Genomic DNA, 57,671 nt, shown 5'->3' on the forward strand with positions numbered 1-57,671 from the left:
TGGACCTGGTCGTTTACCTGTTCAACAAGGGTAACAATCTGCTGCAGGGCCTCGCCTGAACGTATGGAAAGATCAGTGGCGCTTTCAATGGTAACGGCGGCTTTGTCCACGTTTGCGATGTTCTTGCGCGTGCCGTCCTGAATATCACGTATGGCCTGGCCCACTTCCTGCGTGGCGGCCATGGTTTTTTCGGCAAGTTTGCGCACCTCGTCGGCCACCACGGCAAAGCCTCGCCCGGCGTCGCCCGCGCGGGCCGCTTCAATGGCGGCGTTGAGGGCCAGCAGGTTGGTCTGGTCGGCTATGTCGGCAATGACGTTCATGACCTGACCAATGCCCTCGGCCTGCTTGCCAAGTGCGTTCATGTCTTCCTTGATGGCCAGCGACTGGTCCCTGACCGTTTCAATGCCCTTTACGGCGTCGCCAACTATCTGTGATCCCTCAACGGCCTTTTGCTTGGTCTGCATAGAGGCGTCCGCCGCCTGCTGGGCGTTGCGGGCAACCTCAAGCACTGTGGCGTTCATTTCTTCCATGGCCGTGGCGGTTTCGCGCACGCGGCCAGACTGTTCGTCCGCGCCGCGGCTCGATTGCGCTATCTGGCTGGAGAGCTGCTGCGAGGCCGAGGTAACAATTTCCACAACGCCTTCAAGCTGGTTGGCAGCGTGCAGCATGCCCTCCGCTTTGGCGCGCTCGGCCTGCGCCTTGGCGGCGTGGGCCTCCTTGGTTGCCTCCTGCGCTTCAACCATGGCCTTTTGGGCTTCTTCGCCCTTGGCGTGGGCCTCGGCGATCATGGCCTGCAACTTGGTAACCATGGTGCGCAGCGCGTCAGCCAAAGCGCCTATTTCGTCCTGCTGTTTTATCACAAGCTCCTGGCTGAAGTCGCCCGAGGCGACGCATTCGGCAAAGTTTTTGGCCCTGACGAGCGGGCGGGTGAGTGAACCGGCAAAGAACCACAGGCAGGCTATGCCCAGCAGCGCTACCGCCGTGCCCACGAGTATCTGGTTAAAGGCGTCGTTGCTGGCGCGTTCGGCCAGATGCTGTTCCAGGGCGTCGGCATCAGCCAGCACAACATCGCGCGGCAGTTTTACAAGCACCGACCAGAACTTGCCGGAGCGGCCAAGCCTGACCGGCGCGTACGCGACAATGGATTTGCCGCCGTCGTCCAGACCGGCAACGGCCTTGCCCTCGCGCACGTTTGTCATGATCTTGTCCGCATTGGTCAGGGCGTTGGTCAGGGACTTGCCCACCATGGAGGCATCGGCGCTGTTTGCCACAACCAGCCCGTCGTAGCTGACTATAAAGACGTTGCCCTTGCCCGCATAAATTTTGGCGTTAACGTCCTCGGCCATTTTTTGCAAAAATGTCAGGCGCAGGTCTGTGCCCGAAACGCCCAGAAACTTGCTGTTTTCCTTAACAGGCACAGAGATTGTGGTCAGCCACTCTGTTTTGCCCTGCACTATGTAGGGAAAGGGGTCGAGCACGCTTTCCTTGCCGGTTTCCTTGGGGCCAAGGTACCAGCCGCCTTTGCGCACGCCATTGGGATGCTTGGCCTGGCTCTCGTATTCTACCAGCGCCTGCCGGTTGATTTTGCCAGAGGTGTCGCGGTTCCAGTAGGTTATAAACCGGCCAGAGGCGTCGTGGGCCTCTGTGTTGGCGTACAGGGCGTCGTGCCCGTCCAGCGCATTGGGTTCCCATGCGGAATACGAGCCAAGATAGGTGGGGTTGTTTTCAAGGTTGGCGAGCAAAATTTTGGTAAACAGCTCGCGCAGATGATCCTTTTCTATATTGGATCGCAGCACTTCAAAAATCTTGCCTGTGGTGCGGGCCGTATCAATGTTGTCCTGCAGCGCGCTTTCCACCACAGAAGCCCTGTCCGAAACCAGCGATTCAAGCGCCGAGACGGCGTTTTTTTCCAGCAGGCGCGAAACGCTGTCAGACACGAAGGTCTTTGTGTTGCTGGTAGAATACAGACCGAATGCTACAAGCGTAACAGCTGTAAAAATGAGGCCAAGTCCCGCAGCTAGTGCAATTTTTTGTTTGATTGATCGCATATGCCCCCCATATGTTCTTTGTTCTTAAGTATATTTCATGATAATCAGCTAAATTGCAATATTATGAATTGAAATTCAATATTATTGAATGAACGATCAATAAAATTTCCTGTCGATATGCTTATCGGCCAAATTTCATAATAACTTAGGCCAGAGAGATTATTTTTTCTTGCCGCCAAAATATGTTGCACAATGTTTAATATCTGTATTTTTTGAAACAATATTTTATTAAATATTTAAAATTGGAGACGGTAATTTATGAAGTGCAGTTATATAATAATTGGTTATGCATTAATCGACAGTTGCTAGCTATTGCTAAGAGCTATTGCTGGCAAAAGGCAGCTATCTGCATTCACACCATTAATATCAAGCGTGAATCTGTAGTCAATAAAGCCGTAACGGTCAGAAGGGTTGCCTTAGTAAAATTGCGGCAAAAAGGGCAGGCGTGGCGTAATTGCAAAAAAAAGTGCCGGCAGGGCCGGCACTTTCTATAGCGGGGTTGCATGGTGCAGCCTGTATTTACGCGGCTTCTCCCTGACTTTTCATCTCGGCTATCAGGCGGTGCAGAATCTGCGCCTGTTCCAGCATGTCTGAAACCGCGCGCGAGGCCTGTTCCATGGCTTGTGCCGTCTCGGCCGAAATGGTGGCCACCTGCTCCACTGACTGGTTGATCTCTTCACTGGCGGCGGACTGCTCCTCGCTGGCCGTGGCAATGGACTGCACCTGGTCGTTCACATGCTCCACAAAGGTTAGTATCTGCTGCAGTGATTCACCGGATTGGACTGCAAGGCTTGTAGCGCTTTCGATGGATACAGCCGACTTGTCCACATTGGCGATATTTTTGCGGGTTCCTTCCTGAATATCGCTTATGGCCTGGCCCACTTCCTGCGTGGCGGACATGGTTTTTTCGGCCAGCTTGCGCACCTCGTCGGCCACCACGGCAAAGCCGCGTCCGGCATCTCCCGCCCGCGCCGCCTCGATGGCCGCGTTGAGCGCCAGCAGGTTGGTCTGGTCGGCAATGTCGGCAATGACGTTCATGACCTGGCCGATGCCCTCGGCCTGTTTGCCCAGAGCGTTCATGTCTTCCTTGATGCCCAGCGACTGGGCGCGTACGGTTTCTATGCCCTTGACCGCTTCGCTTACTATGTTCACGCCTTCCAGGGCCTGCTTCTTGGTGTTGCTGGAGGCGTCGGCTGCCTGTTGGGCGTTTTTGGAAACCTCAAGCACGGTGGCGTTCATTTCTTCCATGGCTGTGGCTGTTTCGCGCACTCGGCTTGATTGCTCGTCCGCACCGCGGCTCGACTGTTCAATCTGGGCGGAAAGCTGTTCTGAAGCCGTATTGATGATGCCCACTACGCTTTCAAGCTGGCGGGCGGCCTGCAGCATGCCTTCCGCCTTGGCGCGCTCGGCCTGCTTGCGGGCAGCCTCGGCTTCAATGGTTGCCTGCTGGGCTTTTTCCGATTCCGCCTCAGCTTCGCGCCCCTTTTGCTCCGCTTCAGAAATTTTGGTTTTCAAGGTATCCACCATACTCTTCATCGCGCCAAAAACGCCCATCGCTGGCCGGGCAGGGTCAAACCGCGCATTGAGGTCGCCCCCGGCTATGGCCAGTGCCAGCTGCGAGAGCGATGCCGGTTCGTCGCCCAGCTGGCGCAGCATGTTGCGGGCTATCAAAAAGCCCAGGCTCAGGCCTACCAGCAGAGAGGCCAAGATGCCCGCAATGGTGATAAAACGCGATGTTTCGTACATGCGTGTGCTGCTGTCGTTCAGCTCATTGGTGCGCATCAGCTTGAAATCGACTATATTTTGTATGTCCCGCGCCATGGCGGCCATGGTGACGCGCGCCTCGGTGGTCGAAAGCTTTTGCGCCTGTTCGTTCAGGGCGGCATCGCTTGTTTTGCCGAGTTCTATGACTTTTTCGTGCACGAGCAACCATGCTTGCGCCGATTGCAGCAGCTTGCTGTACAGCGCCTTGCCCTCGCTCGACTGAAAATAGCTGGGCAGCTTTTTTAGCAGGGTTTCAAACTCCTTGCGTTCGGTTGCAAGTACGCCAAGATAACGTTGAATTTCCGCATCTTCGTTGGTCAGAATGATGTTTTTTTCTTCTCGCAGCATTCTGAGCGCGCGTATATTAAGCGCTCGTGCAGCGTCAAGGCCTTTAACATGCACCTCGTACAGAGTGCCAATATCGTTAGACAGGTTGCTAAGACTGTTTACTGAATACATCCCTACCGCAACAGTAAAGAGCGACAGGATCAAGGACAGGCCAAAAAGTTTTTGCATGGTCGAGAGCTTGATCATAATTCCCTCCACACCGTTTGGTGGGCTGTTGCGGGGCGTGCATGCCTTAAAAAAATAATTTTTTACTCAGTCTGGCTGTAAAGCGTTTCGGCTGGTTTCTGGTTTATCATAGATCAATTTAAAAGAAATTATTTTCAGTAAATGTTATTGCGCTTTTTGTTTAGTTATCTGGTTGCATATGTAAGTTATATATTATAGGCTATTGCGCATGCTGACCATGGCGCGGACTCTGTATCGCGCGCGTAACTGGCAGCAATTGCAAACAGCAAAAATTGTGGGCACTAACCAGTTTTGCTGCCCGCTGCAATCGCCATATGTCTTGACATAAGGCCTGCAAACACGGCACATTGCTTGTGCCAGAAGCAGGTTTATGGCGTGCGGGATGCATTTTCGTACCAGCCTGTGGCGGATGCCGATCGTAGACATCCCTGAATTCGTCAAATTTGTGCGCACAAAGCTGTTCTAGGCCAGTGCGCATCGATAAAAAGAACTTCCGGCGGGTTTCTCCGCCGTTGATAATTTCTTTTTATTCGCGAAGGGTATCCCCTTCTTTTATTCCTTGTCATTGCGGCGCGTTATGCGCCTTTTTTCGCAGAACGCGCATGCGCCGTATTCGCGGTTCATGTCGTTTTGCGTGTATAACAGAGGCGTCTTGTTGCGCCTCTCTAAAAAGGTATTTCCATGGCAGACATCAAGCTTACCCGTCCTGCAGCTGGGCAGAATGTTGTTATTCTCAGTGCACGCGATGCCCGCATGGTTCTTGATTTTCCTACTGACCAGATCAGCATCGAGCGCCCGCAAGATTCGGACAGTCTTTTTTTTCGCTTTGACGACGGCGGGTCCATTGAACTGCAGAATTTTTATACGCAGTACCACAAGGACGATGTGCCCTCGTTTGAAGTTGACGGGCAGCTGATCGCCGGAACGGAATTTTTTGACGTCTTTGGGCCAGATATCGTCCCTGCGGCTGGCCCTTCGAGTGTTGCGCGTGGCGGCGGGTATCAGGAGTATTCCGAGCTTAATATCGGGAACGGAGTTGGAGCGCTTGGCGGCGTTGATCTCCAATTTGACAGCGCATCGCAGAGCGAGGTGACGTTTCCGTCTTTGGGCCTGCAGCCCAGGGCTGTTGTTGCGGCCGCTGCCGTGGGGCAGAGCGCCCCGGCGACGCTTTTCAATATTAGCGGTGAAGCAACTACGGAAGGCAGCAGCGGCGTTGTCTTTAATGTGGCATTGAGCAAACCCCCTGTGGGCAGCGCCACGGCGGTGATCACGGTTGCGGGCAAGGACTACGACGTTGCCATCGGCGCAGACGGCAAGGGCACGCTGACCATCGCCAACCCCAACACCGAAGACGTGTACAAGGACGCCAGCTCGCTGACAGCCACCTTCAAGAGCATCTCCGGCGGCGGCTATAGTCAGGTGATCGCAGGTTCAACCTCCCCGGCATATATTGCTGACACGGTGGACACCACCACGGCCCATATCGACCTTACGCAGACGGGCAATGCGGTCAAGGCCATCATCAGCCTCGACCACGCGCCCCAGGCCGATACGCTGGTCACGTATACGGTCAATGGCGTGCAGCATGCCGCGGTTATCAAGGGCGGGGAGACCTCCACCACGGCCAGTTTGGGCAACCTGGTGGGCAGCAATCCCTACGGCACGCCCACCAGCCTGACGGCCGAGGTCACGTCCGTAAACAACAGCTCGGCCAACTTTGAAAACGTCGGCAACGGCACGCCGACCACGGCCAGCTTTACGCCTGTGCCCACGGTCACCAGAGCAACCATAACTGGCGTTGATACCGATGAAGCATCTGGCAAGGTCACCTTTAACGTGGCACTCAGCAATCCGCCCCAGACCGGAACGACAGCGGCAGTCGTGGTCACGTTCAACGGGCAGGACTACAACGTTGCCATCGGCGCTGACGGCAAGGGTTCTTTGCAGGTTGCCAACCCCAATACCGAGGACGTGTACAAGGACGCCAGCGGCCTGACGGCCACGGTCAAGAGCATCAGCGGCGGCGGTTACAGCCAGGTGCTGACCGGGGCGCAGGGCACCGCCCACATAGCCGATACAGTGGACACCACCACGGCCCATATCGACCTCGCGCAGACGGGCAATGCGGTCAAGGCCATCATCAGCCTCGACCACGCGCCCCAGGCCGATACGCTGGTCACGTATACTGTCAATGGCGTGCAGCACGCCACAGTGATCAAGGGCGGGGAGACCTCCACCACGGCCAGTTTGGGCAACCTGGTGGTCAGCAACCCCTACGGCACGCCCACCAGCCTGACGGCCGAGGTCACATCCGTAAACAACAGTTCGGCCAATTTCGAGGCAGTGAGCAACGGCGCGCCGACCACGGCCAGCTTTACGCCAGTGCCGGTGCCGACCACGGCCAGCATCACGGGTGTGGACACGGTGGAAGGCACCTCGGACGTGACCTTCAACGTGGCGCTGAGCAACAAGCCGCAGCCCGGCACCACGGCCACGGCGGTGATCACGGTTGCGGGCAAGGATTACGACGTGGCCATCGGCGCTGACGGCAAGGGCGCGCTGACCATCGCCAACCCCAATGCCGAGGACGTGTACAAGGACGCCAGCGACCTTGCGGCCACGGTCAAGAGCGTGACTGGCGGCGGTTACAGCCAGGTTGTGACCGGAGCGGAAGGCTCGGCCCACATAGCGGATACGGTGGGCACCACCACGGCGAGCATCGGCCTTGCGCAGCACGACAACGGCGTGACGGCCACCATCAGCCTTGAGCACGCGCCGCAGCACGACACGCAGATCACCTATACGGTCAACGGCGTGGAGCACACGGCCATGATCAAGGGCGGGGAAACCTCCACCACGGCCGACCTCGGCAATCTGGTGGCCAGCAACCCCTACGGCACGCCCACCAACGTTACGGCCGCTGTCACGGCAGTGGACAACAACGCGGCCAACTTTGAAAACGTGAGCAACGGCGCGCCGACCACGGCCAGCTTTACGCCGGTGACGGTGCCGACCACGGCCAGCATCACGGGTGTGGACACGGTGGAAGGCACCAAGGACGTGACCTTCAACGTGGCGCTGAGCAACGTGCCCAAGGGCGGCAGCGCCACGGCGGTGATCACGGTGGCGGGCAAGGATTACGACGTTGCCATCGGCGCAGACGGCAAGGGCACGCTGACCGTCGCCAACCCCAATGCCGAGGACGTGTACAAGGACGCCAGCGACATGACGGCCACGGTCAAGAGCGTGACCGGCGGCGGTTACAGCCAGGTTGTGACCGGAGCGGAAGGCTCGGCCCACATAGCGGATACGGTGGGCACCACCACGGCGAGCATCGGTCTTGCGCAGCACGACAACGGCGTGACGGCCACCATCAGCCTTGAGCACGCGCCGCAGCACGACACGCAGATCACCTATACGGTCAACGGCGTGGAGCACACGGCCATGATCAAGGGCGGGGAAACCTCCACCACGGCTGACCTCGGCAATCTGGTGGCCAGCAACCCCTACGGCACGCCCACCAACGTTACGGCCGCTGTCACGGCAGTGGACAACAATTCGGCCAACTTTGAAAACGTGAGCAACGGCGCGCCGACCACGGCCAGCTTTACGCCGGTGACGGTGCCGACCACGGCCAGCATCACGGGTGTGGACACGGTGGAAGGCACCAAGGACGTGACCTTCAACGTGGCGCTGAGCAACAAGCCGCAGGCTGGCACAACGGCCACGGCGGTGATCACGGTTGCGGGCAAGGATTACGACGTTGCCATCGGCGCAGACGGCAAGGGCGCGCTGACCATCGCCAACCCCAACACCGAAGACGTGTACAAGGACGCCAGCGACCTTGCGGCCACGGTCAAGAGCGTGACCGGCGGCGGTTACAGCCAGGTGGTGACCGGAGCGGAAGGCTCGGCCCACATAGCGGATACGGTGGACACCACCACGGCGAGCATCGGCCTTGCGCAGCACGACAACGGCGTGACGGCCACCATCAGCCTTGAGCACGCGCCGCAGCACGACACGCAGATCACCTATACGGTCAACGGCGTGGAGCACACGGCCATGATCAAGGGCGGGGAAACCTCCACCACGGCCGACCTCGGCAATCTGGTGGCCAGCAACCCCTACGGCACGCCTACCAACGTTACGGCCGCTGTCACGGCAGTGGACAACAGTTCGGCCAATTTCGAGGCAGTGAGCAACGGCGCGCCGACCACGGCCAGCTTTACGCCAGTGCCGGTGCCGACCACGGCCAGCATCACGGGTGTGGACACGGTGGAAGGCACCAAGGACGTGACCTTCAACGTGGCGCTGAGCAACGTGCCCAAGGGCGGCAGCGCCACGGCGGTGATCACGGTTGCGGGCAAGGATTACGACGTTGCCATCGGCGCAGACGGCAAGGGCGCGCTGACCATCGCCAACCCCAATGCCGAGGACGTGTACAAGGACGCCAGCGACCTGGCGGCCACGGTCAAGAGCGTGACCGGCGGCGGTTACAGCCAGGTGGTGACCGGAGCGGAAGGCTCGGCCCACATAGCGGATACGGTGGGCACCACCACGGCGAGCATCGGCCTTGCGCAGCACGACAACGGCGTGACGGCCACCATCAGCCTTGAGCACGCGCCGCAGCACGACACGCAGATCACCTATACGGTCAACGGCGTGGAGCACACGGCCATGATCAAGGGCGGGGAAACCTCCACCACGGCCGACCTCGGCAATCTGGTGGCCAGCAACCCCTACGGCACGCCTACCAACTTTACGGCCGCTGTCACGGCAGTGGACAACAATTCGGCCAACTTTGAAAACGTCAGCAACGGTAGCCCGACCACGGCCAGCTTTACGCCTGTGACGGTGCCGACCACGGCCAGCATCACGGGTGTGGACACGGTGGAAGGCACCAAGGACGTGACCTTCAACGTGGAGCTGAGCAACAAGCCGCAGCCCGGCACCACGGCCACGGCGGTGATCACGGTGGCGGGCAAGGATTACGACGTGGCCATCGGCGCTGACGGCAAGGGCGCGCTGACCATCGCCAACCCCAATGCCGAGGACGTGTACAAGGACGCCAGCGACCTTGCGGCCACGGTCAAGAGCGTGACCGGCGGCGGTTACAGCCAGGTGGTGACCGGAGCGGAAGGCTCGGCCCACATAGCGGATACGGTGGACACCACCACGGCGAGCATCGGCCTTGCGCAGCACGACAACGGCGTGACGGCCACCATCAGCCTTGAGCACGCGCCGCAGCACGACACGCAGATCACCTATACGGTCAACGGCGTGGAGCACACGGCCACCATCAAGGGCGGGGAGACCTCCACCACGGCCGACCTCGGCAATCTGGTGGCCAGCAACCCCTACGGCACGCCTACCAACGTTACGGCCGCTGTCACGGCAGTGGACAACAGTTCGGCCAATTTCGAGGCAGTGAGCAACGGCGCGCCGACCACGGCCAGCTTTACGCCAGTGCCGGTGCCGACCACGGCCAGCATCACGGGTGTGGACACGGTGGAAGGCACCTCGGACGTGACCTTCAACGTGGCGCTGAGCAACAAGCCGCAGCCCGGCACCACGGCCACGGCGGTGATCACGGTTGCGGGCAAGGATTACGACGTGGCCATCGGCGCTGACGGCAAGGGCGCGCTGACCATCGCCAACCCCAATGCCGAGGACGTGTACAAGGACGCCAGCGACCTTGCGGCCACGGTCAAGAGCGTGACTGGCGGCGGTTACAGCCAGGTTGTGACCGGAGCGGAAGGCTCGGCCCACATAGCGGATACGGTGGGCACCACCACGGCGAGCATCGGCCTTGCGCAGCACGACAACGGCGTGACGGCCACCATCAGCCTTGAGCACGCGCCGCAGCACGACACGCAGATCACCTATACGGTCAACGGCGTGGAGCACACGGCCACCATCAAGGGCGGGGAAACCTCCACCACGGCCGACCTCGGCAATCTGGTGGCCAGCAACCCCTACGGCACGCCCACCAACTTTACGGCCGCTGTCACGGCAGTGGACAACAATTCGGCCAACTTTGAGGCAGTGAGCAACGGCGCGCCGACCACGGCCAGCTTTACGCCCGTGACGGTGCCGACCACGGCCAGCATCACGGGTGTGGACACGGTGGAAGGCACCAAGGACGTGACCTTCAACGTGGAGCTGAGCAACAAGCCGCAGCCCGGCACCACGGCCACGGCGGTGATCACGGTGGCGGGCAAGGATTACGACGTTGCCATCGGCGCAGACGGCAAGGGCACGCTGACCGTCGCCAACCCCAATGCCGAGGACGTGTACAAGGACGCCAGCGACATGACGGCCACGGTCAAGAGCGTGACCGGCGGCGGTTACAGCCAGGTTGTGACCGGAGCGGAAGGCTCGGCCCACATAGCGGATACGGTGGGCACCACCACGGCGAGCATCGGTCTTGCGCAGCACGACAACGGCGTGACGGCCACCATCAGCCTTGAGCACGCGCCGCAGCACGACACGCAGATCACCTATACGGTCAACGGCGTGGAGCACACGGCCATGATCAAGGGCGGGGAAACCTCCACCACGGCTGACCTCGGCAATCTGGTGGCCAGCAACCCCTACGGCACGCCCACCAACGTTACGGCCGCTGTCACGGCAGTGGACAACAATTCGGCCAACTTTGAAAACGTGAGCAACGGCGCGCCGACCACGGCCAGCTTTACGCCGGTGACGGTGCCGACCACGGCCAGCATCACGGGTGTGGACACGGTGGAAGGCACCAAGGACGTGACCTTCAACGTGGCGCTGAGCAACAAGCCGCAGGCTGGCACAACGGCCACGGCGGTGATCACGGTTGCGGGCAAGGATTACGACGTTGCCATCGGCGCAGACGGCAAGGGCGCGCTGACCATCGCCAACCCCAATGCCGAGGACGTGTACAAGGACGCCAGCGACATGACGGCCACGGTCAAGAGCGTGACCGGCGGCGGTTACAGCCAGGTTGTGACCGGGGCGGAAGGCTCGGCCCACATAGCGGATACGGTGGGCACCACCACGGCGAGCATCGGCCTTGCGCAGCACGACAACGGCGTGACGGCCACCATCAGCCTTGAGCACGCGCCGCAGCACGACACGCAGATCACCTATACGGTCAACGGCGTGGAGCACACGGCCACCATCAAGGGCGGGGAAACCTCCACCACGGCCGACCTCGGCAATCTGGTGGCCAGCAACCCCTACGGCACGCCCACCAACGTTACGGCCGCTGTCACGGCAGTGGACAACAATTCGGCCAACTTTGAGGCAGTGAGCAACGGTAGCCCGACCACGGCCAGCTTTACGCCGGTGACGGTGCCGACCACGGCCAGCATCACGGGTGTGAACACGGTGGAAGGCACCAAGGACGTGACCTTCAACGTGGAGCTGAGCAACAAGCCGCAGCCCGGCACCACGGCCACGGCGGTGATCACGGTTGCGGGCAAGGATTACGACGTGGCCATCGGCGCTGACGGCAAGGGCGCGCTGACCATCGCCAACCCCAATGCCGAGGACGTGTACAAGGACGCCAGCGACATGACGGCCACGGTCAAGAGCGTGACCGGCGGCGGTTACAGCCAGGTGGTGACCGGTGCGGAAGGCTCGGCCCACATAGCGGATACGGTGGGCACCACCACGGCGAGCATCGGTCTTGCGCAGCACGACAACGGCGTGACGGCCACCATCAGCCTTGAGCACGCGCCGCAGCACGACACGCAGATCACCTATACGGTCAACGGCGTGGAGCACACGGCCATGATCAAGGGCGGGGAAACCTCCACCACGGCTGACCTCGGCAATCTGGTGGCCAGCAACCCCTACGGCACGCCTACCAGCTTTACGGCCGCGGTCACGGCAGTGGACAACAACGCGGCCAACTTTGAGGCAGTGAGCAACGGTAGCCCGACCACGGCCAGCTTTACGCCGGTGACGGTGCCGACCACGGCCAGCATCACGGGTGTGGACACGGTGGAAGGCACCTCGGACGTGACCTTCAACGTGGAGCTGAGCAACAAGCCGCAGCCCGGCACCACGGCCACGGCGGTGATCACGGTGGCGGGCAAGGATTACGACGTGGCCATCGGCGCTGACGGCAAGGGCGCGCTGACCATCGCCAACCCCAATGCCGAGGACGTGTACAAGGACGCCAGCGACCTTGCGGCCACGGTCAAGAGCGTGACCGGCGGCGGTTACAGCCAGGTGGTGACCGGAGCGGAAGGCTCGGCCCACATAGCGGATACGGTGGACACCACCACGGCGAGCATCGGCCTTGCGCAGCACGACAACGGCGTGACGGCCACCATCAGCCTTGAGCACGCGCCGCAGCACGACACGCAGATCACCTATACGGTCAACGGCGTGGAGCACACGGCCACCATCAAGGGCGGGGAGACCTCCACCACGGCCGACCTCGGCAATCTGGTGGCCAGCAACCCCTACGGCACGCCTACCAACGTTACGGCCGCTGTCACGGCAGTGGACAACAGTTCGGCCAATTTCGAGGCAGTGAGCAACGGCGCGCCGACCACGGCCAGCTTTACGCCAGTGCCGGTGCCGACCACGGCCAGCATCACGGGTGTGGACACGGTGGAAGGCACCTCGGACGTGACCTTCAACGTGGCGCTGAGCAACAAGCCGCAGCCCGGCACCACGGCCACGGCGGTGATCACGGTTGCGGGCAAGGATTACGACGTCGCCATCGGCGCAGACGGCAAGGGCGCGCTGACCATCGCCAACCCCAATGCCGAGGACGTGTACAAGGACGCCAGCGACCTTGCGGCCACGGTCAAGAGCGTGACTGGCGGCGGTTACAGCCAGGTGGTGACCGGAGCGGAAGGCTCGGCCCACATAGCGGATACGGTGGGCACCACCACGGCGAGCATCGGCCTTGCGCAGCACGACAACGGCGTGACGGCCACCATCAGCCTTGAGCACGCGCCGCAGCACGACACGCAGATCACCTATACGGTCAACGGCGTGGAGCACACGGCCATGATCAAGGGCGGGGAGACCTCCACCACGGCCGACCTCGGCAATCTGGTGGCCAGCAACCCCTACGGCACGCCCACCAACTTTACGGCCGCAGTCACGGCAGTGGACAACAATTCGGCCAACTTTGAAAACGTGAGCAACGGTAGCCCGACCACGGCCAGCTTTACGCCCGTGCCGGTGCCGACCACGGCCAGCATCACGGGTGTGGACACGGTGGAAGGCACCAAGGACGTGACCTTCAACGTGGCGCTGAGCAACGTGCCCAAGGGCGGCAGCGCCACGGCGGTGATCACGGTTGCGGGCAAGGATTACGACGTTGCCATCGGCGCAGACGGCAAGGGCGCGCTGACCATCGCCAACCCCAATGCCGAGGACGTGTACAAGGACGCCAGCGACCTTGCGGCCACGGTCAAGAGCGTGACCGGCGGCGGTTACAGCCAGGTTGTGACCGGAGCGGAAGGCTCGGCCCACATAGCGGATACGGTGGGCACCACCACGGCGAGCATCGGTCTTGCGCAGCACGACAACGGCGTGACGGCCACCATCAGCCTTGAGCACGCGCCGCAGCACGACACGCAGATCACCTATACGGTCAACGGCGTGGAGCACACGGCCACCATCAAGGGCGGGGAGACCTCCACCACGGCCGACCTCGGCAATCTGGTGGCCAGCAACCCCTACGGCACGCCTACCAACTTTACGGCCGCGGTCACGGCAGTGGACAACAATTCGGCCAACTTTGAGGCAGTGAGCAACGGCGCGCCGACCACGGCCAGCTTTACGCCGGTGACGGTGCCGACCACGGCCAGCATCACGGGTGTGGACACGGTGGAAGGCACCAAGGACGTGACCTTCAACGTGGCGCTGAGCAACGTGCCCAAGGGCGGCAGCGCCACGGCGGTGATCACGGTTGCGGGCAAGGATTACGACGTTGCCATCGGCGCAGACGGCAAGGGCGCGCTGACCGTCGCCAACCCCAATGCCGAGGACGTGTACAAGGACGCCAGCGACCTTGCGGCCACGGTCAAGAGCGTGACCGGCGGCGGTTACAGCCAGGTGGTGACCGGAGCGGAAGGCTCGGCCCACATAGCGGATACGGTGGGCACCACCACGGCGAGCATCGGCCTTGCGCAGCACGACAACGGCGTGACGGCCACCATCAGCCTTGAGCACGCGCCGCAGCACGACACGCAGATCACCTATACGGTCAACGGCGTGGAGCACACGGCCACCATCAAGGGCGGGGAGACCTCCACCACGGCCGACCTCGGCAATCTGGTGGCCAGCAACCCCTACGGCACGCCTACCAGCTTTACGGCCGCGGTCACGGCAGTGGACAACAATTCGGCCAACTTTGAGGCAGTGAGCAACGGTAGCCCGACCACGGCCAGCTTTACGCCGGTGACGGTGCCGACCACGGCCAGCATCACGGGTGTGAACACGGTGGAAGGCACCAAGGACGTGACCTTCAACGTGGAGCTGAGCAACAAGCCGCAGCCCGGCACCACGGCCACGGCGGTGATCACGGTTGCGGGCAAGGATTACGACGTGGCCATCGGCGCTGACGGCAAGGGCGCGCTGACCATCGCCAACCCCAATGCCGAGGACGTGTACAAGGACGCCAGCGACATGACGGCCACGGTCAAGAGCGTGACCGGCGGCGGTTACAGCCAGGTGGTGACCGGTGCGGAAGGCTCGGCCCACATAGCGGATACGGTGGGCACCACCACGGCGAGCATCGGTCTTGCGCAGCACGACAACGGCGTGACGGCCACCATCAGCCTTGAGCACGCGCCGCAGCACGACACGCAGATCACCTATACGGTCAACGGCGTGGAGCACACGGCCATGATCAAGGGCGGGGAAACCTCCACCACGGCTGACCTCGGCAATCTGGTGGCCAGCAACCCCTACGGCACGCCTACCAACTTTACGGCCGCTGTCACGGCAGTGGACAACAACGCGGCCAACTTTGAGGCAGTGAGCAACGGCGCGCCGACCACGGCCAGCTTTACGCCGGTGACGGTGCCGACCACGGCCAGCATCACGGGTGTGGACACGGTGGAAGGCACCAAGGACGTGACCTTCAACGTGGCGCTGAGCAACGTGCCCAAGGGCGGCAGCGCCACGGCGGTGATCACGGTTGCGGGCAAGGATTACAACGTCGCCATCGGCGCAGACGGCAAGGGCACGCTGACCGTCGCCAACCCCAATGCCGAGGACGTGTACAAGGACGCCAGCGACCTTGCGGCCACGGTCAAGAGCGTGACCGGCGGCGGTTACAGCCAGGTTGTGACCGGAGCGGAAGGCTCGGCCCACATAGCGGATACGGTGGGCACCACCACGGCGAGCATCGGCCTTGCGCAGCACGACAACGGCGTGACGGCCACCATCAGCCTTGAGCACGCGCCGCAGCACGACACGCAGATCACCTATACGGTCAACGGCGTGGAGCACACGGCCATGATCAAGGGCGGGGAAACCTCCACCACGGCCGACCTCGGCAATCTGGTGGCCAGCAACCCCTACGGCACGCCCACCAACGTTACGGCCGCTGTCACGGCAGTGGACAACAACGCGGCCAACTTTGAAAACGTGAGCAACGGCGCGCCGACCACGGCCAGCTTTACGCCGGTGACGGTGCCGACCACGGCCAGCATCACGGGTGTGGACACGGTGGAAGGCACCAAGGACGTGACCTTCAACGTGGCGCTGAGCAACGTGCCCAAGGGCGGCAGCGCCACGGCGGTGATCACGGTGGCGGGCAAGGACTACGACGTTGCCATCGGCGCAGACGGCAAGGGCGCGCTGACCATCGCCAACCCCAATGCCGAGGACGTGTACAAGGACGCCAGCGACCTTGCGGCCACGGTCAAGAGCGTGACCGGCGGCGGTTACAGCCAGGTTGTGACCGGGGCGGAAGGCTCGGCCCACATAGCGGATACGGTGGACACCACCACGGCGAGCATCGGTCTTGCGCAGCACGACAACGGCGTGACGGCCACCATCAGCCTTGAGCACGCGCCGCAGCACGACACGCAGATCACCTATACGGTCAACGGCGTGGAGCACACGGCCATGATCAAGGGCGGGGAGACCTCCACCACGGCCGACCTCGGCAACCTGGTGGCCAGCAACCCCTACGGCACGCCTACCAACTTTACGGCCGCTGTCACGGCAGTGGACAACAATTCGGCCAACTTTGAGGCAGTGAGCAACGGCGCGCCGACCACGGCCAGCTTTACGCCGGTGACGGTGCCGACCACGGCCAGCATCACGGGTGTGGACACGGTGGAAGGCACCTCGGACGTGACCTTCAACGTGGCGCTGAGCAACGTGCCCAAGGACGGCAGCGCCACGGCGGTGATCACGGTGGCGGGCAAGGATTACGACGTTGCCATCGGCGCAGACGGCAAGGGCGCGCTGACCATCGCCAACCCCAACACCGAAGACGTGTACAAGGACGCCAGCGACCTTGCGGCCACGGTCAAGAGCGTGACCGGCGGCGGTTACAGCCAGGTGGTGACCGGAGCGGAAGGCTCGGCCCACATAGCGGATACGGTGGACACCACCACGGCGAGCATCGGCCTTGCGCAGCACGACAACGGCGTGACGGCCACCATCAGCCTTGAGCACGCGCCGCAGCACGACACGCAGATCACCTATACGGTCAACGGCGTGGAGCACACGGCCATGATCAAGGGCGGGGAAACCTCCACCACGGCCGACCTCGGCAATCTGGTGGCCAGCAACCCCTACGGCACGCCTACCAACGTTACGGCCGCTGTCACGGCAGTGGACAACAGTTCGGCCAATTTCGAGGCAGTGAGCAACGGCGCGCCGACCACGGCCAGCTTTACGCCAGTGCCGGTGCCGACCACGGCCAGCATCACGGGTGTGGACACGGTGGAAGGCACCAAGGACGTGACCTTCAACGTGGCGCTGAGCAACGTGCCCAAGGGCGGCAGCGCCACGGCGGTGATCACGGTTGCGGGCAAGGATTACGACGTTGCCATCGGCGCAGACGGCAAGGGCGCGCTGACCATCGCCAACCCCAATGCCGAGGACGTGTACAAGGACGCCAGCGACCTGGCGGCCACGGTCAAGAGCGTGACCGGCGGCGGTTACAGCCAGGTGGTGACCGGAGCGGAAGGCTCGGCCCACATAGCGGATACGGTGGGCACCACCACGGCGAGCATCGGCCTTGCGCAGCACGACAACGGCGTGACGGCCACCATCAGCCTTGAGCACGCGCCGCAGCACGACACGCAGATCACCTATACGGTCAACGGCGTGGAGCACACGGCCATGATCAAGGGCGGGGAAACCTCCACCACGGCCGACCTCGGCAATCTGGTGGCCAGCAACCCCTACGGCACGCCTACCAACTTTACGGCCGCTGTCACGGCAGTGGACAACAATTCGGCCAACTTTGAAAACGTCAGCAACGGTAGCCCGACCACGGCCAGCTTTACGCCTGTGACGGTGCCGACCACGGCCAGCATCACGGGTGTGGACACGGTGGAAGGCACCAAGGACGTGACCTTCAACGTGGAGCTGAGCAACAAGCCGCAGCCCGGCACCACGGCCACGGCGGTGATCACGGTGGCGGGCAAGGATTACGACGTGGCCATCGGCGCTGACGGCAAGGGCGCGCTGACCATCGCCAACCCCAATGCCGAGGACGTGTACAAGGACGCCAGCGACCTTGCGGCCACGGTCAAGAGCGTGACCGGCGGCGGTTACAGCCAGGTGGTGACCGGAGCGGAAGGCTCGGCCCACATAGCGGATACGGTGGACACCACCACGGCGAGCATCGGCCTTGCGCAGCACGACAACGGCGTGACGGCCACCATCAGCCTTGAGCACGCGCCGCAGCACGACACGCAGATCACCTATACGGTCAACGGCGTGGAGCACACGGCCACCATCAAGGGCGGGGAGACCTCCACCACGGCCGACCTCGGCAATCTGGTGGCCAGCAACCCCTACGGCACGCCTACCAACGTTACGGCCGCTGTCACGGCAGTGGACAACAGTTCGGCCAATTTCGAGGCAGTGAGCAACGGCGCGCCGACCACGGCCAGCTTTACGCCAGTGCCGGTGCCGACCACGGCCAGCATCACGGGTGTGGACACGGTGGAAGGCACCTCGGACGTGACCTTCAACGTGGCGCTGAGCAACAAGCCGCAGCCCGGCACCACGGCCACGGCGGTGATCACGGTTGCGGGCAAGGATTACGACGTGGCCATCGGCGCTGACGGCAAGGGCGCGCTGACCATCGCCAACCCCAATGCCGAGGACGTGTACAAGGACGCCAGCGACCTTGCGGCCACGGTCAAGAGCGTGACTGGCGGCGGTTACAGCCAGGTTGTGACCGGAGCGGAAGGCTCGGCCCACATAGCGGATACGGTGGGCACCACCACGGCGAGCATCGGCCTTGCGCAGCACGACAACGGCGTGACGGCCACCATCAGCCTTGAGCACGCGCCGCAGCACGACACGCAGATCACCTATACGGTCAACGGCGTGGAGCACACGGCCACCATCAAGGGCGGGGAAACCTCCACCACGGCCGACCTCGGCAATCTGGTGGCCAGCAACCCCTACGGCACGCCCACCAACTTTACGGCCGCTGTCACGGCAGTGGACAACAATTCGGCCAACTTTGAGGCAGTGAGCAACGGCGCGCCGACCACGGCCAGCTTTACGCCCGTGACGGTGCCGACCACGGCCAGCATCACGGGTGTGGACACGGTGGAAGGCACCAAGGACGTGACCTTCAACGTGGAGCTGAGCAACAAGCCGCAGCCCGGCACCACGGCCACGGCGGTGATCACGGTGGCGGGCAAGGATTACGACGTTGCCATCGGCGCAGACGGCAAGGGCACGCTGACCGTCGCCAACCCCAATGCCGAGGACGTGTACAAGGACGCCAGCGACATGACGGCCACGGTCAAGAGCGTGACCGGCGGCGGTTACAGCCAGGTTGTGACCGGAGCGGAAGGCTCGGCCCACATAGCGGATACGGTGGGCACCACCACGGCGAGCATCGGTCTTGCGCAGCACGACAACGGCGTGACGGCCACCATCAGCCTTGAGCACGCGCCGCAGCACGACACGCAGATCACCTATACGGTCAACGGCGTGGAGCACACGGCCATGATCAAGGGCGGGGAAACCTCCACCACGGCTGACCTCGGCAATCTGGTGGCCAGCAACCCCTACGGCACGCCCACCAACGTTACGGCCGCTGTCACGGCAGTGGACAACAATTCGGCCAACTTTGAAAACGTGAGCAACGGCGCGCCGACCACGGCCAGCTTTACGCCGGTGACGGTGCCGACCACGGCCAGCATCACGGGTGTGGACACGGTGGAAGGCACCAAGGACGTGACCTTCAACGTGGCGCTGAGCAACAAGCCGCAGGCTGGCACAACGGCCACGGCGGTGATCACGGTTGCGGGCAAGGATTACGACGTTGCCATCGGCGCAGACGGCAAGGGCGCGCTGACCATCGCCAACCCCAATGCCGAGGACGTGTACAAGGACGCCAGCGACATGACGGCCACGGTCAAGAGCGTGACCGGCGGCGGTTACAGCCAGGTTGTGACCGGGGCGGAAGGCTCGGCCCACATAGCGGATACGGTGGGCACCACCACGGCGAGCATCGGCCTTGCGCAGCACGACAACGGCGTGACGGCCACCATCAGCCTTGAGCACGCGCCGCAGCACGACACGCAGATCACCTATACGGTCAACGGCGTGGAGCACACGGCCATGATCAAGGGCGGGGAGACCTCCACCACGGCCGACCTCGGCAATCTGGTGGCCAGCAACCCCTACGGCACGCCCACCAACTTTACGGCCGCAGTCACGGCAGTGGACAACAATTCGGCCAACTTTGAAAACGTGAGCAACGGTAGCCCGACCACGGCCAGCTTTACGCCCGTGCCGGTGCCGACCACGGCCAGCATCACGGGTGTGGACACGGTGGAAGGCACCAAGGACGTGACCTTCAACGTGGCGCTGAGCAACGTGCCCAAGGGCGGCAGCGCCACGGCGGTGATCACGGTTGCGGGCAAGGATTACGACGTTGCCATCGGCGCAGACGGCAAGGGCGCGCTGACCATCGCCAACCCCAATGCCGAGGACGTGTACAAGGACGCCAGCGACCTTGCGGCCACGGTCAAGAGCGTGACCGGCGGCGGTTACAGCCAGGTTGTGACCGGAGCGGAAGGCTCGGCCCACATAGCGGATACGGTGGGCACCACCACGGCGAGCATCGGTCTTGCGCAGCACGACAACGGCGTGACGGCCACCATCAGCCTTGAGCACGCGCCGCAGCACGACACGCAGATCACCTATACGGTCAACGGCGTGGAGCACACGGCCACCATCAAGGGCGGGGAGACCTCCACCACGGCCGACCTCGGCAATCTGGTGGCCAGCAACCCCTACGGCACGCCTACCAACTTTACGGCCGCGGTCACGGCAGTGGACAACAATTCGGCCAACTTTGAGGCAGTGAGCAACGGCGCGCCGACCACGGCCAGCTTTACGCCGGTGACGGTGCCGACCACGGCCAGCATCACGGGTGTGGACACGGTGGAAGGCACCAAGGACGTGACCTTCAACGTGGCGCTGAGCAACGTGCCCAAGGGCGGCAGCGCCACGGCGGTGATCACGGTTGCGGGCAAGGATTACGACGTTGCCATCGGCGCAGACGGCAAGGGCGCGCTGACCGTCGCCAACCCCAATGCCGAGGACGTGTACAAGGACGCCAGCGACCTTGCGGCCACGGTCAAGAGCGTGACCGGCGGCGGTTACAGCCAGGTGGTGACCGGAGCGGAAGGCTCGGCCCACATAGCGGATACGGTGGGCACCACCACGGCGAGCATCGGCCTTGCGCAGCACGACAATGGCGTGACGGCCACCATCAGCCTTGAGCACGCGCCGCAGCACGACACGCAGATCACCTATACGGTCAACGGCGTGGAGCACACGGCCATGATCAAGGGCGGGGAGACCTCCACCACGGCCGACCTCGGCAATCTGGTGGCCAGCAACCCCTACGGCACGCCCACCAACGTTACGGCCGCTGTCACGGCAGTGGACAACAATTCGGCCAATTTCGAGGCAGTGAGCAACGGTAGCCCGACCACGGCCAGCTTTACGCCGGTGACGGTGCCGACCACGGCCAGCATCACGGGTGTGGACACGGTGGAAGGCACGAAGGACGTGACCTTCAACGTGGAGCTGAGCAACAAGCCGCAGGCTGGCACCACGGCCACGGCGGTGATCACGGTTGCGGGCAAGGATTATGACGTCGCCATCGGCGCAGACGGCAAGGGCACGCTGACCATCGCCAACCCCAATGCCGAGGACGTGTACAAGGACGCCAGCGACCTTGCGGCCACGGTCAAGAGCGTGACCGGCGGCGGTTACAGCCAGGTGGTGACCGGAGCGGAAGGCTCGGCCCACATAGCGGATACGGTGGGCACCACCACGGCGAGCATCGGCCTTGCGCAGCACGACAACGGCGTGACGGCCACCATCAGCCTTGAGCACGCGCCGCAGCACGACACGCAGATCACCTATACGGTCAACGGCGTGGAGCACACGGCCATGATCAAGGGCGGGGAGACCTCCACCACGGCCGACCTCGGCAATCTGGTGGCCAGCAACCCCTACGGCACGCCCACCAACTTTACGGCCGCAGTCACGGCAGTGGACAACAATTCGGCCAACTTTGAAAACGTGAGCAACGGTAGCCCGACCACGGCCAGCTTTACGCCCGTGCCGGTGCCGACCACGGCCAGCATCACGGGTGTGGACACGGTGGAAGGCACCAAGGACGTGACCTTCAACGTGGCGCTGAGCAACGTGCCCAAGGGCGGCAGCGCCACGGCGGTGATCACGGTTGCGGGCAAGGATTACGACGTTGCCATCGGCGCAGACGGCAAGGGCGCGCTGACCATCGCCAACCCCAATGCCGAGGACGTGTACAAGGACGCCAGCGACCTTGCGGCCACGGTCAAGAGCGTGACCGGCGGCGGTTACAGCCAGGTTGTGACCGGAGCGGAAGGCTCGGCCCACATAGCGGATACGGTGGGCACCACCACGGCGAGCATCGGTCTTGCGCAGCACGACAACGGCGTGACGGCCACCATCAGCCTTGAGCACGCGCCGCAGCACGACACGCAGATCACCTATACGGTCAACGGCGTGGAGCACACGGCCATGATCAAGGGCGGGGAGACCTCCACCACGGCCGACCTCGGCAATCTGGTGGCCAGCAACCCCTACGGCACGCCTACCAACTTTACGGCCGCGGTCACGGCAGTGGACAACAGCTCGGCCAACTTTGAGGCAGTGAGCAACGGCGCGCCGACCACGGCCAGCTTTACGCCGGTGACGGTGCCGACCACGGCCAGCATCACGGGTGTGGACACGGTGGAAGGCACCAAGGACGTGACCTTCAACGTGGCGCTGAGCAACGTGCCCAAGGGCGGCAGCGCCACGGCGGTGATCACGGTTGCGGGCAAGGATTACGACGTTGCCATCGGCGCAGACGGCAAGGGCGCGCTGACCGTCGCCAACCCCAATGCCGAGGACGTGTACAAGGACGCCAGCGACCTTGCGGCCACGGTCAAGAGCGTGACCGGCGGCGGTTACAGCCAGGTGGTGACCGGAGCGGAAGGCTCGGCCCACATAGCGGATACGGTGGGCACCACCACGGCGAGCATCGGCCTTGCGCAGCACGACAATGGCGTGACGGCCACCATCAGCCTTGAGCACGCGCCGCAGCACGACACGCAGATCACCTATACGGTCAACGGCGTGGAGCACACGGCCATGATCAAGGGCGGGGAGACCTCCACCACGGCCGACCTCGGCAATCTGGTGGCCAGCAACCCCTACGGCACGCCCACCAACGTTACGGCCGCTGTCACGGCAGTGGACAACAATTCGGCCAATTTCGAGGCAGTGAGCAACGGTAGCCCGACCACGGCCAGCTTTACGCCGGTGACGGTGCCGACCACGGCCAGCATCACGGGTGTGGACACGGTGGAAGGCACGAAGGACGTGACCTTCAACGTGGAGCTGAGCAACAAGCCGCAGGCTGGCACCACGGCCACGGCGGTGATCACGGTTGCGGGCAAGGATTATGACGTCGCCATCGGCGCAGACGGCAAGGGCACGCTGACCATCGCCAACCCCAATGCCGAGGACGTGTACAAGGACGCCAGCGACCTTGCGGCCACGGTCAAGAGCGTGACCGGCGGCGGTTACAGCCAGGTGGTGACCGGAGCGGAAGGCTCGGCCCACATAGCGGATACGGTGGACACCACCACGGCGAGCATCGGCCTTGCGCAGCACGACAACGGCGTGACGGCCACCATCAGCCTTGAGCACGCGCCGCAGCACGACACGCAGATCACCTATACGGTCAACGGCGTGGAGCACACGGCCATGATCAAGGGCGGGGAAACCTCCACCACGGCCGACCTCGGCAATCTGGTGGCCAGCAACCCCTCGCTGGTTACCGTCAGCGCCCAGATCACAAATGTCACGGGCGGCAACTTTGAAGACGTCAAGTGGAGCACGACCTCAACCGATCTCAGGCTTGATCACCCGGTGTTGGTGGGCAACAGCGGCGTTACGGTGAATGAAAATGACCTGCCTGGCGGCACAAGCCCGGATGCCCCTGCACTGGTGCAGACGGGAACCGTGACGGTTACCGCGCAGGACGGTGTTTCGAATATCAAGATCGGCGACACCCTTGTGTACAGCAACGGGGCGCTGGTCAGCGGCGCTGTGGCGAGGGTTTCAGGTGGGGAACTTTCCGTAACCGGATTTAATGCGACTACGGGAGAGTTGAGCTACTCGTTTAAGCTTGCGGGCAGTCTGAGCCACGACAAGGCAACCCATGATGCGAGCTTGAACAACACGGTTTCGGTCACGGTCACAGACCGCGACGGCGATACCGGCACCGGCAACGTCAGCATAACCGTGCTTGACGACGCTCCCAGGGCCGCCGTTACAACCACAAGCACGACAACCAATACTTCAATTGGCAGCGATATCCCCATCAGGTTTGTCTACTCGGAAATGGATGGATACAACAAAATTGGACATACCATGCCCAAGGGCGACATCAACAGCGCCAATGACTTTCCTGACTATGTAAAGGATGCCATGCAGGGGGTCACGGTATCTTCCGCCACTGTTACGTACGCCGGCACTTCTGCCATCGGCAGTATTGTCAGCGGCGGCACGCTGTATTCAAAAAATATGAGCGGCGGCAATGCCTATAATATGACCTACGACGGGCTTGGCGTAGATACGGACAAAAATTCGGGAGTTGATACCCGTACGGATCTTGGCTGGGAATCAATAGGAAACTCCACCGACCGCCTTGGTGAAATAAATTTTGCCAAGACAAGCGGTTATGGCGTTTCTGAAGCAGTGGTCTTTGACCTGCCCAGCGGTAAGACGGCCTCTTCATTCTCCATTTCACTCGGCGCCATGGAGGCTGGGGAAAATGAAGTCGCCCTGATATCGTTTTACCGCAACGGCGTGCTTGTCAATGCCATCAAGGCCGCTGCAACTGATACCAGCACCGCAGTGCAGAACTTTACCTTCAGCAGTTCTGCAATCGGCGGTGCATACGACAAGGTTGTTGTTTCCGCGCTCGATGACAAGAATACCTCGTCCTCGGACAACAGCGATTTTACTATTCAGGCTGTGACGTTTGGCGGAGCCTCAACCGGGGTTCTCGAAACCGCAACAGGCACCGTGTCTGGCGTGAGCGCCGACGGCATCGCCTCCATAGCCTTTGACAGCGGGCATTCACAGGTCACGCTTGCTGGCGGGGCCATAATGACGCTTGCCGTCTCGAGCGACGGCAAGTCGGTCACTGGTTCTGTGGGCGGCAGCACCTACTTTACTGCCACGCTCAGCGGCGTAGTGAACGGTCAGGCAACCTGGACCTTTAACCAGGTGCACGGCTTTGAAGTTCCCAGCGGGGCTTCGTTGCTAAACTTTACGGTCACGGACGGCGACGGCGACGTCACCACGGCCGCCACCACCCCCGCCACCATAACAACGCCGCCGGTTGCAATGGCGGATACGGATACGGTCAACCATGGCGATTCGGTGGTGCACGGCAATGTGCTGACCAACGATTTTGATGCCGACGGCAACCACATCGCTGTGGTTGGGGTAAGCGCGGGCAGTGATGCCACAACCTCCACAGCGGCGGGAAGCACCGTTGCCGGGCAGTACGGTTCAATTACCATCAATGCCGACGGCAGCTACAGCTACAACCTCGACAACAGCAATGCCGCCGTCAAGGGCATGGACGGAGCGAGCCTGACGGATACCTTTAACTACAGGATATCCGACGGCCACGGCGGGTACTCTACCACAACGTTGAAGGTGAACATCAATGACGGCAAGTACAGCGTTGACGCAAAAAATGGCGATACAACCATCAGCGGCGGCAGCGGCAGCGACGTGCTGGTGGGCGACGCCGGCGGTACCAGCACCTCTATTGTGCACGGGGTTTCTCCGGTCAACTACGATGTATGCATCATCCTTGATACGTCAGGAAGCATGGGCGACACGATCAGCGGAACCACTCGGCTTGCCCTGGCCAAGAGCGCTCTGACAAACCTTTTGACAGGGTTCAAGGATCACACCGGTATTGTAAACGTCAACCTTATCGGCTTCAGCGACACGGTATCCATCAATCTTGAGGCGCTCGAAGCGTCCAAGAAATCAGACGGTTCGTACCTTGACGCCATCATCAACAAGCTTGCCTCAGCCAGCGCCAATGGCGGCACAAACTATGAAGCCGCCTTTAAGGCCGCAGTGGACTGGTTTGGCGGCAAAGCAGGCGACAATAACACCAAGCTTGCCTATTTTCTTTCGGACGGCGTGCCCACAGCGCGTACTACCGATTCCGGCTCTGTGGATTATGGCTACGGGTCTGGATACGACTATAACCCCTATGCCGGTCAGCAGATGTCGCGGGCTGAATTTACCGAGGCGCTGGCCCAGTACCAGAAGCTTGTCGACGCTCATGTGCAGGTCAACGCCATCGGCATTGGCAGCGGCATTGACGCTGCCGTGCTGAAGTACTTTGACAACACCCCGGTAGCTGGCGGGGTGGTTACCAGCACGACCACAAACTTTTCCGGCAGCCTGTATGAAAACTGGTTTTCATACACGGGCAATGCCGGAGCGGTAAGCATCATCAACAATGCGGCACAGCTCACCGCGGCGCTGAACGCGGGCACGCCCGACGAGCTCCTGGTCAACCTGCAGGCGGTCGGCAAGGATTCCGTGACCGGCGGCGACGGCAACGACATTGTGTTTGGCGACGCCGTTACGGCCAACTGGCTGCTTGACGATACCTCATGGACGTCCGCAGGCAGAAGCGGTCTGCATTCAGGAGACTCGCTGGACATTGTGCGCGAATATGTGCTTGGTACAACCCTGAAGGGCACAACCCTTAAAGGAAGCGCCCTCGAATCGGCCATAAGCGAGGCCATCGCCCACGAGCTCACCGAACACAGCATGAAGTACGGCCTGAGTGAAACCGCGCGCGGCGGCGACGATACGCTGAGCGGCGGTAACGGCGACGACATCCTCTTTGGCCAGGGCGGCGCCGACAAGCTTGATGGCGGGGCCGGTCACGATCTGCTTGCGGGCGGCAGCGGCAACGATATTCTTACCGGCGGCGACGGGGCTGATGTCTTCCTCTTCCATCCCGGCAGCGGATCAGACATCATCACCGACTACAACGCGGCTCAGGGCGATGTGATCGTCAGGGTTGGCGATCCCGCGGCTGGCGACAGCATCAAGAACAGCTCCAATGTAAACATTGATACCCCCGACAGCGTGCACACCGTGGTCGACGTGCAGCAGGGGCATTCCATCATTCTGAGCGACAGCGCCAACCACATGCTGGTGGGCAGCGGCGTGTCGACTGACGGCAAGCATTACACCAGCACAGGCGACCTTGGCGGAACCTACGACAACGTGCTTGTGGGCGGGGATGGCAACAATGTGATCTACGGCGGCAGCGGCAACAACTATCTCGCTGGCGGGACCGGTAATGATCACATCATTGGCGGCTCGGGTGACGACTACCTCTTTGGCGGCTCAGGCAACAACAATCTGTACGGCGGGGCGGGCAACGACCACCTGTACGGCGGGGCTGACACCGACCGTCTGTATGGCGAGGAAGGCAACGACTACCTTGACGGCGGCGGCAGCTCCGGCTCGGGCGACAATCTGTACGGCGGGGCGGGCAACGATGTGCTGGTCTTCCACAAGGGCGACACCATTGACGGCGGCACGGGCACGGATGTGCTGCTGGTCAAGGGCGGCAGCCTTGACGAGCTGTTTGGCGCAGACGGCAAGCTCGACAGCAACATTACCAATACCGAGGTTCTTGTCAGCGGCAACGACGCCAGCACCATGGCGAGCCTGACCGATATGAGCAAGCTGAGCGCCATTGGCCTGACCGTGGGAGAGGACGGCAAGGTAACCACCGCCAACACGGGCAACGCCACCTGGAGCACCGCAGCCGCTCAACCTCATGACGGGTATGACGTAATGACCTGCACGATCTCTCATACTGACCACACGACAGAAGAAATGACCGTAGCCGTGCTGAAGGTGATGCATAACAGCTAGCCCCTGACGGTGACCATAAACATAAAGCGCCCGCGTTCTGCAGCAGAACGCGGGCGCTTGTCTTGTCGTATCTTGTCGAGTTGCAAGCGGCAGGCTGTCGCGCGGGCTGTTACAGCCCCAGGTCGCGCAGCAGATTGTCCACAGCCATGTTGCCCATGGTTTCCGTGGCGCCCGCAGTGGAAGACGAGCAGTGCGAACCCATCACCAGATTGTCCAGCTCGTACCATGCGGGATCTGACGGGGGCTCTTGCTCAAAGACGTCAAGGCCTGCGCCGTAGATGCTGCCTGCTTTAAGGGCGGCCAGCAGGGCGGCCTCGTCAATCAGCCCGCCGCGTGCGGTGTTAATGAGCACGGCGGTTTTTTTCATGGCGGCAAGGCGCTGGGCGTTGATGAGGTTGCGGGTTTCGTCCGTCAGCACCGTGTGCAGGGTGATAAAATCGGCCTCGGCGCAGATGCGGTCCACATCAGCGCGTTCCACGCCTTCGGCGGCGGTCCAGGCTTCGTCCCACAGCACATCGTGGGCGAGAATTTTCATGCCGAAACCCTGGGCGCGTTTGACCACGCAGCGGCCAATGGCCCCAAGGCCGATAATGCCAAGGGTTTTGCCGTACAGGTCGATGCTGGTGATCTTGCCCCAATCTTGTTGCCGGCAGCGGCGGTCAATAAGCCCGGCCTTGCGCGCCACCATAAGCATGAGGGTCAGCGCGTAGTCGGCCACGGCGTTGCTGTTGGCACCCACCGTGCGCGAAACCGCGATGCCGCGCTGCTTGCAGGCGGCAAGGTCGATGTTGTCAAGCCCCACGCCGTACTTGGCAATGGCCTTGAGGCCGGGGGCGGCTGCCAGCACGGTCGCGTCCATGGGGTCAACACCCAGGATCACGCCGGCGCAGCTGGCCAGCTTTTCTTTCATCTGCTCGGCGGAAAGTATGCCGCCGGTGTCGTTGCGTATCACTTCCAGCCCGGCCTGGGTCAGGCGGTCAAACAGCGCTGGATTGGTTTTGCCAAAAGAGCGGGGTGTTACAAGAATTTTCACAAAAACTCCTTGTGCGAATAGGGCGGTATCTGGCCGGTAACCGGCGCATACAGCCTTACTATTCTATGTGTATTTGTCAACGCGCCCCTGGCCTCAAAACCCCGGCGCGGCAGTTTTACCGCTCTGCAACGCGCAACAGCCGCCGGGCAGGGCCCGACGGCTGTTCCTCTTCGCACGGCAAAGCACGTTATGCCTGCACGTCAAGCTTGTTGCCGATGCCTTCGGCTGCAAGCCCCTGACTGCGCATGTTCTGCTCCATTTCTGCGCCTTTATCAATGGTTCCATTGATCAGCGCGGCAGACATGTTGGCCTGGAAGTTCAGGGCGCTTCTGCTCAAGCTTACGCTCATGCCCATCTTTACGTCGTCCATGGCGCGCTCCTTGGCCGCTTTTGCGATCCAGATGCCCATACCTATCGGTTGCGACGTAAAAAACTGTAGGGAAAAAGACTTTAATCCAAAAGGAAATGCAACGTCGCCCCTACCGGCCTATGCATCGCCACCAAGTTCCTTGAGTTTTTTCCACACGGTTACGCGGCTGATGCCGAGCGCGTCTGCGAGCGCCTTTTTGTTGCCGCCGTGCTCTTCAAGCGACGCCTCGAGAATGAACTGCTCCATCTCGGCCAGAGTGCCGCGAGGGATCTGCAGCACGTCGCCGTGCGGCTGGCAGGGGCCCGCCATGCCCTGGCGCTGGCAGTGCCGCCGCATGGTCTCGGTAAGCAGCTCGGCAAAGCTCTGGTTGCCGTCATACAGTGTGAAGACTCGCTCCAAAATATGTTCCAGCTCGCGCACGTTGCCTGGCCAGTCGTGGGCGTTCAGGGTCGTCAGCGCTTCCTTGTCAAACGAAAATGGGCTGCGGTCTGTCCTGGACTGGTGATTTTTTTTGATAAAATGGGCAATGAGCGCGGGGATGTCCTCCTTGCGTTTGCGCAGGGGGGGGATTTGCAGCGGCAAAATATTAAGCCGGAAAAACAGGTCGCGTCTGAAGGTGCCCTCTTGCGCCATGGCGTACAGGTCCCGGTTTGAGGCGGCAATGATGCGCACATCAATGTTGATGACCCGGTCGCCGCCGATGCGGAAGATTTCTTTTTCCTGCAGGGTGCGCAGCAACCGTACCTGCGTGGCCAGGCTCATCTCGCTGATTTCGTCAAGAAACAGCGTGCCGCGGTGCGCCAGCTCAAACATACCCGGCTTGCCGCCCTTGCGTGCGCCGGTAAAAGCGCCTTCTTCGTAGCCAAAAAGCTCGCTTTCCAGCAGGTGTTCCGGCAGGGCCGCGCAGTTGAGGGCCACAAAGGGGCCTTTTTTGCGCGCGCTGAAGTTGTGGATGCTCTGGGCAAAAAGCTCCTTGCCCGAGCCGGTTTCGCCCTCGATAAGGATGGAGGCCGTACTGCGGGCATAGCGCTGGGCCTCGGCCACCACAGGGCCCAGGGTGTTTTTTGAGCCGATGATGTCAGAAAAATTGTATTTGGCGACCAGCCCCTTGCTGGCCAGCTGCACGCGGGCCTGAGCCTCGATCTGCTGGATTTTTGAAAGTTCCTGAAAAACGATGATGGTGCCCTGGTCGTGCTCGCGCACGCGGATGGGCACGCGGTTGACCACAAGGGTTTTACCCTTGAGCGGCAGCACCTTGTCCACAGTGTACTCGCCGTTGCCGAGCATCTGCTTGAGTTCCGGGGGGCTGGCGGCGGCGTCGATGTCCATGCCCACAAGCTTTTTGCCGTGCAGGTCAAGCATCTGCTTGGCGGGGCGGTTGCAGATTTCTACGGTTTTGTCGCGGTTGACGGAGATGATGCCGCTTAGAGAATAGTTGATGATGTTGTTGAGGCGGCGCGAGCGGGTACGCTCCTTGATGTGCTGGTCAACAATGTTGCGGGCGGAAAGCACCGCCTGGTGGATGCTGTCCTTGCTGGAGCGGATAAGATAGTAGGGCAGGCCGTACTGCGAGGCCTTTTCGATGACGCAACCGCCAAAGCCCACAACGGCAACGTCTTTAACCGTGGAAAGCCTGGCGATGATGCTGTTGAAATCCTGCTCGTTGCGGTAGATGACCTGCCGAAAATTTTTAAGCCGGGCAAAGGCGGCCAGAGATTCTATGTCTACGCTCAGATTGCTGTCGTAGGTGATGCAGAGCAGGCTTGCGTGGCGCTCTGAGGCTTCGCGCAGGGGCGTGACGATGTCGGTGGCGGTTATCTGGATGGGCACCACGGGTATTTTGACCATCTGCTGGATGGCGATGGCCGTGCCCGCCTGGCTGATGATGACGTCGTACCGGTTTTCCACCTCAAGTGCGTAGATGTGCCCGCTGTTGTATATGCCGCCGTTGAATACATCGACCTCGACGCCAAACTGCCCTGCGGAGTAACGCACAAGCTGGGACATTTCATCATAAATTGAGACGCACAGGATACGCGGTTTAAAACTGGCAGGCAGCATGGAGAGCCTCTTCATCTTGATAATTCTCGCATGGCGGGTTTGCCGGGCGATGTTAAAAATATAAGCTGCCGCGTACGCAAAGTAAACACAATCAGCGTTAAATCGTACATCGATAGAGGTTACTGTTGATCGGGTACCCGACCATTCGCAGCACGCGGGCAGCGCTTTGCTGCATCGGGCCGCTGGCTGCCGCCGCCAGGACTGCCGCTGTACCGAGACACGCAGCCACGGCCCGGATTACAGAGAATCCGCGCCGTGACTGCGCGAGAAAACCGGCTTGCGTACTGGCTTACGCTTGCGCCGGGTTATTTGATGAGGCCGAGCATTTTCCAGTACGGGATGCTGACGAGGAAGCCTATAATGCATATGGCGGTATAGGCCGCAGAGAGTTTGATCATGGCCCCGTGTCTGGCCATTTTACCCTGCGTGCCGAAATGGGCGCAAAGGTAAATGGAGTTCATGTAGCTCAGGTACCAGATGTCGCTGCCGGCAAAGGTGACCATGCAGGCGATCCAGGGGTTCATGCCGTTGGCGATCATGATGGGCGGCAGAATAAGCACAAAGATTGCCGACGCGGAGGTGAGCGACACAATAACCAGTTTGACTACGGAGGCGGCGAGCACCAGGGTCACGATGAACAGCGCGGGCTCGGAAATGACGTTGGCGAGGAGGGGCTGCAGTTCGGTGCCAAGCCAGCGGTCAACCTTGAGCGACTGGATGACCGAAGCCATGTTCAGGATGCTGCCCACAAACACAACGGACGACCAGTCGATGCCGGTCTTGAAATCGTTTTTGTCCATGACCTTGAGCAGCATCAGTATGCACATGGCCATAAGGGAAACTTCACCGGCGGAGATCTTGTGCACCGATTCGGTCATCCACATGAGCAGGGTGACGATAAGCACGCCCATGCAAAGCTTTTCGTTGCGGGTCATGGGTCCGAGCTTTTCAAGCTGCGCGGTGCTGTAGCCTGCGGGCAGGCTTACTTTTTCTTTGGGTTTGTAGCTGTAGACGATGAACAGGCCCATGCCCAAAAAAACGCACACGCCGTAGGGCAACGACCACAACAGCCACTGCAGCCAGGTGATGTGGCGATAGGCCTCGGGCAGCATGCCCACGAGCACGTAGTGACTGAAGGAACCGCTCATGAACATGTGGCCCATGAGGATAAAGCCCACATAACACGCGCCAAACAGGCCGTTGGCGGCGTTGGTTTTGCGCTCAATGCCCAGCTCGTCGCTGATGCCCATGGCGATGGGCGAAGAAAGCGTGGCCTTGGCGTTCATGCTGGGGATAAGGGGGCCGATAACCGTGCCCGATCCCAGCAAGCCCCAGACCTGACCGGAAAAACTGGCGGGAAAAAGTTTGAGCACCCACAGCGAGATGCGCTTTAAAAGGCCTGTTTTACCGGCAACAGCGCCCAGAGCGAACGCACCGACCATAATCCACCAGCCGGAGGTGGAAAAAGTGGCGAAAGCCGTTTTGAAGGGTACGCACTTGAAGGCCGACCACAAGACGCACATCATCAGGCCGGTGACAAATTCCGGCACGATCTCTGTAATCCACCAGCCCACGGCCCACACGGTAATGCCAAGGGCAACCATGGTGTTGGCGTTCAGACCTTCGGGCGGTGATTGCAGCGCAACCCAGACGCCAAGGATGATGGATAGAATAGCCCCTGCAAGGCGGATATTCTTGACCAGGTTCCCTTTGTTTCCTGCAGCTGTCTCAGCCATGACACTTCCTTTGTGTAAAAAATGGTACGGCTTCAGGGCGCAAAACTTTGTGCCGATAGTCAAAAGCCCCGGAGCAAGCCAAAAGGGGCAAAGGAGGCGCTATTTACCCAACGTAAATGTCGTACTTGATATGTTGAGCGTCACATAAAAATAAACGTAATAACGCCTTTGCTGCCCTCACGCATGTGGCATACCGAACGTAACCGACAATCCAGCATCAATCGCCTGCGATTTCTGCAACGCCTGCCTCGGCGTGCTACTATTGATACCGTCTACAGCAATTCCTATGCCATTCTTGCTGTAAAAAAATCCTTTTGTTTTCAACTGGCTACGGGCTGTTGTGCCCGCTTGCGCATTGTGTGCGCTAAGTATGTTAACACGCAGGTTAATTGTTGCAGCGCCTGACGCCGCGACCTCTGCGCAGACGGCTCTCACCACCCCCAGGGGCAGGCAGGTATGGGTTCCTGCCCCCGAGGGTCTGCCTGGATGGTAGGGATGGGGCCAGGCAGTGTGGTGGGAACGGCACTGGGCTATTCGTGAAAGGTATGGAAGCCTTCTTCCTTGCGCAGCACGCGCAAAATACCGTAGGCCAGCGCTTCCAGCTCATTTTCACCGGGCAGAACCATAACTTCGCCCAGAAACTGTATGCGGGGAACAACCCGGTCGATGATGTAAGAGGAATTGGCGAGCGCGCCGGTAAGGACGACAATATCCACCTGTCCGTTGATAACCGCCGCCAGCGACGCAATGTGCTTTGCCACCTGATAGGTCATGCCGTCGTAGACAAGGCGGGCTTTTTCGTCGCCCTGGGCAATGCGCTGCTCGACTTCAAGTGCGTTGTTGGTGCCGAGGTAGGCCATCAGGCCGCCCTGACCGCGCGTACGCTTGGTGGCGGACAGACGGTCAAACTTGCCGGAAAAGCACAGGTCTACAAGCTGCCTGTTGGGGAGGCCGCCAGAGCGTTCGGGCGAGTAGGGGCCCTCCTCGTCGGTGATGACGTCGACCATGCGCCCCTTGTGTATGACAGTGGCGCTGATGCCCGCTCCCATGTGGCTGACGATGATGTTTTTATCCGCCAGCTTCCAGCCCTTGCTGGTTGCGGCCTTGATGGCCATGGCGCGCATGTTGAGGGCGTGGCACGAGGCCTTGCGCCTGATTTCGGGCAGGCCGGAGAGCTTGGCGATGTCTTCCATCTGGTCCATGACGACAGCGTCATAGATATACGAAGGGATGTTGAGGGGTTTGGCAATCTCGTGCGCCAGCAGGGCCCCAAGGTTTGACGCGTGGTCGTCGATGGGCCTGTGCCGTAAAAAGTCCAGCATGCCCTCGTCAACAATGTACGCGCCCTGCTGCAGGGGGGGCAGCTTGCCGCCGCGCCCGGCCACAGCCGAAAGCTGGCGCAGGTCGAAGTTTTCTTCTTTCAGCGCTTTCAGAATCGCATCCAGACGGATGGGAAACTGGGCCACGTTGCTTTCGAACACGCGCAGGGATTCCGCCGGGTGATCCACCTTTTTTTGAAACAAAAGGGACTCGTTGCGGTAAACGGCAATGCGCGTCGAGGTGGAACCGGGGTTTATGGAAAGAATGGTGTAGTTGGTATCCGCCATGTCATATCCTTATGGGCAAATTGTAATGCTCTCGCTGTTGTCGGCCGCCGCGCCGCAGCGGAAAAAGTCATGCGGCGCGACAGCCCGGCGGCTGCGAGTAAAAGGGCACGTGCGGCATAGGCCCATGGAGCCTTGCAGCCAGCGGTTAGCCAGCTGCGGAGGCCGCCAGAACCATGGTCCTGAATTTGTCTTCGGCGCTGGCCGCGCGTGAATTGAGAACAACAGGAACCCTGCCGCCCACCACAATGCCGGCGGTCAGGGCGTTGGCCGTATGCCGCAGGCATTTTATGAGCACGTTGGCGGTGACGATGTTGGGGCACACCAAAAGGTCGGCATCGCCCGCAACGGGGCTGTCGTATCCCTTGGTGGCCGCCGACTCTGCGCATACCGCCAGATCGTAGGATATGGGGCCTTCAAGCAGGCAGCCGGTGATCTGGCCCTTTTTGTTCATTTCCTTCAGGGCGGCGGCGTCCACGCTCTCGGGCATTTTTTCGTTGACGGTCTCGGCAGATGCCAGCACCGCCACCTTGGGGTTGTCGATGCCCATGCGTGCAAGGGCATCCACCGCGTTTTGAATAATGTCGCGCTTTTGTTCAAGCGACGGCGCGATGTTGATGGCCGCGTCGCACAGGGCCAGCAGCTTGGGATAGGTGGCAACCTGCACAATGTTCATGTGCGAGATAAGCCGCCCGGTGCGAAAGCCGGTTTCTTCCTTGAACAGACCCTTGAGCAGCACGCCAGTCTGGATCAGCCCCTTGAGGATAAAGTCGGCCTGTCCATTTTTGACCGCCAGACCGGCACCTGTGGCTGACTCCTGCGGCGAACCTGTTTCGACGATGGGGTAGGCGTCGCCCTTGAGGCCCACCGCCTCCAGCTTGGCGGCGATCTCCTGCCGCTTGCCAAAAAGCAGCGGCTCAACCAGCCCCACCTCGGCAGCGTGGCGTACGGCCTCCAGCACATGCTCGTCCGCGGCTTCCACCACGGCTACCTTGCACTTGCGGGCCTTGCCCATAACGGCCGCTTCAAGCTCATCAAAACTTTTGTATTTCATGGCTGACTCCGGCCGATTACTTTTCCAGAACCTCAACAGCAAAGTCGGGGCAGACCATCATGCAGGTGCGGCAGCCAATGCATGCCTGCGCATTGACGGCGGTCATATAGAGATAGCCCGCCGCGTTGTATTCGGAGCCGAAGTCATAGACAGACTTTGGGCAAAGCTCTTTGCAGTAGCCGCAGCCCTTGCAAAGCACGGCATCCACCTGAACTTCAAAGTTTTTCTTTTCCTCGCTCATCTGTTTCCTCCCCGGGCGGCTTCGGCAGCGGCAGCACCCCGCCTGATCACTTCCATGTTAATCTTGGCCACATCGGGTTTGCCCTTGCGCTCGGCGATGCCCAGCAGCACCTCCAGCGGCAGGGCGCCGGTCAGGGCCATGGCCGCGCCAAGCCCGGCAAGGTTGGCCGACTTGGGAGCGCCAAGCTCGTGGGCGATTTCGGTCATGGGTATGCCGATCCAGTTTTTCATCTGGCGGGGCTTCATGAGCGAGGTGTCGTAAACAACCGGGGAGACGGCATTGTCGTACCGCGTGCCCACAACCTCGTTCAGCGCGATGATCAGGTTGGGTTTTACGGCCTGCTGAAAAAGGATTTCTTCCTCATCCATCAGCACTTCGGCGCTGATAAAGCCGCCGCGCTGCGAGATGCCGTACGACTGGGTCTGCACCACGTTTTTGCCGTCCTTGATGGCAGCCTCGGCCAGGAATGATGCGCAAAACACAAGGCCCTGTCCGCCGGTGCCCGCCATGAGAAATTCATAATGGGCCATGCTACTTTCCTCCCTTGGCGGCCATGATCGCCGCGCGCTCGGCCTCGTAGCGAGTGTTGAAATCGTGAACGTCCTTGTCGGCAATGACGCCGGTGACAAAATAGCCAAGCTCGGCGGCGTTTTCGATGGAGTCAAACTTGGCCTGCGAAACGGCTTTTTCCTTGAGATTGCGCAGCATGTCCACCGGCTGCTTCATCTTGTTGCGGGGGCCGAACAGCGTTGAGCAGGGGCTCATGGCCTCGATGAGCGAGAAGCCCTTTTTCTGGATGCCCGCGACAATGCGGTTTTTGAGGCGCATGCCGCTGGTGACCGATTCGCGGGCCACAAAGTTGGCCCCAGCCGCGCGCACCAGGTCGCATACGTCAAAGCCGCGCTCGGGGTTGCCGCCAATGGACGTGCTGGTGATAGCCCCGCTGGGCGTGGTTGCCGAATACTGGCCGCCGGTCATGCCGTAGTTCAGGTTGTTTACGATGATGGCGGTAAGATCCATGTTGCGGCGGGCCGTATGGATAAGGTGGTTGCCGCCGATGGTGGTGCCGTCGCCGTCGCCCATAAGCACAATGACGTTGAGCTTGGGATTGGCCGCCTTGGCGCCGGTGGCGTAGGTGAGGGCGCGGCCATGGGTCACATGCAGGGCGTTGGCCATGATGTAATCGTCAGCCTTGCCCCAGCAGCCGATGCCGGTGACGATGAGCACTTCTTCCTTTTTGAAATTCAGCTCGTCCATGGCGCACAAAAGCGCATTTAAAACAATGCCGTTGCCGCAGCCCGCACACCACATGAGGGGCAGCGCCGCTTTATTGAGAAGCGAGCGTGAAATAGCCTGTGCCATTATAATTCTCCTTTACTTCAAGGCGGCTGCAATCTGGGCGGGGGTCATGATGCTGCCGTTATAGCTGTTAACCCCTACAACCAGCGACGGATCCGGCACATACTTTTTCACTTCTCCTGCCAGCTGGCCGGAGTAGTTCATTTCGGCAACAATGACGCGCTTGGCCTTGCGCGAGGCTTCGCGCACTTCGGCATCGGCAAAGGGCCACAAGGTCTGCAGCTGCAGAACGCCCACCTTGCCGCCGCTGGCATTGGCCTCGCGCGCAACGCTGCGGGCGGCGCGGGTTACCACGCCCGAGGTGACAATGAGGGTCTCGCAGTCTTTTTCGCCAAAATAGCGGGTCATGACTATTTCATCCCGCCCCCTGGCAAGCTTGGTGTGCAGCTGGGCGACCCTGCGGCCTGCATTTTCGGGCGTATTGCAGCTAAAGCCGTTTTCGCCGTGCATGGAGCTCGTGACGTGAAACACGTATTCGCTGCCATAGCTGGCCAGAGGGGCAACGGCCCCTTCGTCAAAGCAAAAGGGCTTATAGTCGGCGGGGGCGCAGCCCGGCTTGGTCCGCTCAACCACCTCGACCTCGCCCGGTTCGGGGATGACGAGGTTTTCGCGCATGTGGCCGCAGACTTCTTCAGGGGCCATGATGACCGGTACGCGGTATTTTTCGGACAGGTTGAAGGCTTTGACCGTGAGGTCAAAACATTCCTGCACTGAGGCGGGGGTAAGGGCGATGACTTCCTGGTCGCCATGGCGTCCCCAGCGCAGCTGCATGATGTCGGACTGGGCCGGTTTGGTGGCAAGGCCTGTGGACGGGCCAGACCGCTGCACGTTAATCACCACCACGGGCACTTCGCCCATGGTCGCCATGCCCAGGTTTTCCTGCATAAGCGAAAATCCGGGCCCGCTGGTGGCCGTAAACGCCTTAACGCCAGCCAGCGACGAGCCCACAATGGCGCCCATGCTCGCCAGCTCGTCTTCCATCTGCATGAACACGCCCCCAAGCTTGGGCAATTCGCGCGAGGCTATTTCAGCTATTTCGGACGAAGGCGTGATGGGGTACCCAGCGTAGAACCGTGCTCCGGCGTAAAACGCGCCTTGTGCTATGGCAGCGTTACCCTGGATGAGCTTGCTCTGTTTTTTCATTGCTTTTATAAACCTCGTTTCCGTTGTAGTGCCACCAATTATCATTTCTGCCATGTAAAAGATGTTTTTGCGCGCTACTTGCGGTAACATTATTGTGAGCTACCGCATTTTTTGCTGTTAATTGATGGTGTAGTCATGTTATTGCGTGGCAAATACAAATATTTTTTGTGCAAATGATGAATATATAAAGTATATAAATTCAATATTTGCAGTATGCTGATAGCAAGTAACATGCCATGCTGCGCAGTTTTGTATCATGCTTAAACCGCTGACTTTTTTTTACAGTGCGGCGCTGTGGCGCACGCCACGAATCTTGTGGCGTTGCAAAAGTTAACGTTGTTGGCATGTTTTTTAACGTTCGTCCTGGCCGCAGTTCGCGCTCAAAAGCTTTTTGAATAACTGGTGGTTGTTGACCTGGCTGCGGCGGCTGACATGGGCATCACCCCCCGCGGGCATGCTTGCTGTGCAGATGGCTCAATCCACAGCGGCGCACGCCCGCGGGGGCCGCCGTGCCGTCTTAACGGCACGGCCTGGGGGTTAAAGTCCGTATGCCTTGGCGAGCAGCTCAGCCGTATGCAGTACGCGCACGTTTGACCCGCGGTGGCTCAGCCCGTCGATGATCTGCATCTTGCAGGCCGAGCAGCCCGTGGCCACAATGTCTGCGCCGGTGGCCAGGATGTCGCTGGTTTTATCTGCCAGTATCTGCTGCGACAGGTCGTAGTGCGTGGCGCTGAACGTGCCCGCGCAGCCGCAGCAGACATCGGGGCGGCTCATCTCTTCAAAGCGCAGCCCCGGAATGGCGCGGATAAGACAGCGTGGTTGTTTGGAAACGCCCATGCCGCGCACCAGATGGCAGGCGTCGTGGTAGGTCGCCTTGAGAGGGATGTTTTGCACGTAAGGAACCGGGCCGAGCTTGAGCAGAAAGTCGGAGAAGTCAAAAACCTTGTCCTTGAATCCCTGCCAGGCCGAGAGGGCGCTGCTGTCCTGCAGCACCTCGCCGTATTCCTTGCTGAGCGCCGAGCCGCATGTGGCGCAGCCGGTAATTACCGCGTCAAAGCTGCCACGGGAGAGTATGCGTACGTTGTTTTCGGCCAGCAGGGCCGCACCGTCAAAATCGCCGGACGAAAACAGGGGCGTGCCGCAGCACTGCAGATTGTCCAGCAGGTGCACTTCCACGCCGTTGGTCACCAGCACGTCGATAAGGGCTTTGCCCGCGTTGACGTACACATAGCTGAGCATACAGCCGGGGAAAAACGCCACCCGCGCCCGGGTTGCGCCGTGGGGCGTGCTGATTGCGGGTACTATCTTGCGCAGGGGCTTGTCGGCCAGCGCCGGAACAACGCGGCGCAGGTTCAGGCCGGCAGCGGGGATGGGGATGCGCGAAACCTTGCCCGCGCCATTTTCGGTGTTCTTAAACAGCATGGACTGAAACGGCCTGCCGTGCGACATGGCCATGTCAAACAGCCGCCCCTTGGTGACCGCCTTGAAGGCAATGGCTTTAGCCGCAGGCAGCTGGCCTTCTTCCTTCATCTTGCGGCGCAGGGCCATGATGAGGTCGGTGGTATTGACGCCTGAAGGGCAGATGGCCTTGCAGCGCATGCACAGGGTACAGCGCGCCGCCAGCTCCATGAGCGCCTTGGTGGGCTTGACCGTGCCGTCTGCCAGTGAACGCAGCAAAAATAGCTTGCCGCGCGAAGAGTTGGATTCTTCGTGGGTTTTGCCGTAGACAGGGCAAATGGTAAGACATTGGCCGCACCGGGTGCATTTGAGGGCAGCTGCTTTCAACTCGTCCAGAGACTTGCTCATGCCTGGCCTCCGAAGATGCAGCCGGGATTCAGGATGTTGTTGGGATCAAGGGCTTTTTTGATGGCCCGCATGGCCCCGACCTGCGCTTCACCCAGCTGCTTGGTGATATAGGGCGCTTTTTCGCGACCCACGCCGTGCTCGGCAGAGACTGTTCCGCCCATCTTGATGATTTCGTAATGGAATTCCGAGCGTGCCTTGGCGGCGGTCTTCTTTTCTTCATCCGAGTTAAAGAAGAAGTGCGGGTGGATGTTGCCGTCGCCAGCATGCCCCTGACAGCTCACCTTGATGCCGTACTTTTTGCCCACTTCAAACAGGGTGTGCACAGCCAGGGCAAGCTTGTTGATGGGCACTGCGGGGTCGCCGCCCAAACGGCCTTTGGCCACGCGCGCCAGAGCGGGCAGGCCCGACCGGCGGGCAACCCACAGTTGCTCCGCCTCTTCGGCGGTTTCGGCCACGTGAAAGTCCACCATGCCCAGCTGCTCGCAAACCTGGCGGATAGCTTCCACCTGCGGCTTGAGGGTAGAGACGTCGCCGTCCACCTCGATCAGCAGCATGGCCCCAGCATCTACCGGCAAGCCCGCGTGGGTGTAATCTTCCACCGCGCGGATCAGGGTCTGCTCCTGAAACTCCATGATGGAGGGCACCACGCCGCTGGTCATGATGGCCGACACGGCCTTGGCGGCGTTTTCGATGTTGTTGAAGGCGACGCGCATGGCGCGTTTGGCCTGCGGCAGGGGGATGAGCTTGAGGGTGATCTCGGTAATGACGCCAAGCGTACCCTCAGAACCAGTGAAAAGCTGGGTCAGATTGTAGCCTGTCACGTCCTTGATGCACTTGCCGCCCGCGCGGATGATCTCGCCTGAGGCCAGCACGACCTGCAAGCCCGTAACGTAACTCTTGGTGGTGCCGTACTTGACGCACTGCAGGCCGCCCGCGTCCGTGGCGACGTTTCCGCCAATGGAAGAAAACGTAAAACTGGCAGGGTCCGGGGGGTACATGAGGTCGTGCGCAGCGGCCGCTTTTTTGATGTCGGCGGTGATAGCGCCAGGGCCGACAACCGCCATCAGGGTTTCGGGCTCAATGTTGATGGAATTCATGCGCTGCATGGAAAGGATGATGGAGTTGTCGCTCTCAGGGATGGCGTTTACGCTCAGGCCGCTTCCCTGCGATCGCGCGACAACGCTGATTTTGTTTTGGTTGCAGAAGCCGACAATCTTGCCAACTTCCTCGGCAGTGCCGGGCAGTGCGATCAGCATGGGCAGAAAGGCTGAAGGGGCTGCCCCTCCCGCGTTGTACGTGTAACAAACGAGGTCTTCCTGCTTGGTGAGCATATTCTTTTCACCGATAAATGAAGCGATATGCGTGCGAACGTCCTCTTTTGTCAGCATTTTTCCTCCTCGCTATCCGCACCGATGCGGTGTACTGAAATTTTATGAAGCTCTGTAAACACCAGCCGATAAAAGTATATAAATTCTGTAAACTACGATGCCATATCTAATCATATCGCGCGGATACAGCGCATATGTCAGACCGGTTGCCGCGTGGCGCAGCGGCCGTTATCGGAAATGCAACCGTTCTGTCACAAGAACAAGCAGTAATCATGCCATGGCAAAAAACATATTGTTTGTCAGCTAATTATCTATATTTTTACGTGTGGGCGACGCATGGTAACGCCTTTGTTTGTTCATATTGCGTACTGACGAGTTGCAAAAATTAACGGGGCAAGGGCTGTCCCACGCGTCGGATTGAGGCCCGCCACTCTCGGTGACAGACGCGCGAGGCCCCCTGCCTGCCGGGCGCGTCTGGGCTGCCCCCTGCCGCTATGCCGTCAGGCCGGAATCTGCTCGGGGTTGAGTTGTCATTGGTGGGTTCGGGCTTATTGTAAAACATGCGGCGTATGCCAGCAGGCGGCCCCGCCCCGTTGCGCGGGCAGCTTCGGGCGCAAAGCTTTGATGCGGCGGGTTTGACCCGGCGTGTTGCAGCCGGTGGGCCGAACGGCTGGTGCATAGGCTTGCGGCAGACATGTGGTTGCTGACGACGTTTGCCCGTTGCTACAGACGGCAACTCCATGTAGAGTAATAAGAAATCCAGAGATACCCGCCTGTCGGCCCGAGCCGTCAGCGCAGCACGCGAAAACAGCACACCTTCAGGATCACGCCATGGACACAAAGCAGGATATCACCGCAACTGGCATGCCCCTTATTGACAGCGTGGTTGAGCGGCTCTGCCACGAAACCTCGCTCAGCACGGTATGGCATCGCTCTGGTCAGGGCGCGCCCATGCCGTCCCTGCCGGTGCTCTCTGAAATACTGGAAAGGCTTCGCGCGGCCATCTTTCCGGGCTATTTTGGCGCGGCCTCCGTACGGCGCGAATCCATGCGCTACCATCTGTCCGCCAACCTGGACAGCATCCACCGTCTGCTGGGCGAGCAGATCGTGCGCGGCTTCTGTTTTAGCTGCGAGGGGCTCGGCATACCCTGCACCTCGTGCGAAACCGAGGGGCAGCACGCGGCGTTGGCCTTTATGGACAGCCTGCCCGAGATACGCCGCCTGCTGGCTGGCGACGCCAAGGCGGCCTACGAGGGCGACCCCGCGGCCACCAGCCCTGGAGAAACCATATTTTGCTACCCTTCGCTCAGAGCCATGTTTCACCACCGCATCGCCCACGAGCTCTACAGACTCAAGGTCCCGGTGATTCCGCGCATTATTTCGGAAATGGCGCACAGCACCACGGGTATCGACATCCACCCCGGCGCGGCCATTGGCGAGGAGTTTTTCATTGACCACGGCACCGGTGTGGTCATTGGTGAAACCTGCATCATCGGGCGCAACTGCCGCCTGTATCAGGGGGTTACGCTGGGGGCGCTTTCCTTCCCCAAAAATGCGGATGGAACCCTCACCAAGGGCAATCCCCGTCACCCCATACTGTGCGACAATGTGACCGTTTACGCCGGGGCCACCATTCTTGGCCGCGTTACGGTGGGCAAGGGCGCGGTGATCGGCGGCAATGTGTGGATTACCCAGGACGTGCAGGAAGGCGCACGCATTACCCAGGAAAAGCCCCGTGACTAGCAGTCGCAGGCTGGTGCGCCGCGCCGCCGCCCTGTTGCTGTGCGTCTGGGTCTGCGCCGCGCTGCTGCCTCTGGGCGGTTGCGCCCTTAATGTTAAACCCAGCGGGCAGGTTGTTACCGACGTCAGCGTCGGCCGCTAGCGCACTGTCGCAGGTGTTGTCCGCAACTCCGCCGCATTCTGTCTGCCTTGGGCGCAGGGAACGGCGGAGTTTTTTTGTGTCGGCAGGGCGTGATTGCCGCATGGTTTGCTGGCTGCGCCGCGCTCAGGGCTTGCCGCCATATTCGCTGCTGTCATGTTCCCTGCTGCCAGATTGGGAGGGCACAAATCAGAGGCAAGATGAGAGGCCGGGGCAATGCTCAGGCGGCAATGCTCAGGCGGCGATCTCCGGCGGGAGCACTCGCTCGCATTTGTTGAGCGCCAGATTTTGGGGCGCGCAGGGGCTGCGGTATGGACATGGCGGCTCTTGCGTGACATGATCCCGCCTTCATAAATTCTGGCCGCTGGGTTCACATGTTTGCATACGTGGGCTTTCGGCTCAGAGAGTGGAGTTGTCATGGAATTTTTTACCGAAGTCGTGGGCACGAGCATCAAGATATACGCGCTCATGACGCCCCCTGCCGTGCTGAGTGCTTTTATCAGCGGTACCAAGGGCTTTGACAAAAAACAGAAATCGACCGTGGCCGCCAAAACTTCTGCGGCCATCTTTCTTATTGGCGTAACGCTGTTTTTGTTTGGCCCGCATCTTTTTTCGCTGTTTGGTTTCACGCTTGACGCCTTTCGTATCGGGGCGGGCGTGTTGCTTTTTTTGACGGCAGTTTCTCTCATGAACGACGACGGCAAGGACGCGCTCTCCGGCAAGGAGGGCGACATCAGCGTCGTGCCGCTGGCCATACCGCTGGGCATGGGGCCTGCCTCCATCGGCGCGGTCATGGTTATGGGCGCGTCGGCCACAGAGATGCATCAGGTGCTTGTGGGCGTTTTTTCGCTGCTGGCGGCGTCTGTGGGTATGTTTGCGCTGCTGTGCATGGCCGACGGCGTGGTGCGGGCGCTGCACCGCACGGGCATTGCCGTGCTGTCAAAGCTTACAGGCCTTTTGCTGGCGGCCATCGCGGCGCAGGTGATATTTACGGGCATTCGGGCCTTTTTGGGTTAGAAAGGCGCGGCTGCGGGTGATAGAAACGGCGAGACAGGTTCCTTCGCCGTTTTTTTAATTATGTATGAAGGGTTGTTGGCGGTATAGGGCGAGGCTCCAGGCTGCGGCCTGGGTAATGGACCGGGCGATGGCCGCGAGCGGTCGCGTTGCGGGGGCGGGTAGAAAGGGCGTTGCAACAGCATGGGGCTGCGGCCCCGGCGCGTATTGCTCCAAAACTAGCTTGGACGCGCAGCGCGGCAACAAGAGGAGGATGTCATGAACGTACTGGAAAAAATGTTTAATCCTGCGGCCAGGGGCAGCACGGTGCGGCGCGAAATGCTGGCCGGTCTTACCAGCTTTATGGCCATGTGCTACCTGATCTTTGTGGTGCCCGGCATGCTGTCTGACGCCGGTATGCCCAAGGATTCCGCCGTGGCGGCCACCATCTGGATTACGGTTATCGCCACACTTATCATGGGCCTGTGGGCCAAATTCCCCGTGGGCGTGGCTCCGGGGCTCGGCATTACGGCCTTTTTTGCCTACTACGTTTGCGGCCCGGCGGGCTATACATGGCAGACCGGCCTTGGCGCAGTGTTTATCTCGGGCGTGGTTTTTTTGCTGCTCACGGTCACCAAGGTGCGCCAGCTTATCATCAATGCCGTGCCCATGGACCTCAAGTTTGCCATTGTTGTGGGTATTGGCGCGTTTATCGCTTTTATCGGCATGAAGAGCTGCGGCATTGTGGCCGCCAGCCCCGCGACCTTTGTGACCCTGGGCAATCTTGGCGATCCCAAGACCCTGCTTTCCGTGGCGGGCATCTTCCTTATTGGCGCGCTGCTGTCGCTGCGCGTGCCAGGGGCCATGATCATCGGCATTGTGGCCATTGCCGTTGCGGGTATGGTGCTTGGCGTGTCGCAGGTGCCGCAGGGCAATATTTTTAACGCTTCGCTCCCCCTGCCCACCGAAACCTTTATGGCCATGGATCTCAAGGGCGCGCTGCACCACGGTCTGATCTCCATCATCTTTACCCTGACCATGGTTGACCTGTTCGACAACATGGGCGTGCTCATCGGGCTGTCGCAGAAGGCCGGTTTTATCCGCGAGGACGGCCACATTGAAAATCTGGACAAGGCCCTGATTTCCGACTCCATCGCCACCATGTCCAGCGCCGTGCTGGGCGCCACCACCGCCACCAGCTACCTTGAAAGCGCCGCTGGCGTGGCCGAGGGCGGGCGTACCGGCCTGACCGCCGTAACCATTGCCGTGCTCTTTTTCCTGACGCTGTTTTTTGCGCCTCTGGTGAGCATGGTTCCCGCTTACGCCACCGCCCCGGTGCTCATCATCGTGGGCGCCATGATGATGCAGGAGGTCGGGCGCATCAAGTTTAAGGACTTTACCGTGGCTCTGCCCGCCTTTTTGACCATCATCAGCATGCCGCTTACCTTCAACATCGCCACGGGCTTTGGCTTTGGCTTTGTGAGCTGGGTGGGCCTCAAGGCGCTTTCTGGCCGCTTTAAGGACCTCAACGTGGTCATGCTGCTGATCGCCCTGTGCTTTGTGATCAACTTTGCCCTGCGCCTTCAGTAAGGGGCGTTGCGGCAATATGCCGTAATTACTGATCAAACCCCCGAGCCGTCGCCCGATGGCCGGGGGCTTGCTTTTTTTTGCGGCAGCAGTAAGGGTGAAGCTCCCTGATCCTTGCGTTTACACCGGCAACAGGGCATAATTTGCGACCGAAAATCAACGCTCACCAGCCGAGACGGCAAATGAGGAATATTCGCACATGGCAATGCTTCTGCAATCACAGCGCCCCGTCAAACCCCTGTGGCGGGAATACGGCGAAGCCCTGTTCGTCGCGCTTATCCTGGCTTTGGTCATCCGTACCTTTGTGGTGCAGGCCTTTAAAATTCCTTCGGAATCTATGGTCAAAACCCTGCTTGTGGGCGATCATTTGCTGGCGAGCAAGTTCTCCTACGGCGTCAAAATCCCCTTTACCCACTCCTATATTTACAAGGGCAGTGATCCGGCAAAGGGCGACATCATCATTTTTGAATACCCCAACGATCCCAGCGTAGACTACATCAAGCGCATCATCGGCACGCCCGGCGACATCATCGAGGTGCGCAACAAGCAGCTCTACCGCAACGGCGAGCCGGTGAAGGAATCGTTTATCCGCTTTACCGAGCCCGACCGCATCCAGCCCGTGCGCGATAATTTTGGCCCGGTTACCGTGCCTGCCGACAAGTATTTTGTCATGGGCGACAACCGCGACAATTCCATGGATTCGCGCTTTTGGGGCTTTGTGGACCGCAGCGCCATACGCGCCAAGGCCTGGCGCATCTACTGGTCGTGGGGCGGGTTTGGCGACATCCGCTGGGACCGCATCGGCAAGGCCGTGCAATAACCCCAGGCCCGTCATATTCAGGCTGCATGCGTCGGCTCAGCCGTCGCGTTTTGCCGCCAAGGCTTTTTGCGGCGCGGATGTAGTCACAACTCCGCGCCGTTTTTTTATGGTGCAATGGTAAAGGAGCACGCATGGTTGTCCGTTTGAACAGCGGCGGGGTGGAAGGCGTCGACGCCTACCCTGTGGAACTGGAAGTGGACTTCGTGCGCCAGGGTCTGCCCGGCTTTACCATGGTCGGTCTGGCCGAGGCCGCCGTGCGTGAAGCCAAAGACAGGGTTTTTGCCGCCCTGCGGGCCTGCGGCTTCAAGCTGCCGCCAGCGCGCATTACGGTTAACCTTGCCCCCGCGTGGCGGCGCAAAAGCGGCGCAAGCTACGATCTGCCGCTGGCCGTGGGGCTGCTGGCCGCTGCGGGCATTCTCCCCGCCGAGCCTTTGCAGGGCATGTATCTGGCAGGCGAGCTGTCGCTCAACGGAGCGTTGCGCCCGGTAAGCGGCGTGTTGCCCCTGGCCCTGCTGGCGCGCCAGCAGGGGGCGGCGGGGCTGATAGTGCCCCCCGGCAACGGGGCCGAGGCCGCAGTGGTGCGCGGGCTCAAGGTTTTTGCGCCAGAGGGGCTTGGCCGCTGCGCCGCTTTTCTGGCCGGGTCCGAGCCGCTGGAACCTCTGTGCGAACCAGTGGATGACGCGCTGGAGGCCCCCGTCTACAAGCAGGATTACGCCGAGGTCAAAGGGCAGGAGGCTGCCAAGCGGGCGCTTGAAATCGCCGCCGCCGGGGGCCATAACGTGCTGCTCATCGGCCCGCCAGGCAGCGGTAAAACCATGCTGGCCCAACGCCTGCCCACCATCCTGCCGCCGCTGGATTTTGAGGAATCGCTCGAAGTCACAAAAATTTACAGCGTCTCCGGCAAGCTGCCACCCGATGCGGGCCTTATGCGCGTGCGGCCCTTTCGCGCGCCGCACCACACCATCTCTGACGTGGCGCTGGTTGGCGGCGGCGGGTATCCCCGCCCCGGCGAGGTCAGTCTTGCCCATCGCGGCGTGCTGTTTCTGGACGAACTGCCGGAATTTCGCAAGACCGCTCTGGAGGCCTTGCGCCAACCCCTTGAGGGAGGCGTGGCCGCCATTGCGCGAGCCGCCCACAGCGTGAGTTTTCCGGCCGCCTGCATGCTGGTGGCTGCCATGAACCCGTGCCCCTGCGGCTATTTTGGCGACCCCACGCACGAATGCACCTGCCGCCCGGAGCAGCGCACGCGCTATCAGTCGAGACTCTCAGGCCCCATGCTTGACCGCATTGACGTGCATGTGGAAGTGCCCGCCGTGGCGTACGCCGACTTTCGCGGTACAGGCAGCGGCGCTTCGTCTGCCCAGATGCGCGAGCGCGTGCTCAAGGCCAGGGCAACACAGCGGGCGCGCTACGGCAGCGATGGGCCGCGCTGCAATGCCGAGCTATCGGGCGCGCTGCTTGAGCAACACTGCGCGCTGAATGCCGAGGGCCATGCCTTGATGGAGGCTGCGGTCAACCGCCTTTCCCTTTCCGCCCGAGCCTGCGCCAGGGTGCTGCGCATGGCCCGCACCATCGCCGATCTGGACGATGCCGCTGCCATTGGCACGCCGCATCTGGCCGAAGCCGTGTCGCTGCGCGTGCTGGACAGGAGCTAACCCGACAGGTGTAGGTTTTTGGGCCAAGGGGTTTTTGCGCTATGGGCTTTTCAAACCAGTTGCGTGAAGCCCGGCGACCGCTCTGTCATGATGCTCACCGGGACGCCCTTCAGCTGGCGGACGCATTCTCATTCTCCGACCTTCTCCGGCCTCCGCCATCCCCAGGCTTTCCCCTTATTGCAAACCGTGACATGGCTTGCTGCCAGCAACAATGGCCGGGGTACTTTTTCCTCCGCCTTTTAACGTAACGTTGTTTTGCCTGGATGTCTGGGCCGCAGATATTCGTCAGCTATCCGGCATTGACCCGCTACCTCGGCATCCATACGTAAAAAGCGCCCGTGGGCTCAGGCTCACGGGCGCTTTTTGTGCAAATTTGGCGGGGGTCAGCTCGCGTTGTTGGCAACGCGTCGGGCCGCCTGTCCGTCGTCGGCGTGCCGCTGGCGGGAGGCTTTTTCCACATTTTTCTTTTTGGCCTTGGCGGCCTTGGTCTGCTTGGCGCGATGCGCGGTCTGCACGCTGTCGCCACGGTCATTGCCGGCATACTGGTGGTAGGCCTCGCGGGCATTTTTACGGATGTCGGGGTGGTATTTTTCGCGGGGCAGGTTGTCCAGCGCAGCCACCACGGTGGGAGCGCTGTTGTCGCACACCTCAAAACCCGCATCCAGCAGGCGGAAGGCCTCAATGCTGCGTATCTGCGAGTCGGGCGCGCCCATGATGACCGCCAGCAGCCGCTTGTCGCCCCTGAGGGCCGTGAAAACCATGTTGTAGCCCGAGGCGTTGATCCAGCCGGTTTTCAGGCCGTCGGCGCCGGGATACTGCCCCAGCAGGGGGTTTTTGTTCCAGGTGACGCGGCCACGGTAATTCAGCACGTGCGTGTTATGAAAGCGCAGCATGTCGGGATAGGCGTGCAGGTAGGCGCGGGCAAGCGTAAGCATGTCGCGGGCGGTGGTGTACTGCCCCTTGGCGGGGAGACCGTGCGGATTCACAAAGTAGCTGTCGCGCATGCCAAGATCGCGGGCCTTGGCGTTCATCATGTTGATGAAGGCGGGCACTGAGCCGCCCACGTATTCGGCCATGGCGGTGCTGGCGTCGTTGCCGGACGAAACGGCCATGCCCGTGAGCAGCTGCTCAAGGGTGACCTGTTCGTTTTCGTTCAGCCCCATGCGCGAGCCGCCAGTGCGGGCCGCATTGCGGCTGATGATGGTGGTATTGTCCATGCCGGCGATGCCGGAGTTGATCTGGTCCATGGCAAGAAACATGGACATGATCTTGGTCAGCGATGCCGGGGGGATATGCTGGTCGGCATTCTGCTCAAAAAGCACTGCATCGCGGTCGAGGTCGTACAAAATGGCGGAGCATACGCCAAGCGCGCTCTGGGGCGGTACTGCCGGAGCCGAAAAAACATGGCCTGGTTGCGCCAGCAGGGCGGCGCAGACGAGGGCTGCTGTAGCGAAGAGCGTGCGGAGCGACGGGCAAAAACGACGGGTGCTGATCATGCACAGTCCTTATGCGTTGGCTGAACGTCAAGCCTCAAGTGCGCTGCGCTACGCGTCTGCAACGGGCTGGCCGTAGGGTCGCGGGCGTATGGTTGAGGGAGGCCGCAGGGAAAAAGTTTAGAAATTTCCTAAATTAGGAACGGCGCAATGCTTGTGTACTAAAGATAGGCGGTTATGGCAAGCGGGCAAATGTGCGTATCCACGCGTGGTCTTTGCCCGCATTGGCAACCTCGAGTTGCAGTAATTGTTGTTGCACATTGTTGGCGGAGGTGTTTTGCGGTAGAGATGCCATTGGGCAAGATCAGCAATTACAGCACAATTGTTACATAAGATTCTGCCCGATTGCTTTTGTGCGCTTTATTGGTTCTGAACCAAATAGTGGAATGCTATTGCCGCCTGCACAGCATACCATGCTCTTGCCTGTGGGGGTAAAAGAATAGCTGTCTGTTCAGGCAGGCCGTATAAAGCAGTCGCATCAAATAATCATGGGTGATTAAGCAGTGTGTGTAAAATAACCTGCTGATGTACGTAAACAAAAACGGCTAAAAAGTAGCGCAACGCATGGCAAGGAGAATATTGTGCTGGATATTCCACGAATTTTTACCATTACTGAAAGTGAACACCGCATCCATAATCCATTCACGGAAGAAAAACTCGCCGCTCTTGGCAAGGCTTTGCGCCTTACAGCTGGAACAGCCGTGCTTGATCTGGGCAGTGGATCGGGCGAGATGCTGTGCACCTGGGCGCGCGATTACGGCATTTGGGGTGTTGGCGTAGACATGAGCCCCCTGTTTTGCCAGCAGGCGAAAAACCGCGCCGAAGAGCTCGGCGTTGCCGCGAGCGTCCGGTTTATCCATGCCGACGCATCGGGTTACATTGCAGATGAAAAGGTCGGGCTGGCGGCCTGCGTGGGCGCTACCTGGATAGGCGGGGGCGTAGCGGGCACGGTTGAGCTGTTGGCAAAGAGCCTCGACGCGGGGGGGATGCTCCTCATCGGCGAGCCCTACTGGTTGCGCACGCCGCCTGCGCAGGACATTGCCAGCGGCTGCGGGGTCGGCGGCGTTGGCGACTTTCTGACGCTGCCCGAGCTTGTCGGCTCATTTGGCAACCTGGGCTATGATGTGGTGGAAATGGTGCTGGCAAACCAGGACGGCTGGGACAGGTACGAAGCCGCCAAGTGGCTGACCATGCGGAGGTGGCTTGCGGCCAACCCCCACGACGACTTTGCGGCGGAGATCCGCCAACAGCTCGCAACAGAGCCCACGCGCTACGTAACGTACACGCGTGAATATCTCGGTTGGGGTGTATTTGCGCTGATGGCGCGCTGACAATTACAAAAGCAGAAAAAGCCGGTGCGTCTGGAAACCCCAAGCGCACCGGCTTTGAAAGCACTGCGGAAGTTGCGTATCAGGCGTCCGCATCCATGCGAAAGTCTACGCGAATTTTAAACAGCCTGGTGGCGGGCAGGTTGAGAATGGCAATGCCAGTGGCCGCCGCGATGGCGTCCAGCGTTGCCTGCGATTCTTCCCGCGAGGGGCTGATGAGCGTAAACCAGATGTTGTAGACATGCTCGCGCAGATAGTTGTGGGTGACGCCGGGGCAGGCGTTAACGCGCGCCACAAAGTCGTCCATTTTATCGTCCGGCACTTTTGCCGCGCACAGGGTAGAAACAAAACCCAGTTTTGCCGACTGAAAGTTGGCGCCAAGACGGCGGATGATCTTGCGGGCCTTGAGACCGCGCACGCGTTCAAGCGCTTCTTCTTCCGCAATGCCAAGCACCTTGCCCAGGTCGGCGTAGGGGCGCGGCGTAAGCGGAAAGCCGGTCTGGATAATATCCAGCAGTTGCCGGTCGACGCTGTCCATCAGCGCTTCGGTGCTGGCCGGGGCGCCCTTGCGGGTCTGTGTCTGCTGCGTCATGGGGTCCTCGTACTGCTCAGGGGTTTTCCTTGCGGCGCATTTTGGCGGGAATATAGGTGCACAGCGGCTCCTCGCCCATATGGTCGCCGTCCATGCTGTGGGCGCGGGCGCGGCAGCCGCCGCAGACCTTGTGGTATTCGCACACGCCGCACTTGCCCGTGTAGCAGGACTGGTCGCGGAACTGCAAAAAGTATTTGCTCTCGCGCCATATCTGCGGAAAGGGCGTTTCGCGCACATTGCCGCAATTCAGCTCCAGATAGCCGCAGGGCTGCACCTGTCCCACATGGCTGATAAAGCAAAAGCCCGTGCCGCCAAGGCAGCCGCGCGTGAGCGCGTCCATGCCAAAGGTTTCGGGCGTAACGCTGATGCCTTCTTCCTTGGCGCGCTGGCGCATGATGCGGTAGTAGTGCGGCGCGCAGGTGGCCTTGAGGTGCATGCTCGTGCTCTTGCGAAAATCGTACAGCCAGTGCAGCACGTCCTCGTATTCCTGCGCGGTGATGACCTGGTCGGCCAGCCCTGAGGCCCGGCCCATGGGCACCAGCAAAAAGATGTGCCACGCGGCAGCGCCGATGCGCTCGCACAGCTCGAATATCTTTTTAAAGCTGCTTAGGTTGTTGCGGGTGACCGTGGTGTTGATCTGAAAAGGCATGCCCACGGATTTGAGGTATTCAATGCCCTGCAGCGAAGCTTCAAACGCGCCGGGTACGCCCCGGAAACTGTCGTGACTTGCCGCGTCGGGTCCGTCAATGGAGATGGAGCAGCGGTTGACGCCCGCGTCCTTGATCATCTGGGCTTTTTCGGGGGTAATCAGCGTGCCGTTGGGCGAAAAGGCGCAGGGCAGCCCCTTGCTGTGAGCGTAGGCCACCAGCTCGTACACGTCGGGCCGCATCATGGGGTCGCCGCCGGTAAAGATGATGATGGGCTTGCCCACCTGCGGAAAGGTGTCGATGAGGGCCTTGGCCTCCGCTGTGGAGAGCTCGCCGTGGTATGGCTCGGGATGCGCCTCGGCGCGGCAGTGCTTGCAGGCCAGATTGCACGAGCGGGTTACCTCCCAGGCGATAAGGCGGCAGGCTGGGCTGCCGTCTTCGAGCGTGCGCAGGGGGGCGGATACTCCGTCCGGGTGGCCGGAGGCGGGGTTGCCCGCAGCGCCTGCAGCATGCCCGCCCGGATGTCCTCCGCCAGGGTGCCCGCCGCCGGGTTGCCCGCCGGGGTGGCCCATGTTGTGGGGGTGGTTGTTCATTATCGTGCCAGTCCTTCACGCAGGATGGTTTCTGTAAAGTAGGTGATGATCATGTCGGCCCCGGCGCGTTTCAGCCCCGTGAGCGATTCCATCATGACCGCGCGCTCGTCGATCCAGCCGTTGAGGCCGGCGGCGCGGATCATGGAATATTCGCCGCTTACCTGATAGGCGCACAGGGGCACGCTGGTATTGTCGCGCACGGTGCGGATGATGTCGCTGTAAGGCCCTGCGGGCTTGACGATGAGCGCGTCCGCGCCTTCCTCAAGGTCGGCAAAGGCTTCAAGCAGCGCCTCGCGGGCGTTGGCCGGGTCCATCTGGTAGGATTTGCGGTCGCCGCAGGCCGGGGCGCTTTCCGCCGCTTCGCGGAAGGGGCCGTAATAGGCCGAGGCGTATTTGACGGCGTAGGACATGATGGGCGTTGTCGCAAGGTCGCCCTCGTCCAGTGCTTCGCGTATGGCGGCCACGCGGCCATCCATCATGTCCGAGGGGGCCACCATGTCCGCGCCTGCGGCCGCATGGCTTACCGCCGTTTGGGCCAGCAGGGGCAATGTTGCATCGTTGAGCACCTCGCCGTCGGGCATGAGCACGCCGCAGTGGCCGTGGCTCATATATTCGCACAGGCACACGTCGGTGATGACGTAGAGCTTGGGCCAGCGGTGCTTGATCAGGCGCACGGCCTGCTGCACGATGCCGTCCTCGGCGTATGCGCCGGAGGCTTTTTCGTCTTTGGTTTCAGGTATGCCAAACAGGATGAGGGAGTTAAGGCCGGTATCAACGGCCTTTTCCACCTGTTTTTCCAGCTCGGCGAGGCAGAGCTGATACTGGCCGGGCATGGAGCCTATTTCTTTACGAAAGCCCCTGTCGGCGGTTTCGACCACAAAGTAGGGCATGATGCAGTCTTCAACAAGAAGGGGCGCGGTTTCGCGCACGAGGGTGCGGAGTTCGGGCGTTGCGCGGAGGCGGCGGCCCCGGTGAAATGTGGTCATGGCTTTGTCCTTTGTTCTGCGCTTTGCAGGTCGGTGCGTGGCCAGCCTGTGCAGCATTGCTGCAGATGATTGCAAGGTTTTATGTACAGCAGGCCCGCAGCAATACATGCGCGTGGCTCTGCCTGCTTGTCTGGTTTGAATTATGCCCTGCTTTCCGCACAAAAAACAAGCGGCGCGCCGGTGCGGACGTAGCTGGCTACGACCGGGGGGCGCGCCGCCATGCGTGCACATTCAGCGGAAAAAGGGCCGCGCTTGCGCGCTACTTAATGCCGATTTCCTCATCCGTCAGATAGCAGGCCGGGTCCTGGGCCCACTCGTCGCCGTAATAGGCTTCGGCGCGGGCGCGGAAGTTGCCGCCGCAGATGTTCAGGAACCGGCACTTGGCGCAGCGCCCCTGAACGTGGGTCTTTTTATCCTTGAGCATGTGCAGGAGTTCGATCTGCGGGTCGTCCCATATCTGCGAGAAGGGACGCTCAAGCACGTTGCCAAAAACGTGGTGACGCCAGAACTGGTCAGCGTGCACCTTGCCGTCCCACGAAATACAGCCGATGCCGCGCCCTGAGCTGTTGCCCTCGTTGTACTGCAAAAGCTCAAAGACTTCTTCAGCCCGCTTGGGATCCTCGCGCTTCATGCGCATCCACACGTAGGGGCCGTCGGCGTGGTTGTCGACGGTAAGGATTTCCTTGGGCTTGCCCGCGTCAAAAAGGGCGCGGGTTTCGTCCATGATCAGGTCGAGCACCTGACGGGTTTCGGCGTGGTCAAGGTCTTCCTTGATCAGCTCGGAGCCTCGGCCCGAGTACACCAGGTGGTAGAAACAGGCGCGCGGCACTTCGAGGTCCTTGAGCAGGCGGAATATGCCGGGGATTTCGGCCACGTTGCGCTTGTTGATGGTAAAGCGCAGCCCCACCTTGAGGCCCTCGGCCTGACAGAGGGCGATGCCTTCAAGGGCTTTTTTAAACGCCCCAGGCACTGCGCGAAACTTGTCATGCACGGCCTCCATGCCGTCCAGCGAAATACCCACGTAGGAGAGGCCCACTTCCTTGAGCTCGCGGGCCTTCTGCTTGGTGATGAGCGTGCCGTTGGTGGAGATAACCGCGCGCATGCCCTTGGCTGTGGCGTGGCTGGCCAGCTCTACCAGGTCTTTGCGCACCAGCGGCTCGCCGCCGGAAAACAGCATGACCGGCGCACCGTAGGCGGCCAGGTCGTTGATCATGGTCTTGGCCTGTTCGGTGCTGATGTCGTCCGTGCCGTCGACTTCGATGGCATGGGCGTAGCAGTGTACGCATTTGAGATTGCAACGCTGGGTCATGTTCCAGACCACAACGGGTTTTTTGTCTTTAGAAAACTGCAGCAGGTGCGAGGGCAATTTGCCCGACTCACGTCCGTAACGCAGTGCGTCGGAAGGCTCAACCTGTCCGCAATACAGTTTGGAAATGCCTATCATGGCCTGATCCTTATTGTTCGATGCGTTGTTTCAGCACGGCAAAGGCCTCATCGATTCCTTCGGCCTTGGTGCCGCCCGCCTGTGCCATGTCGGGTCTGCCGCCGCCTGAGCCGCCGCAAGGGGCGGCAACGTCCTTGATAAGGGCAGGGGCAGTGAATCTGCCGTGCAGGTCTTTGGAAACATACAGCAAAAGCCCAACCTTGCCGTCCTCGGCCGTTGCAAGGCAGGCAACGGTATTTTCAGAAAGGCGCGAACGCACGTCGTCCATGATTTCGCGCAGGGCTTTAACGGGAACATTTTCCAGCTTGGCGGCCAGCATGCGCACGCCGTTTACCTGCTGCGCGCTGGCGGCAAGGTCGGCCCCGGTAACGGGTGCGGCGGCGGCTTTTTCAGACGCTTTGCGCAATTTTTTGATGTCGCCCTGCAGGGCGGCAACGCGCTCGGCCAGCTGACCGGGGCGCGCCTTGAGCTGACCGGCAAGCGCCGCCAGCTCTGCCCGCTGTTCCACGGCCAGGGCGTATGCGTTCCAGCCGGTCACGGCTTCAATGCGCCGGGTTCCGGCGGCCACGCCGCTTTCAGACACGATCATGAAGGCCCCGGCCTCGCCGGTGCGTTCAAGGTGCGTGCCGCCGCACAGTTCCACAGATTCAGGTTCGCTTTTTTCCGCGCCGGAAACTGTGAGCACGCGCACAATATCGCCATATTTTTCGCCAAACAGGGCCATGGCGCCGGTGCCCATGGCTTCGGCCACGGGCATTTCCTTGGCGGTCACGGGCAGGTCGGCCATGATGGCGCGGTTGACGTCGCGCTCAACAGCCGCCAGCTCTTCAGGCGTAAGGGCCGCTATGTGCGAAAAGTCAAAACGCAGGCGGTGCGGGTCGACCAGCGAACCCGCCTGCTTGACGTGCGTGCCCAGCGCGCGGCGCAGGGCCGCGTGCAGCAGGTGCGTGCAGGTGTGGTTGCGGGCGGTGGATTTGCGCTGGTCCGCATCTACCTTGAGGGTGGCCTCGCCGCCCTTATGCAGCTCGCCCTTGGTTACTTCAATTTCGTGCACAAGCAGCGTGGGCGCGGGCTTGTGGGTGGTGATCACCCGCGCCTCGCCCGTAAGGCTTGCCAGCGTGCCCATGTCGCCAGCCTGACCGCCGCCCTCGCCGTAAAAAGGCGTGGCAGCGGTGATGGCGTAGCCGGTCTCGCCCTCGCCGAGGTCGTTGACCTCTTCGCCCTCGCCGTTGAGCAGCAGGGTCAGGGGGCTTTTTTCCGTCAGGCGCTCATAGCCCACAAAGGTGCTTTTAACACCCGCATCCAACAGGGGCTTGAAGACGTTGACGCCGTCGGCCTGACCCAGCAGGCCGCCCTTTTTCTGGTGATCGCGGGCGCGCTTGCGCTGCTCGGCCATGTGTTTTTCAAAACCGGCGGCGTCGGCGGTAAAACCGCGTTTTTCAGCCACGTCGGTAACGATGTCGAGGGGGAAGCCGTAGGTGTCGTACAGCTTGAAGCAGAATTCGCCGGGAATCTGCATCTTGCCGGCGGCCTTGAGGGCGGCCAGCTCTTCGTCCAGCAGCTCCAGGCCCTTTTGCAGGGTAAGGGAGAACCGCTGTTCTTCCTCATGCACCGCGCGGGCGATAAAGTCGGCGTGCTCGACAAGCTCGGGGTAGGCGTCGCCCATGACTTCCGTAACCTTGCGGGCCACCTTGTACATGAAGGGCTCGTTGACGCCTATGAGCGTGGCAAAGCGCAGGGCGCGGCGGATAAGGCGGCGCAGCACGTAGCCGCGGCCCTCGTTGGAGGGCAGCACCCCGCCAGCCACCAGAAAGGCCGCCGAACGGCTGTGATCGGCAATAACGCGCAGGGCCGTATC

At 61.0% G+C, this 57,671-nt stretch carries 28 protein-coding genes (2 of these 28 cut by a window edge); 8 read left to right on the plus strand and 20 right to left on the minus strand.

What is annotated here, in order from left to right:
• Window positions 1-1,937 carry the 5' portion of a methyl-accepting chemotaxis protein gene (locus DDIC_RS01210; RefSeq protein WP_348769732.1) on the minus strand. Its footprint begins 190 nt before the window's first position, so the window shows 1,937 of its 2,127 coding nt (coding positions 1-1,937); its start codon is at window positions 1,935-1,937; its stop codon lies off the left edge, out of view.
• A gap of 630 nt (window positions 1,938-2,567) precedes the next feature.
• Window positions 2,568-4,346 (minus strand): methyl-accepting chemotaxis protein, encoded by a 1,779-nt coding sequence (locus DDIC_RS01215; RefSeq protein ID WP_136398760.1) that lies wholly within the window; start codon window positions 4,344-4,346, stop codon window positions 2,568-2,570.
• Between the two features lie 681 nt (window positions 4,347-5,027).
• Between DDIC_RS01215 and DDIC_RS01220 the strand changes: the two genes are divergently transcribed.
• A complete protein-coding gene (locus DDIC_RS01220; protein ID WP_136398761.1) occupies window positions 5,028-28,061 on the plus strand; it encodes a VWA domain-containing protein in 23,034 nt (7,677 codons plus the stop codon).
• Between the two features lie 109 nt (window positions 28,062-28,170).
• Here the strand turns inward: DDIC_RS01220 and DDIC_RS01225 are convergent, their stop codons facing one another.
• From DDIC_RS01225 to DDIC_RS01280, 12 genes are all read right to left on the minus strand, one after another.
• The gene (locus DDIC_RS01225) at window positions 28,171-29,094 is read right to left on the minus strand and encodes a phosphoglycerate dehydrogenase (protein ID WP_136398762.1); all 924 of its coding nucleotides are present in this window, start codon (window positions 29,092-29,094) and stop codon (window positions 28,171-28,173) included.
• A gap of 187 nt (window positions 29,095-29,281) precedes the next feature.
• Complete coding sequence (locus tag DDIC_RS01230; protein ID WP_136398763.1) at window positions 29,282-29,464, minus strand: hypothetical protein; 183 nt, start codon at window positions 29,462-29,464, stop codon at window positions 29,282-29,284.
• Window positions 29,465-29,581: 117 nt separating this feature from the next.
• Complete coding sequence (locus tag DDIC_RS01235; protein WP_168732434.1) at window positions 29,582-31,525, minus strand: sigma 54-interacting transcriptional regulator; 1,944 nt, start codon at window positions 31,523-31,525, stop codon at window positions 29,582-29,584.
• Window positions 31,526-31,830: 305 nt separating this feature from the next.
• Window positions 31,831-33,261 carry an SLC13 family permease gene (locus DDIC_RS01240; protein WP_136398765.1) on the minus strand — a complete coding sequence of 477 codons (1,431 nt, stop codon included), beginning with the start codon at window positions 33,259-33,261 and terminating at the stop codon, window positions 31,831-31,833.
• A 530-nt stretch (window positions 33,262-33,791) separates the two neighbouring features.
• The gene (gene buk / locus DDIC_RS01245) at window positions 33,792-34,868 is read right to left on the minus strand and encodes a butyrate kinase (protein WP_136398766.1); all 1,077 of its coding nucleotides are present in this window, start codon (window positions 34,866-34,868) and stop codon (window positions 33,792-33,794) included.
• A gap of 145 nt (window positions 34,869-35,013) precedes the next feature.
• Window positions 35,014-35,919 carry a bifunctional enoyl-CoA hydratase/phosphate acetyltransferase gene (locus tag DDIC_RS01250; protein ID WP_247647510.1) on the minus strand — a complete coding sequence of 302 codons (906 nt, stop codon included), beginning with the start codon at window positions 35,917-35,919 and terminating at the stop codon, window positions 35,014-35,016.
• 16 nt (window positions 35,920-35,935) lie between these two features.
• Window positions 35,936-36,160, minus strand: a complete 225-nt coding sequence (locus DDIC_RS01255) for a 4Fe-4S dicluster domain-containing protein (RefSeq protein WP_136398768.1) — start codon at window positions 36,158-36,160, stop codon at window positions 35,936-35,938.
• A complete protein-coding gene (locus tag DDIC_RS01260; protein ID WP_136398769.1) occupies window positions 36,157-36,690 on the minus strand; it encodes a 2-oxoacid:acceptor oxidoreductase family protein in 534 nt (177 codons plus the stop codon). Before DDIC_RS01260 ends, DDIC_RS01255 begins: the two co-directional genes overlap by 4 nt.
• Window position 36,691: 1 nt before the next feature.
• Window positions 36,692-37,522 carry a thiamine pyrophosphate-dependent enzyme gene (locus tag DDIC_RS01265; RefSeq protein WP_136398770.1) on the minus strand — a complete coding sequence of 277 codons (831 nt, stop codon included), beginning with the start codon at window positions 37,520-37,522 and terminating at the stop codon, window positions 36,692-36,694.
• Window positions 37,523-37,534: 12 nt separating this feature from the next.
• Entirely contained in the window at window positions 37,535-38,662 is a 1,128-nt protein-coding gene (locus DDIC_RS01270; RefSeq protein WP_136398771.1) for a 2-oxoacid:acceptor oxidoreductase subunit alpha, read from the minus strand.
• A gap of 537 nt (window positions 38,663-39,199) precedes the next feature.
• The gene (locus tag DDIC_RS01275; protein ID WP_136398772.1) at window positions 39,200-40,468 is read right to left on the minus strand and encodes a (Fe-S)-binding protein; all 1,269 of its coding nucleotides are present in this window, start codon (window positions 40,466-40,468) and stop codon (window positions 39,200-39,202) included.
• Window positions 40,465-41,856, minus strand: coding sequence for an FAD-binding oxidoreductase (locus DDIC_RS01280; protein ID WP_136398773.1), 1,392 nt, complete (start codon window positions 41,854-41,856; stop codon window positions 40,465-40,467). The genes DDIC_RS01275 and DDIC_RS01280 overlap by 4 nt, the downstream gene beginning before the upstream one ends.
• Before the next feature lie 771 nt (window positions 41,857-42,627).
• Between DDIC_RS01280 and epsC the strand changes: the two genes are divergently transcribed.
• The 6 genes from epsC (at window position 42,628) to DDIC_RS01305 (ending at window position 48,730) form a co-directional block, all read left to right on the plus strand.
• Window positions 42,628-43,539 carry a serine O-acetyltransferase EpsC gene (gene epsC, locus DDIC_RS01285; protein ID WP_136398774.1) on the plus strand — a complete coding sequence of 304 codons (912 nt, stop codon included), beginning with the start codon at window positions 42,628-42,630 and terminating at the stop codon, window positions 43,537-43,539.
• Window positions 43,532-43,678 (plus strand): hypothetical protein, encoded by a 147-nt coding sequence (locus DDIC_RS13740; RefSeq protein ID WP_168732436.1) that lies wholly within the window; start codon window positions 43,532-43,534, stop codon window positions 43,676-43,678. The genes epsC and DDIC_RS13740 overlap by 8 nt, the downstream gene beginning before the upstream one ends.
• 414 nt (window positions 43,679-44,092) lie before the next feature.
• Complete coding sequence (locus DDIC_RS01290; RefSeq protein ID WP_136398775.1) at window positions 44,093-44,692, plus strand: MarC family protein; 600 nt, start codon at window positions 44,093-44,095, stop codon at window positions 44,690-44,692.
• 255 nt (window positions 44,693-44,947) lie between these two features.
• Window positions 44,948-46,258 (plus strand): NCS2 family permease, encoded by a 1,311-nt coding sequence (locus tag DDIC_RS01295; RefSeq protein ID WP_136398776.1) that lies wholly within the window; start codon window positions 44,948-44,950, stop codon window positions 46,256-46,258.
• A gap of 196 nt (window positions 46,259-46,454) precedes the next feature.
• Window positions 46,455-47,075, plus strand: a complete 621-nt coding sequence (lepB, locus tag DDIC_RS01300) for a signal peptidase I (protein WP_136398777.1) — start codon at window positions 46,455-46,457, stop codon at window positions 47,073-47,075.
• Between the two features lie 131 nt (window positions 47,076-47,206).
• The gene (locus DDIC_RS01305; protein WP_136398778.1) at window positions 47,207-48,730 is read left to right on the plus strand and encodes a YifB family Mg chelatase-like AAA ATPase; all 1,524 of its coding nucleotides are present in this window, start codon (window positions 47,207-47,209) and stop codon (window positions 48,728-48,730) included.
• 383 nt (window positions 48,731-49,113) lie between these two features.
• Here DDIC_RS01305 and DDIC_RS01310 read toward each other — a convergent pair whose 3' ends face one another.
• Window positions 49,114-50,226, minus strand: coding sequence for a D-alanyl-D-alanine carboxypeptidase family protein (locus DDIC_RS01310; protein ID WP_136398779.1), 1,113 nt, complete (start codon window positions 50,224-50,226; stop codon window positions 49,114-49,116).
• Between the two features lie 581 nt (window positions 50,227-50,807).
• Between DDIC_RS01310 and DDIC_RS01315 the strand changes: the two genes are divergently transcribed.
• The gene (locus DDIC_RS01315; protein WP_136400973.1) at window positions 50,808-51,554 is read left to right on the plus strand and encodes an SAM-dependent methyltransferase; all 747 of its coding nucleotides are present in this window, start codon (window positions 50,808-50,810) and stop codon (window positions 51,552-51,554) included.
• Between the two features lie 79 nt (window positions 51,555-51,633).
• On the opposite strand, the gene ahbA is transcribed toward DDIC_RS01315, so the two are convergent.
• From ahbA to alaS, 5 genes are all read right to left on the minus strand, one after another.
• On the minus strand, window positions 51,634-52,089 hold the full coding sequence (ahbA, locus tag DDIC_RS01320; RefSeq protein ID WP_136400974.1) for a siroheme decarboxylase subunit alpha: 456 nt from the start codon (window positions 52,087-52,089) through the stop codon (window positions 51,634-51,636).
• A 70-nt stretch (window positions 52,090-52,159) separates the two neighbouring features.
• Window positions 52,160-53,383, minus strand: a complete 1,224-nt coding sequence (gene ahbD / locus DDIC_RS01325) for a heme b synthase (protein WP_136398780.1) — start codon at window positions 53,381-53,383, stop codon at window positions 52,160-52,162.
• Window positions 53,383-54,369, minus strand: coding sequence for a porphobilinogen synthase (gene hemB / locus DDIC_RS01330; RefSeq protein WP_136398781.1), 987 nt, complete (start codon window positions 54,367-54,369; stop codon window positions 53,383-53,385). The genes ahbD and hemB overlap by 1 nt, the downstream gene beginning before the upstream one ends.
• Window positions 54,370-54,628: 259 nt before the next feature.
• A complete protein-coding gene (gene ahbC, locus DDIC_RS01335) occupies window positions 54,629-55,813 on the minus strand; it encodes a 12,18-didecarboxysiroheme deacetylase (RefSeq protein WP_136398782.1) in 1,185 nt (394 codons plus the stop codon).
• 10 nt (window positions 55,814-55,823) lie between these two features.
• Window positions 55,824-57,671 carry the 3' portion of an alanine--tRNA ligase gene (alaS, locus tag DDIC_RS01340; protein WP_136398783.1) on the minus strand. It continues 828 nt past the right edge of the window, so the window shows 1,848 of its 2,676 coding nt (coding positions 829-2,676); its start codon lies beyond the right edge, outside the window — the gene reads right to left on this strand; its stop codon occupies window positions 55,824-55,826.

This window comes from Desulfovibrio desulfuricans (genome assembly GCF_004801255.1).
GTDB lineage: Bacteria > Desulfobacterota > Desulfovibrionia > Desulfovibrionales > Desulfovibrionaceae > Desulfovibrio > Desulfovibrio desulfuricans_C.

What these genes read in the sequence shown, in the direction of transcription:
- epsC (WP_136398774.1), top strand. Translation starts at nt 42,628, where the DNA reads ATGGACACAAAGCAGGATATCACCGCAACTGGCATGCCCCTTATTGAC.
- DDIC_RS01310 (WP_136398779.1), bottom strand. Translation starts at nt 50,226, where the DNA reads ATGATCAGCACCCGTCGTTTTTGCCCGTCGCTCCGCACGCTCTTCGCT.
- DDIC_RS01250 (WP_247647510.1), bottom strand. Translation starts at nt 35,919, where the DNA reads ATGAAATACAAAAGTTTTGATGAGCTTGAAGCGGCCGTTATGGGCAAG.
- DDIC_RS01270 (WP_136398771.1), bottom strand. Translation starts at nt 38,662, where the DNA reads ATGAAAAAACAGAGCAAGCTCATCCAGGGTAACGCTGCCATAGCACAA.
- buk (WP_136398766.1), bottom strand. Translation starts at nt 34,868, where the DNA reads ATGGCGGATACCAACTACACCATTCTTTCCATAAACCCCGGTTCCACC.
- DDIC_RS01255 (WP_136398768.1), bottom strand. Translation starts at nt 36,160, where the DNA reads ATGAGCGAGGAAAAGAAAAACTTTGAAGTTCAGGTGGATGCCGTGCTT.
- DDIC_RS01230 (WP_136398763.1), bottom strand. Translation starts at nt 29,464, where the DNA reads ATGGACGACGTAAAGATGGGCATGAGCGTAAGCTTGAGCAGAAGCGCC.
- ahbD (WP_136398780.1), bottom strand. Translation starts at nt 53,383, where the DNA reads ATGAACAACCACCCCCACAACATGGGCCACCCCGGCGGGCAACCCGGC.
- DDIC_RS01215 (WP_136398760.1), bottom strand. Translation starts at nt 4,346, where the DNA reads ATGATCAAGCTCTCGACCATGCAAAAACTTTTTGGCCTGTCCTTGATC.
- DDIC_RS01220 (WP_136398761.1), top strand. Translation starts at nt 5,028, where the DNA reads ATGGCAGACATCAAGCTTACCCGTCCTGCAGCTGGGCAGAATGTTGTT.
- ahbA (WP_136400974.1), bottom strand. Translation starts at nt 52,089, where the DNA reads ATGGACAGCGTCGACCGGCAACTGCTGGATATTATCCAGACCGGCTTT.
- DDIC_RS01280 (WP_136398773.1), bottom strand. Translation starts at nt 41,856, where the DNA reads ATGCTGACAAAAGAGGACGTTCGCACGCATATCGCTTCATTTATCGGT.
- DDIC_RS01295 (WP_136398776.1), top strand. Translation starts at nt 44,948, where the DNA reads ATGAACGTACTGGAAAAAATGTTTAATCCTGCGGCCAGGGGCAGCACG.
- ahbC (WP_136398782.1), bottom strand. Translation starts at nt 55,813, where the DNA reads ATGATAGGCATTTCCAAACTGTATTGCGGACAGGTTGAGCCTTCCGAC.
- DDIC_RS01305 (WP_136398778.1), top strand. Translation starts at nt 47,207, where the DNA reads ATGGTTGTCCGTTTGAACAGCGGCGGGGTGGAAGGCGTCGACGCCTAC.
- DDIC_RS01290 (WP_136398775.1), top strand. Translation starts at nt 44,093, where the DNA reads ATGGAATTTTTTACCGAAGTCGTGGGCACGAGCATCAAGATATACGCG.
- lepB (WP_136398777.1), top strand. Translation starts at nt 46,455, where the DNA reads ATGGCAATGCTTCTGCAATCACAGCGCCCCGTCAAACCCCTGTGGCGG.
- DDIC_RS01265 (WP_136398770.1), bottom strand. Translation starts at nt 37,522, where the DNA reads ATGGCACAGGCTATTTCACGCTCGCTTCTCAATAAAGCGGCGCTGCCC.
- DDIC_RS01235 (WP_168732434.1), bottom strand. Translation starts at nt 31,525, where the DNA reads ATGCTGCCTGCCAGTTTTAAACCGCGTATCCTGTGCGTCTCAATTTAT.
- DDIC_RS01275 (WP_136398772.1), bottom strand. Translation starts at nt 40,468, where the DNA reads ATGAGCAAGTCTCTGGACGAGTTGAAAGCAGCTGCCCTCAAATGCACC.
- hemB (WP_136398781.1), bottom strand. Translation starts at nt 54,369, where the DNA reads ATGACCACATTTCACCGGGGCCGCCGCCTCCGCGCAACGCCCGAACTC.
- DDIC_RS01240 (WP_136398765.1), bottom strand. Translation starts at nt 33,261, where the DNA reads ATGGCTGAGACAGCTGCAGGAAACAAAGGGAACCTGGTCAAGAATATC.
- DDIC_RS01260 (WP_136398769.1), bottom strand. Translation starts at nt 36,690, where the DNA reads ATGGCCCATTATGAATTTCTCATGGCGGGCACCGGCGGACAGGGCCTT.